The 55621-nt window shown below is 71.9% G+C and carries 51 protein-coding genes, 2 pseudogenes and 1 other annotated feature (1 of these 54 cut by a window edge); of the genes and pseudogenes, 23 read left to right on the top strand and 30 right to left on the bottom strand.

What is annotated here, in order from left to right:
* The 8 genes from ACW9J6_RS15880 to ACW9J6_RS15845 all read left to right on the top strand — a co-directional run.
* On the top strand, positions 1-164 hold the end of the coding sequence (locus ACW9J6_RS15880) for an SDR family oxidoreductase (protein WP_457117451.1). 586 nt of this gene lie to the left of the window's left edge; only the last 164 of its 750 coding nucleotides appear in the window; its start codon lies beyond the left edge, outside the window; it ends in the stop codon at positions 162-164.
* On the top strand, positions 161-1630 hold the full coding sequence (locus ACW9J6_RS15875) for an NAD(P)-binding domain-containing protein (RefSeq protein WP_457117450.1): 1470 nt from the start codon (positions 161-163) through the stop codon (positions 1628-1630). Before ACW9J6_RS15880 ends, ACW9J6_RS15875 begins: the two co-directional genes overlap by 4 nt.
* A gap of 62 nt (positions 1631-1692) precedes the next feature.
* A complete protein-coding gene (locus tag ACW9J6_RS15870) occupies positions 1693-3306 on the top strand; it encodes an ABC transporter substrate-binding protein (protein ID WP_457117449.1) in 1614 nt (537 codons plus the stop codon).
* A 31-nt stretch (positions 3307-3337) separates the two neighbouring features.
* Positions 3338-4369 carry an ABC transporter permease gene (locus ACW9J6_RS15865; protein ID WP_457117573.1) on the top strand — a complete coding sequence of 344 codons (1032 nt, stop codon included), beginning with the start codon at positions 3338-3340 and terminating at the stop codon, positions 4367-4369.
* Positions 4366-5235 (top strand): ABC transporter permease, encoded by an 870-nt coding sequence (locus tag ACW9J6_RS15860; protein ID WP_457117448.1) that lies wholly within the window; start codon positions 4366-4368, stop codon positions 5233-5235. The genes ACW9J6_RS15865 and ACW9J6_RS15860 overlap by 4 nt, the downstream gene beginning before the upstream one ends.
* Positions 5232-6884 (top strand): nickel ABC transporter ATP-binding protein NikE, encoded by a 1653-nt coding sequence (gene nikE, locus ACW9J6_RS15855; RefSeq protein WP_457117447.1) that lies wholly within the window; start codon positions 5232-5234, stop codon positions 6882-6884. The genes ACW9J6_RS15860 and nikE overlap by 4 nt, the downstream gene beginning before the upstream one ends.
* A 30-nt stretch (positions 6885-6914) precedes the next feature.
* Complete coding sequence (locus tag ACW9J6_RS15850) at positions 6915-7841, top strand: N-carbamoyl-D-amino-acid hydrolase (RefSeq protein WP_457117446.1); 927 nt, start codon at positions 6915-6917, stop codon at positions 7839-7841.
* Between the two features lie 16 nt (positions 7842-7857).
* Complete coding sequence (locus ACW9J6_RS15845) at positions 7858-8493, top strand: flavin reductase family protein (protein WP_457117445.1); 636 nt, start codon at positions 7858-7860, stop codon at positions 8491-8493.
* Positions 8494-8554: 61 nt separating this feature from the next.
* On the opposite strand, the gene ACW9J6_RS15840 is transcribed toward ACW9J6_RS15845, so the two are convergent.
* Positions 8555-9214: an aspartate/glutamate racemase family protein gene (locus ACW9J6_RS15840; RefSeq protein WP_457117444.1), complete on the bottom strand. Its 660-nt coding sequence runs from the start codon at positions 9212-9214 to the stop codon at positions 8555-8557.
* A gap of 83 nt (positions 9215-9297) precedes the next feature.
* On the opposite strand from ACW9J6_RS15840, the gene hydA reads away from it, so the two are divergent.
* Positions 9298-10689 carry a dihydropyrimidinase gene (hydA, locus tag ACW9J6_RS15835; protein ID WP_457117443.1) on the top strand — a complete coding sequence of 464 codons (1392 nt, stop codon included), beginning with the start codon at positions 9298-9300 and terminating at the stop codon, positions 10687-10689.
* Positions 10690-11208: 519 nt separating this feature from the next.
* Positions 11209-11736 carry a hypothetical protein gene (locus tag ACW9J6_RS15830; RefSeq protein WP_457117442.1) on the top strand — a complete coding sequence of 176 codons (528 nt, stop codon included), beginning with the start codon at positions 11209-11211 and terminating at the stop codon, positions 11734-11736.
* 102 nt (positions 11737-11838) lie between these two features.
* Here the strand turns inward: ACW9J6_RS15830 and ACW9J6_RS15825 are convergent, their stop codons facing one another.
* The 8 genes from ACW9J6_RS15825 to ACW9J6_RS15790 all read right to left on the bottom strand — a co-directional run bounded on the left by ACW9J6_RS15825 (position 11839) and on the right by ACW9J6_RS15790 (position 19260).
* Complete coding sequence (locus ACW9J6_RS15825; RefSeq protein ID WP_457117441.1) at positions 11839-12183, bottom strand: hypothetical protein; 345 nt, start codon at positions 12181-12183, stop codon at positions 11839-11841.
* Between the two features lie 345 nt (positions 12184-12528).
* Positions 12529-13575 (bottom strand): OmpA family protein, encoded by a 1047-nt coding sequence (locus ACW9J6_RS15820; RefSeq protein WP_457117440.1) that lies wholly within the window; start codon positions 13573-13575, stop codon positions 12529-12531.
* A gap of 107 nt (positions 13576-13682) precedes the next feature.
* Complete coding sequence (locus ACW9J6_RS15815; protein WP_457117439.1) at positions 13683-13991, bottom strand: hypothetical protein; 309 nt, start codon at positions 13989-13991, stop codon at positions 13683-13685.
* 420 nt (positions 13992-14411) lie between these two features.
* Positions 14412-14702, bottom strand: a complete 291-nt coding sequence (locus ACW9J6_RS15810; protein WP_457117577.1) for a hypothetical protein — start codon at positions 14700-14702, stop codon at positions 14412-14414.
* Positions 14606-14744: a sequence feature (AL1L pseudoknot), on the bottom strand. (Overlaps the previous gene by 97 nt.)
* Before the next feature lie 502 nt (positions 14745-15246).
* Positions 15247-16131 (bottom strand): ribokinase, encoded by an 885-nt coding sequence (locus tag ACW9J6_RS15805; RefSeq protein ID WP_457117438.1) that lies wholly within the window; start codon positions 16129-16131, stop codon positions 15247-15249.
* Between the two features lie 57 nt (positions 16132-16188).
* Entirely contained in the window at positions 16189-17595 is a 1407-nt protein-coding gene (locus ACW9J6_RS15800) for an FAD-binding oxidoreductase (protein WP_457117437.1), read from the bottom strand.
* A gap of 61 nt (positions 17596-17656) precedes the next feature.
* A complete protein-coding gene (locus ACW9J6_RS15795) occupies positions 17657-18541 on the bottom strand; it encodes a dihydrodipicolinate synthase family protein (protein WP_457117436.1) in 885 nt (294 codons plus the stop codon).
* A complete protein-coding gene (locus ACW9J6_RS15790; protein ID WP_457117435.1) occupies positions 18538-19260 on the bottom strand; it encodes a GntR family transcriptional regulator in 723 nt (240 codons plus the stop codon). Before ACW9J6_RS15790 ends, ACW9J6_RS15795 begins: the two co-directional genes overlap by 4 nt.
* Positions 19261-19392: 132 nt before the next feature.
* On the opposite strand from ACW9J6_RS15790, the gene ACW9J6_RS15785 reads away from it, so the two are divergent.
* From ACW9J6_RS15785 to ACW9J6_RS15770, 4 genes are all read left to right on the top strand, one after another.
* On the top strand, positions 19393-20748 hold the full coding sequence (locus ACW9J6_RS15785; protein ID WP_457117434.1) for an ABC transporter substrate-binding protein: 1356 nt from the start codon (positions 19393-19395) through the stop codon (positions 20746-20748).
* A 280-nt stretch (positions 20749-21028) separates the two neighbouring features.
* Positions 21029-21940, top strand: coding sequence for a carbohydrate ABC transporter permease (locus ACW9J6_RS15780; RefSeq protein WP_457117433.1), 912 nt, complete (start codon positions 21029-21031; stop codon positions 21938-21940).
* A gap of 10 nt (positions 21941-21950) precedes the next feature.
* Positions 21951-22766, top strand: a complete 816-nt coding sequence (locus ACW9J6_RS15775) for a carbohydrate ABC transporter permease (RefSeq protein WP_457117432.1) — start codon at positions 21951-21953, stop codon at positions 22764-22766.
* A 6-nt stretch (positions 22767-22772) separates the two neighbouring features.
* Complete coding sequence (locus ACW9J6_RS15770; RefSeq protein ID WP_457117431.1) at positions 22773-23816, top strand: ABC transporter ATP-binding protein; 1044 nt, start codon at positions 22773-22775, stop codon at positions 23814-23816.
* Between the two features lie 65 nt (positions 23817-23881).
* Here ACW9J6_RS15770 and ACW9J6_RS15765 read toward each other — a convergent pair.
* From ACW9J6_RS15765 to ACW9J6_RS15665, 21 genes and pseudogenes are all read right to left on the bottom strand, one after another.
* A pseudogene (locus tag ACW9J6_RS15765) lies at positions 23882-24400 on the bottom strand (IS630 family transposase); the annotation flags it as partial.
* Between the two features lie 213 nt (positions 24401-24613).
* Positions 24614-26152: a sensor domain-containing diguanylate cyclase gene (locus tag ACW9J6_RS15760; protein ID WP_457117430.1), complete on the bottom strand. Its 1539-nt coding sequence runs from the start codon at positions 26150-26152 to the stop codon at positions 24614-24616.
* Positions 26153-26186: 34 nt separating this feature from the next.
* Positions 26187-26417 carry a helix-turn-helix domain-containing protein gene (locus tag ACW9J6_RS15755; protein WP_457117429.1) on the bottom strand — a complete coding sequence of 77 codons (231 nt, stop codon included), beginning with the start codon at positions 26415-26417 and terminating at the stop codon, positions 26187-26189.
* A 285-nt stretch (positions 26418-26702) separates the two neighbouring features.
* Positions 26703-27305, bottom strand: a complete 603-nt coding sequence (gene leuD / locus ACW9J6_RS15750) for a 3-isopropylmalate dehydratase small subunit (RefSeq protein WP_457117428.1) — start codon at positions 27303-27305, stop codon at positions 26703-26705.
* A 2-nt stretch (positions 27306-27307) separates the two neighbouring features.
* Positions 27308-28714: a 3-isopropylmalate dehydratase large subunit gene (gene leuC / locus ACW9J6_RS15745; protein WP_457117427.1), complete on the bottom strand. Its 1407-nt coding sequence runs from the start codon at positions 28712-28714 to the stop codon at positions 27308-27310.
* 22 nt (positions 28715-28736) lie between these two features.
* Entirely contained in the window at positions 28737-30131 is a 1395-nt protein-coding gene (locus ACW9J6_RS15740) for an FAD-dependent oxidoreductase (RefSeq protein WP_457117426.1), read from the bottom strand.
* Positions 30128-30751 (bottom strand): cysteine hydrolase, encoded by a 624-nt coding sequence (locus ACW9J6_RS15735; protein WP_457117425.1) that lies wholly within the window; start codon positions 30749-30751, stop codon positions 30128-30130. The genes ACW9J6_RS15740 and ACW9J6_RS15735 overlap by 4 nt, the downstream gene beginning before the upstream one ends.
* On the bottom strand, positions 30748-32820 hold the full coding sequence (locus tag ACW9J6_RS15730) for a hydantoinase/oxoprolinase family protein (RefSeq protein WP_457117424.1): 2073 nt from the start codon (positions 32818-32820) through the stop codon (positions 30748-30750). The genes ACW9J6_RS15735 and ACW9J6_RS15730 overlap by 4 nt, the downstream gene beginning before the upstream one ends.
* The gene (locus ACW9J6_RS15725; protein ID WP_457117423.1) at positions 32817-34502 is read right to left on the bottom strand and encodes a hydantoinase B/oxoprolinase family protein; all 1686 of its coding nucleotides are present in this window, start codon (positions 34500-34502) and stop codon (positions 32817-32819) included. The genes ACW9J6_RS15730 and ACW9J6_RS15725 overlap by 4 nt, the downstream gene beginning before the upstream one ends.
* Positions 34499-35371 carry an isocitrate lyase/PEP mutase family protein gene (locus tag ACW9J6_RS15720; RefSeq protein WP_457117422.1) on the bottom strand — a complete coding sequence of 291 codons (873 nt, stop codon included), beginning with the start codon at positions 35369-35371 and terminating at the stop codon, positions 34499-34501. The genes ACW9J6_RS15725 and ACW9J6_RS15720 overlap by 4 nt, the downstream gene beginning before the upstream one ends.
* Before the next feature lie 183 nt (positions 35372-35554).
* Positions 35555-36256 carry an ABC transporter ATP-binding protein gene (locus ACW9J6_RS15715; protein ID WP_457117421.1) on the bottom strand — a complete coding sequence of 234 codons (702 nt, stop codon included), beginning with the start codon at positions 36254-36256 and terminating at the stop codon, positions 35555-35557.
* A complete protein-coding gene (locus ACW9J6_RS15710; RefSeq protein ID WP_457117420.1) occupies positions 36249-36992 on the bottom strand; it encodes an ABC transporter ATP-binding protein in 744 nt (247 codons plus the stop codon). The genes ACW9J6_RS15715 and ACW9J6_RS15710 overlap by 8 nt, the downstream gene beginning before the upstream one ends.
* 2 nt (positions 36993-36994) lie before the next feature.
* On the bottom strand, positions 36995-37951 hold the full coding sequence (locus ACW9J6_RS15705; RefSeq protein ID WP_457117419.1) for a branched-chain amino acid ABC transporter permease: 957 nt from the start codon (positions 37949-37951) through the stop codon (positions 36995-36997).
* Positions 37948-38820 carry a branched-chain amino acid ABC transporter permease gene (locus tag ACW9J6_RS15700; RefSeq protein ID WP_457117418.1) on the bottom strand — a complete coding sequence of 291 codons (873 nt, stop codon included), beginning with the start codon at positions 38818-38820 and terminating at the stop codon, positions 37948-37950. Before ACW9J6_RS15700 ends, ACW9J6_RS15705 begins: the two co-directional genes overlap by 4 nt.
* A 4-nt stretch (positions 38821-38824) precedes the next feature.
* Positions 38825-40045 (bottom strand): ABC transporter substrate-binding protein, encoded by a 1221-nt coding sequence (locus ACW9J6_RS15695; protein ID WP_457117417.1) that lies wholly within the window; start codon positions 40043-40045, stop codon positions 38825-38827.
* The gene (locus ACW9J6_RS15690) at positions 40042-40854 is read right to left on the bottom strand and encodes a GntR family transcriptional regulator (RefSeq protein WP_457117416.1); all 813 of its coding nucleotides are present in this window, start codon (positions 40852-40854) and stop codon (positions 40042-40044) included. The genes ACW9J6_RS15695 and ACW9J6_RS15690 overlap by 4 nt, the downstream gene beginning before the upstream one ends.
* Before the next feature lie 497 nt (positions 40855-41351).
* A pseudogene (locus ACW9J6_RS15685) lies at positions 41352-41498 on the bottom strand (transposase); the annotation flags it as partial.
* Positions 41499-41631: 133 nt separating this feature from the next.
* Entirely contained in the window at positions 41632-42609 is a 978-nt protein-coding gene (locus ACW9J6_RS15680; RefSeq protein WP_457117415.1) for a Bug family tripartite tricarboxylate transporter substrate binding protein, read from the bottom strand.
* The gene (locus tag ACW9J6_RS15675) at positions 42606-44702 is read right to left on the bottom strand and encodes an acetate--CoA ligase family protein (protein WP_457117414.1); all 2097 of its coding nucleotides are present in this window, start codon (positions 44700-44702) and stop codon (positions 42606-42608) included. Before ACW9J6_RS15675 ends, ACW9J6_RS15680 begins: the two co-directional genes overlap by 4 nt.
* Positions 44702-45082: a Zn-ribbon domain-containing OB-fold protein gene (locus ACW9J6_RS15670; protein WP_457117413.1), complete on the bottom strand. Its 381-nt coding sequence runs from the start codon at positions 45080-45082 to the stop codon at positions 44702-44704. The genes ACW9J6_RS15675 and ACW9J6_RS15670 overlap by 1 nt, the downstream gene beginning before the upstream one ends.
* Positions 45079-46209, bottom strand: coding sequence for a thiolase family protein (locus ACW9J6_RS15665; protein WP_457117412.1), 1131 nt, complete (start codon positions 46207-46209; stop codon positions 45079-45081). Before ACW9J6_RS15665 ends, ACW9J6_RS15670 begins: the two co-directional genes overlap by 4 nt.
* Positions 46210-46474: 265 nt before the next feature.
* Between ACW9J6_RS15665 and ACW9J6_RS15660 the strand changes: the two genes are divergently transcribed.
* The 9 genes from ACW9J6_RS15660 to ACW9J6_RS15620 all read left to right on the top strand — a co-directional run.
* Positions 46475-47437: a Bug family tripartite tricarboxylate transporter substrate binding protein gene (locus tag ACW9J6_RS15660; protein WP_457117411.1), complete on the top strand. Its 963-nt coding sequence runs from the start codon at positions 46475-46477 to the stop codon at positions 47435-47437.
* A gap of 65 nt (positions 47438-47502) precedes the next feature.
* Positions 47503-48858: an acyclic terpene utilization AtuA family protein gene (locus ACW9J6_RS15655; protein WP_457117410.1), complete on the top strand. Its 1356-nt coding sequence runs from the start codon at positions 47503-47505 to the stop codon at positions 48856-48858.
* Between the two features lie 6 nt (positions 48859-48864).
* A complete protein-coding gene (locus ACW9J6_RS15650; RefSeq protein WP_457117409.1) occupies positions 48865-49224 on the top strand; it encodes an AtuA-related protein in 360 nt (119 codons plus the stop codon).
* The gene (locus tag ACW9J6_RS15645) at positions 49224-50168 is read left to right on the top strand and encodes an SMP-30/gluconolactonase/LRE family protein (RefSeq protein WP_457117408.1); all 945 of its coding nucleotides are present in this window, start codon (positions 49224-49226) and stop codon (positions 50166-50168) included. The genes ACW9J6_RS15650 and ACW9J6_RS15645 overlap by 1 nt, the downstream gene beginning before the upstream one ends.
* Before the next feature lie 2 nt (positions 50169-50170).
* On the top strand, positions 50171-50650 hold the full coding sequence (locus tag ACW9J6_RS15640; protein ID WP_457117407.1) for a tripartite tricarboxylate transporter TctB family protein: 480 nt from the start codon (positions 50171-50173) through the stop codon (positions 50648-50650).
* Between the two features lie 4 nt (positions 50651-50654).
* The gene (locus ACW9J6_RS15635) at positions 50655-52229 is read left to right on the top strand and encodes a tripartite tricarboxylate transporter permease (RefSeq protein WP_457117406.1); all 1575 of its coding nucleotides are present in this window, start codon (positions 50655-50657) and stop codon (positions 52227-52229) included.
* Positions 52230-52543: 314 nt separating this feature from the next.
* Positions 52544-53713, top strand: a complete 1170-nt coding sequence (locus tag ACW9J6_RS15630; RefSeq protein ID WP_457117405.1) for an ABC transporter substrate-binding protein — start codon at positions 52544-52546, stop codon at positions 53711-53713.
* A 25-nt stretch (positions 53714-53738) separates the two neighbouring features.
* Positions 53739-54599, top strand: coding sequence for a branched-chain amino acid ABC transporter permease (locus tag ACW9J6_RS15625; RefSeq protein ID WP_457117404.1), 861 nt, complete (start codon positions 53739-53741; stop codon positions 54597-54599).
* Positions 54599-55621: branched-chain amino acid ABC transporter permease (locus ACW9J6_RS15620; RefSeq protein ID WP_457117403.1), on the top strand; the 1023-nt coding region annotated here is incomplete at its 3' end. The genes ACW9J6_RS15625 and ACW9J6_RS15620, both read left to right, overlap by 1 nt.

The following is a 55621-nucleotide window of genomic DNA, read 5'->3' as shown; positions in this document are numbered from 1 at the left end:
CCGACCCCTCGGTGCCGGAGGAGCGCTCACGGACCCGCCACGCTCTGGGCCGCTTCGGGAGGCCGGAGGAGGTCGCCGAGGCTGCCCTGTTTCTCGCCAGCGATGCCGCGAGCTTCACCACCGGCAGCACGCTCGCGGTCGATGGCGGGTGGCTCGCCGCATGAGCACGGGCATCGCGAGCGACCGCCTCGCCTCCCTCGCCCGCCGGGTCGCGGACGACCTCGCCCGCACCGCACATCCGCGCGCGCCCTGGCTGGTGCCGCGCCCCGGCCCGGACGGCGCGCCTTCTCTCGACGTGGTGATCGTCGGAGCCGGACAATCCGGCCTCGCCACCGCCTTCGGGCTGATGCGTTCGGGCGTGACCAACCTCCTGGTGCTCGACCGCGCCGCGGCCGGTCGCGAGGGGCCGTGGCTGACCTACGCCCGCATGCACACCCTGCGCAGCCCGAAGGACTTCACCGGCCCCGACCTCGGCCTCCCGAGCCTGACCTACCAGTCCTGGCACGAGGCCCGGTTCGGCGAGGCGAGCTGGCGCGATCTCGACCTCATCCCCAAGGAGCACTGGGCGGCCTATCTCGCCTGGTACCGGGACGTGACCGGGATCCCGGTCCGCAACGGCGCCGCGGTCACCGGCATCGCTCCGGAGGCGGGCGGCCTTCTCGCCGTCGCGATCCAGCCGGCGGACAGCGCGCCGGAGATTCTGCACGCGCGCAAGGTCGTGCTGGCGACGGGTCAGGAGGGGATGGGGCGCTGGGCCAGCCTCCCGGTCCTCGACGGCCTTCCGGCGCACCGCAAGGCCACGACCGCCGACCCGATCGACTTCGCGGCTTTGCGCGGCCGCACCGTCGCGGTGATCGGCGCGGGCGCCTCGGCCTTCGACAACGCCGCGACGGCGCTGGAGGCCGGGGCGCGGGTGCACCTTCTCTGCCGCCGCGCGGTGCCGCAGGTCGTGCAGCCCTATCGCTGGCTGACCTTCGCGGGCTTCCTGCGCCACCTCTCGGATCTCGACGACGCGTGGCGCTGGCGCTTCATGGCGGCGATCCTCACCATGCGCGAGGGTTTCCCGCAGGCGACCTACGACCGCTGCGCCCGCCACGAGGTCTTCGCGCTGCACGAGGGGGCGCCGGTGCGGGCGGCCCGGATGGCCGGGGAGGGCGTGGTGCTCGAGACGCCGCAAGGCGCGATCGCCGCGGACTTCGTCATCGCGGCGACCGGCATCGAGACCGACTTCGCCGCCCGGCCGGAGCTCGGCGCCTTCGCCCGCAACATCGCCACCTGGGGCGACCGCTACGTGCCGCCCGCCGAGGAGGCGGATGCCCGGTTGTCCACCTACCCGTACCTCGCCGACGACTACGCCTTTGTCGAGCGCGACCCCGGCGAGACGCCCTGGATCAGGGACATCCACCTGTTCGGCATCGCCGCGACCATGAGCTTCGGCCCCTCCGGTTCGTCCATCAACGCCATGACCATCGCGGTGCCGAAGCTCGTGTCCGGGATCACCCGCGGCCTGTTCCGCGCCGATGTGGAGCGGCACTGGGCCGACTTCCGGGCCTACGACCTGCCGCAGGCCGTCCTGCGTCGCCCGGGCGCAACTGGAACGGGACTTGCCAAGAACGGGACCTGCCAGTGACAGCGCGTGAGCGTCCGCTGCACCGGACCTCGCCCCGTCCGGAACCATCGGAGCCGAGCAGGATGAGTTTGCGAGCCCGTGCGCTGTTCGGCGCCGCCGCCCTGGTGATCGCGATGGGCCTCGCGGCCCCGGCCTCCGCCCAGACCCGCGCCGAGACCCTGCGCTACGTGACGGGCGCCAGCGTCAACACCCTCGACCCGACCATGCCCGGCACCACGCGCGAGGCTTTCGCGGTCAGCCTCTCGACCTACGACCGGCTGGTGTCGTTCGGCCGCAAGAAGCTCGGCGACAACTGGGTGTTCGACCTCGACAGCGTCCGCGGCGAACTCGCGCAGAGCTACGACGTGTCGCCGGACGGGCTGACGATCACCTTCCACCTGCGCCCGGACGCCACGTTCCAGGACGGCAGCCCGGTGACGGCCGACGACGTGAAGTGGTCCCTCGACCGCGCCGTCTCGGCCAAGTCCCTGGCCGGGCCCCAGCTCCTGACCGGCTCGCTAACCAGCCCCGACCAGTTCAAGGTGATCGATCCCCACACCGTCGTGGTGACGCTGCCCAAGCCCGACCGGCTGGCGCTCCCGAACCTCGCCACCGTCTACCCGATCATCTTCAACGCCAAACTCGCCAAGCAGCACGCCACGGCCGAGGATCCCTGGGCGCAGGACTGGCTGAAATCCAACACCGCGGGCAGCGGCGCCTACCGGGTCGAGGTGTTCAAGCCCGGCGAGCAGGTGATCCTGCGCCGGAACGAGGCCTGGACCGGAGCCGCCCCGGACAAGCCCGCCGCCTTCAAGCGCCTGATCGTCCAGACGATCCCCGACCCGGCCACCCGCTCGAACCTCGTCGAGCGCGGCGACGCCGACATCGTCATCGACCTGCAGGCCAACGACGCCGCGGCCCTGCAGACGCGCGGCAAGCTGAAGGTGATCTCGACGCCGCAGTTCAACGCGCTGACGCTGATCTCCTTCAACACCAAGCTGCCGCCCTTCGACAACGTCGAGGTGCGCCGGGCCATCGCCTACGCGCTCCCGTACGCGGACCTGTTCAAGGCGGCCCTGTTCGGGCGCGGCACGCCGCTCTTCGACGGCGACTGGCCGGACGGGCGCCCGCCGAGCGGCGGCTTCCCGATCGCGCAGCCGGTGAAGCTCGACCTTGCCGAGGCGAGGAAGCACCTGGAGAAGGCCGGGCTGCCGAACGGCTTCGAGACCACCTTCAGCTTCAACGTCGGCCAGGCCGCCACCGCGGAGCCGATGGCGGCGCTGATCCGCGAGTCGCTCGCCAAGATCGGCATCAAGGTCGAGGTCCAGAAGCTGCCCGACGCTCAGATGTCGACGCAGATCAGCGACAAGAAGCTGCCGTTCTTCACCGAGGGCATCGTCGCCTGGCTGCCCTCGAACGACTACTTCTTCCGCAACTTCTACACCGGCAACCAGCGCTGGAATTATTCCTCGATCGACGATCCCGAGATCGTACGGATCGCCAACGCGGCCCGCTTCGAGCAGGACAAGGCGAAGTACGACGAGGACGCGCGGGCCCTCAACGCGATCCACTTCGCCGCGATGCCGCAGATCCCGATCTGGCAGCCGAACCAGGACGCGGTGATGCAGCCCTCGGTCGACGGCTACGTCTACCAGTTCCACCGGCAGGTCGATTACCGCGACCTGGTGCGCAAATGACCTCAGCCCATGAGGTGACGGCATGGTGATGATGCGGACGACCGGCGCCACGGCCTTGCGGGCCGGAAGGCGGCTCATGTCCTCCGTGCCGGCCCTGATCGGCGTCCTGGTCTTCACCTTCCTGCTGATGCGGGTGCTACCGGGCGACCCGGCGGTGTTCTTCGCCTCCGGCCCCAATGCGGGCCAGGCCGAGATCGAGGCCGTGCGCAAGCAGATGGGTCTCGACCGGCCGATCCCCGAGCAGCTCGTGCGCTACCTCGGCGACGTCGCCTCGGGACATCTCGGGCGCTCGATGACCACCGGCCAGCCGGTGGTGAAGGACCTGCGCGAGCGGCTGCCCGCCTCCCTCGAGCTCACGCTGGCGGCCCTGGTGCTGGCACTCCTCCTCGCGATCCCGCTCGGCACGCTCGCGGCCCTGCGGCCGGGCTCGCCCCTCGACCACGGCGTGCGGCTCCTCTGCTCCCTCGGTGTCTGCGTGCCGACCTTCGTGTCGGGGCTGCTGCTGATCTACGTCTTCTACTACCTGCTCGGCCTCGCCCCCGACCCGACCGGGCGCCTCGACGTCTTTTCGGCCTCTCCGCCCGACATCACCGGCTTCCTGCTGGTCGATTTCGCCATGACGGGCGATGGGGAGGGCTGGCGCGCCGCCGCCGGTCAGCTCCTGCTGCCGGCCCTCACCATGGCGCTGTTCGTGATCGCGCCGCTCGCCCGCATCACCCGCGCCTCGATGCTGGCGGTGCTCGGCAGCGACTTCGTGCGCACGGCCCGCTCGGTCGGCCTGTCGCCCCCGCGCATCGTGGTCACCTACGCGTTGCGCAACGCCATCCTGCCGGTGCTCACCATCGCGGGCATCGTGTTCTCCACCATGCTCGGCGCCAACGTGCTGGTCGAGAAGGTCTTTTCCTGGCCGGGCGTCGCCTCCTACGCGCTCGACGCCCTGCTCGCCTCCGACTACGCGCCGGTCCAGGGCTTCGTGCTGCTGATGGCGGCGATCTTCGTCGCCGTGAACCTGATCGTCGACATCCTGTACGGCCTCGCGGATCCGCGGGTGTCGGTCGCATGAGCGCCGTCGCCGCCGATCCGCGCGGCAGCGCGCTCGGCCATCTCGGCTGGGTGCTGCGCCACAACCCGCTCACCGCGCTCGCCTGCGCGGGGATCCTGCTGCTCTGCCTCGTGGCGCTGTTCGCGCCCTGGCTCACGCCCTACGATCCGATCGCGCCGGACGTGCCGAACGCCCTGCTGCCGCCGAGCGCGGCGCATTGGGCCGGCACCGACCAGCTCGGCCGCGACCTCCTCTCGCGCATCGTCGCGGCGACCCGGCTCGATCTCGCCATCGCGGTCTCGGCGGTGGGCCTGTCCTTCGCGGCGGGCGCGGTGATCGGAGCCTTCTGCGGCTATGCGGGCGGGCGGCTCGACAAGGCGGTGGGGCGCTTCGTCGACGTGCTGATGGCCTTCCCGCTCTTCGTGCTCGCCATGGCGATGGTGGCGGCGCTCGGCAACCGGGTCGAGAACATCGTGGTGGCGACCGCGATCATCAACCTGCCCTTCTACATCCGCTTCGCGCGGGCCGAGGTGAACGTGCGGCGCGGCCTCGGCTGGGTCGAGGCGGCGCGGGCCGGCGGCGAGAGCCACGCCGCGGTGGTGTTGCGCTACCTCCTGCCGAACGTGCTGCCGGCGATGGCGGTGCAGATCTCGCTCAACCTCGGCTGGGCGATCCTCAACGCCGCGGGCCTGTCCTTCATCGGGCTCGGCGTGCGCCCGCCGACGCCCGAATGGGGCATCCTGGTCGCCGAGGGCGCCCGCTTCATCACCACGGGCAAGTGGTGGCTCGTGGCCTTCCCGGGCCTCGCGCTGATGCTCGCGGTGCTGTGCTTCAACCTGATGGGCGACGGGTTGCGCGACATCCTCGACCCGAGGCAGCGGACATGACGGTGCCGCTCCTGCGCATCGAGGATCTGCGCGTCACCTTCGCGACCCGGGCCGGGCCGGTGGACGCGCTGCACGGGGTCAGCCTCGACGTCCGGGCCGGCGAGACCCTCGGCATCGTCGGCGAGAGCGGCTCGGGCAAGTCGGTGACGGCCTTCGCCGCCACCCGGCTCCTCGATCGCGCCGGCCGGATCACCGGCGGGCGCATCCTGTTCCGCGGGCAGGACGTGGCGCGGTTGTCGGGGAAGGAGATGCGGCTCCTGCACGGCGCCGCGATCGCGATGGTGTTCCAGAACCCGCGCGCGGCGCTGAACCCGATCCGCACGGTGGGCATCCAGATCGCGGACGCCCTGCGCGCCCACCGGAGCCTCTCCGCCAGAGACGCCCGCGCCGAGGCGCTCGACCTCCTGCGGGCGGTGCGGATCCGCGACCCCGAGCACCGGCTCGACGCCTACCCGCACGAGCTCTCCGGCGGGATGTGCCAGCGGGTGATGATCGCCCTCGCCATCGCCTGCGCGCCGGCCCTGCTCATCGCCGACGAGCCCACGACCGGGCTCGACGTGACGACGCAGAAGACCGTGATGGACCTCCTGGCCGGCATCACCGCCGAGCGCGGCATGGCGATGATCCTGATCACCCACGATCTCGGCCTCGCGGCGCGCTATTGCGGGCGGGTCGCGGTGATGGAGCGGGGGCGCCTCGTGGAGGAGGCCGAGCCGGCGCGGCTCTTCGCGCGGCCGCAGCACCCCTACACGAAGCGGCTCGTCGCCGCCTCGCCGACGCCGACCTCGACGCTCGCCGACCTCGTCGGCGCGGACAGCCCGCGCGTCCCGGCCGAGCCGCGCCCCGCGCCGCCGCCGGGCACGCCGCTGCTCCTCGACGTCCAGAGCCTCGTGAAGCGCTACGCCGGCGCCACGGTCGTCGACGGCGTTTCCCTCACCATGCGGCCGGGCGAGAGCCTCGGCCTCGTCGGCGAATCCGGCTCGGGCAAGTCCACCACCTCGCGCCTGATCTGCCGGCTGATCGACCCGACCGAGGGCGCGATCCTGTTCGACGGCGAGGCGATCGGCAGCATCCCGGCGCGGGACTTCCACCGCTCGGAATTCCGGCGCGCCATCCAGATCGTCTTTCAGGACCCGAACGACAGCCTCAACCCGCGCTTCTCGGGCTTCGACAGCATCGCGCGCCCGCTCCGGCGCCTGACCGGCCTGCGGGGCACCGCCCTGCGCGCCCGCGTGCGGGAGAGCGCCGAGCGGGCCGGGCTCGCGGCGGACCTGCTCGGCCGCTTCCCGCACCAGCTCTCGGGCGGCCAGAAGGCTCGCATCGGCATCGCCCGGGCGATCGCGGTGCGGCCCCGCCTCCTCGTCCTCGACGAGCCGACCGCGGCCCTCGACGTCTCGGTCCAGGCCGGGATCCTGCACCTCCTCGACCGGCTGCGGCGGGAGGACGGCCTCGCTGTCCTGTTCGTGAGCCACGACCTCAACGTGGTGCGGATGATGTGCGAGCGCACGATCGTGCTGCAGCACGGGCGCGTCGTCGAGGAGGGGGCGAGCGCCGCGCTCTTCGCCCGCCCGCAATCCGCCTACGCGCGCGAACTCCTCGCCGCGATCCCGCACTTCACCCCCGGGGCGTCCCTCGCCGCGAGCGCCTGACCGCCCCGCCTGCCGCCACCAAGGACCCGCATGCGCATCATCCGTACGGCCGCCGCCCAGCTCGGCCCCATCCAGAGGAGCGAGGACCGCGCCAGCGTCGTCGCCCGCATGATCGCGCTCCTGGACGACGCGGCGGCGCAGGGCGCCGACCTGATCGTCTATCCGGAACTCGCGCTCACCACCTTCTTCCCGCGCTGGTACCACGCGGACCGCGCCGAGGCGGATGTCTGGTTCGAAGCTGAGATGCCGAACGCGGCGACGGCCCCGCTCTTCGCGCGGGCCAAGGCGCACGGCATCGCCATGTCCTTCGGCTACGCCGAGCTGACGCCGGAGGGCCGGCACTTCAACACCGCGATCCTGGTCGACAAGGCGGGTGCGATCGTCGGCAAGTACCGCAAGGTGCACCTGCCGGGACACGACGAGTTCGACCCCGAGCGCACCCACCAGCACCTGGAGAAGCGCTACTTCGAGCCGGGCGACCTCGGTTTCCCGGTGTGGCGAGCGCTCGGCGGGGTGCTCGGGATGTGCATCTGCAACGACCGGCGCTGGCCCGAGACCTACCGGGTCATGGGCCTACAGGGCGTCGAGATGGTGATGCTCGGCTTCAACACGCCCTCGGTGAACAGCCAGCGGGCCGGGGAGGGGATGGCGGAGCGCCTGTTCCACCACCGGCTCTCCTGCCAGGCCGGCGCCTACCAGAACGCCACCTGGGTGGTGGCGGTGGCCAAGGCCGGCACCGAGGACGGCCACCACCTGACCGGCGGCACCCTCATCGTCGACCCGAACGGCGTCATCGTCGGCGAGCTGGAGGGCGAGGCCGACGGGATCCTCGTGCACGATTGCGACCTCGACGCGACGCGCTTCGGCAAGGAGACGATCTTCGACTTCGCCCGCCACCGCCGGATCGAGCATTACGGGCTGATCACCGCCCGGACCGGCGCGATCCCGCCCGAGTAGCCCCCCGAAGATCCCCATGGACAGCGTCCGCTTCTCCGATCTCCCGCCCCGGGACCGGTACAAGCTCCTCTGCGCCACGATCGTGCCGCGCCCGATCGCCCTGGTGACGAGCCTCGGCCCGGACGGCACCGTCAACGCCGCGCCGTTCTCGTTCTTCAACGTGTTCTCGGAGGAGCCGGCGCTGATCGTCCTCGGTCTCCAGCACAAGCCGGACCACGCGCCGAAGGACACGACCCGCAACATCGCCCGAACGGGGCAGTTCGTCGTCAACCTCGTCGACGAGGCCCTGGTCGCGGCGATGACCATCTGCGCGATCGACTTTCCCCCTGAGCAGAGCGAGATCGATGCCGCGGGCCTGGGCCTCGCGGACGGGATCGAGATCCCGGTGCCGCACATCGCGCAGGCGCCCTTCGCGCTCGAATGCCGGCGCGAGGTCTCGCTGGTCTTCGGGCCGCAGCGGGAATTGCTGGTGGGCGAGGTGCTGTGCCTGCACGCCCGTCCCGGGCTCCTCGACGCGCCCCGCGCCCGGATCGACGCGGAGGCCTACCGGCCGGTCGGGCGGCTGTTCGGCGATGCCTACGCGCGGCAGACCGACCGGTTCGACCTGCCGCGGCAGAGCTACGCGGAGTGGACGCGGGCGCGGGATGGGTGAGGCAGCCCCACCCTTACCCTCCCCCGCAGAGGGGGGAGGGTTCACGGCGCGCGCCGTCACCCTACCCCAAGGCCAGCATCCCGAACGCCATCGTCACCGCGGCCTGGGTCGGGTCGATCACCGGCACCCCGAGTTCGTCCTCGAGCGGCTTGCGGTGCGCCGCCATGCCGGCGCAGCCGAGCACGATGGCGCCGGCCCCGTCCCGGTCGCGCAGCTCGCGCCCGACCGCGATCATCCGCGCCAGAGTCCCCTCGCCGGAGGCGGTCTCCGCCACCGACATCTCCAGGGCCCTCTCGCCGGCGAGCCGCTCGGTCAGCGCCATCTGGCGCAGGTAGCGCAGGTGCCGCGGGATCGAACCCGTGCGGATCGCGATCACGCCGAAGCGCTCGGCCCGGGCGAGCGCGGTCAGCACGCCGGATTCCGCGATGCCGAAGACCGGGCGGCGCGTCGCCTCGCGGCAGACGTGGAGGCCCGGATCCGAGTAACAGGCGATCACGAAGGCTCCGGCCTCGCGGTCGGCCTCGACGAGGCGCCGCAGGGGCAGCGTCACGCTCTCGACATCGGCCTGGCTCTCGATGCCGATCGGCCCCTCCGCCAGGGTCCGGCAGACGATCTCCGGCCCGCCGAGCCGGGCGAGCGGCGCCAGCGCCGCCGCGATCCCGCGCGTCACCGCCTCGTTCGCATTCGGGTTGATCACCACGATCCGGTGTTGCGCCGTCATCCCTGACCTTCCACGCCGTCGTGCCGGGCCTCTCCGGCCGCGGCTCTCGCTGCCGAAAGCAAGTTCCGAGCAAGGATACTCCGATGAGCGAACCGATCTACGACCTCGTCCTGCGCGGCGGCACCGTGGCGACCGCGAGCGACGTCTTCGCGGCGGACGTGGCGGTCCGGGACGGCCGCATCGCCGCGATCGGCGCCGGGCTGGCGGCGGGCCGGGAGGAGATCAACGCGGCGGGCCGGCTGGTGCTGCCGGGCGGCGTCGACACCCACGCCCATATCGAGCAGGTCTCGGCCAACGGCCTTCTCAACGCCGACACGTGGGAGAGCGCCACCACCTCGGCGGCGCTCGGGGGCACCACGTCGGTCATCGCCTTCGCGGCCCAGCATGTCGGCATGGACCTCGCGCGGGTGGTCGAGGACTACGCCGGCCTCGCCGCCAAGGGCGCGGTGATCGACTACGCCTTCCACCTGATCATCGCCGACCCGACCGAGAAGGCGCTGAAGGAGGATGTGCCGGCCCTGGTCAAGGCCGGCCACACCTCGCTCAAGGCCTTCATGACCTACGACCGGCTGCGGCTGCACGACGAGCAACTGCTCGACCTGATGGCGGCGGCACGCGAGGCCGGGGCGCTGGTCTGCACCCATGCCGAGAACCACGGCATGATCGCCTGGATGGGCAAGCGCCTCGTCGCCGAGGGCAAGGTCGCGCCGAGATACCACGCCGACAGCCATCCGCGGCTCTCCGAGAGCGAAGCCTTCGAGCGGATCGTGCGCTTCTCGGAATTCCTCGACCAGCCGGTGATGGTGTTCCACGTCTCGACCGCCGAGGGCGCTGCCATCCTGCGCCGGGCGCGCGGGGAGGGGGTGAGGATCCTGGCCGAGACCTGCCCGCAATACCTGTTCCTCACCGCGGCCGACCTCGACCGGCCCGGCATCGAGGGCGCCAAGTGGATGTGCTCGCCGCCCCTGCGCGAGACCCGCGACCAGGAGGCGCTGTGGCGCGCCCTCGACCTCGGCGACCTCCAGACGGTCTCCTCCGACCACGCGCCCTACCGCATGGACGAGACCGGCAAGCTGCGGGCCGGCCCGACCCCGAGTTTCAAGGAGATCGCGAACGGCATGCCGGGGCTGCAGGTCCGGCTGCCGTTGCTGTTCGACGCCATGGTGTCGAAGGGCCGGCTCGGCCTGCGGAAATTCGTCGACCTCACGGCGACGGCCCCGGCCCGGCTCTACGGGCTCACCGCCAAGGGCTCGATCGCCATCGGCAAGGATGCCGATCTCGTCCTGTGGGACCCGGATCGCCGGGTGACGCTGTCGGACGACCTCGTGGCGGACCGAACCGGCTTCACGCCCTATGCCGGGCGCGCGATCACGGGCTGGCCGGCCACGGTGCTGCGCCGGGGCGAGGTCGTGGCCGCGGACGGCGCGGTGCGGGGGCGGCCCGGCACGGGCCGCTGGCTCGCCCGGACGGCGTGACGGGGAGCCCCGACGGCCGGCGCGGCGGCGCCGTGCATGTCCGAGGGGCTTGCCGCAACCTCGGATCGGCCGCCATTCACGGGTCGTGAGCCGTCCTTGCCCAGCGTGCCGCCTCCGTCCGGAGCCGGCCCATGATCCTCGATGTGGGCGCAAAGTTAAGATGCCCGACTGTGCGAAGGAGGAAGGAGCCACGTCCCTGTCGGCGCGGAGCCGGCCATGAGTATCCCGTTCCGGCACTTCCAAGGCGCCCGCGCGATCGCGCCGCCATAGCCTTGGTGAACGGGTTGACAGCCGAGAGGACCCAGTATCAATTTGATTTTATAATGGTAAGGATAATGTAATTTCTAATTGAAAAGCGTAAATATCAGATTATATCTACAAGAAATTGTCATTCTCCAGAAGATTTTGAGATATCACAAGATTCACCATATGAGTTTACACACCAGTGGCCCTATGGCAGACAAATACGGTCGATCGAGCCAGATCTGTCGGCTTGTCTCCTCGTGGGAAGGTTCTGGGATGAGAAATCAGAACGCATTGCTCGTCGTTGCCGCCGGTTTCTTGGCGATAACTACGTTGTCGGCTTGCAATAGCACCGGGACAAGCGCCGGGGCAGGCAACGGCACCGTGACGAGTGGCGCGACCACGGGCGGCGCGACGGCGGTCGCAGCGGACAGGTTCAGCCCATCGTTCCTTCGAGCGCATCTGAGGGTCAGGCGCACGACCGTCGACGACGTTCTCGCCCTCTATGGCGCCCCGGCAGCCCGGTCCAACGAAGCCTCGCCCGCGGGCGATCGGAGCGTCCTGACGTATATCAGGGGCGAGGCGGTGCCGGCCGGCGTCGGCAACGCGCTCGGTGCGATCGCCTCGCTCACGCCGGTCGGTTCGAGGGCGGCGGGCGCGCTCTATCGCGCCGGCGGGGCCGTGAGCGATGTCGAGACGGCGGCCGCGGCCGCGTCCGCATCCGCCGCCACGGCCAGGGGGGCCGGCAACAAGCTGGAACTGCTGTTCCTGAACGGACGGCTCGTCCACTGGAACCTCGTGTGAGCGCAGAGGCGCCGGCACGCCCGATGCCGTACGCGTCGAGGGAGCGGGACGCCGAGGCGCGGCCCGCCGCCACGGTCCGACGCGCCGGCCGCGGAAGGGCGCTCAAGCATCGCTGCGCTCGAAGATCTCCTGTCCCATGAGCACGCAGCTGCCGGACAGCGGCGCGTAGATCAGCCGGATCCGATACGCGGCCTTGTAGACGCTGCCCCCGACTTCGATCACCGCGAAGCGACGTGTCCCGACCAGGGACGCGACGGTCCCGACTGACCGCACAGACCCGGAATCGATGCTGGCCCGGTCATCTCCGTCCGTGTGGAAACGCAGCAGCTTGAGGGCTTGCTTCTCGGCGTCGGCTGCGCAGGGCACCGCAGGAGCCGCGAGGGCCGAGGCCGAGGCAAGGCTCACCACCACCACGGCCATCAGGCTGTGCGTCGTCGACGTCATCATCTCGACCTCCTCGTTTCGCGCCCCGGATCGGCGCGATGGGACCCCGTATCCCGAAGCAACCGTAGACCTGCGCCCGACCGATGGGCAGGACGTCGCGGTCGGCGTCGAACCCGGCGAAGGGGCCACCGGTGAATTGCCCGGCGAACCGGCGCTGCGCCAGCGCGGTCGCGATCAGGTGCGGCCGGCTCGGATCATCCTCGGAATGGGCGGCGCGTTGTCCGGTCCGCGCCCGGATGGGCCAGGCCGGCGGCACGGACAGGAGGACCGGGGCGGCAGCCCACGGACGAACCGCCCGCTGATGGACGTGCGGCCTCACGGATCGCCCATCGGGAAGCGCCGCCCCTGTCACGGCCGTCTTGCCGGCACCCGCACGAGTTCGACCCGCCGGTTCTGCGCCCGGCCCGCCTCCGTCCCGTTGTCGGCCACCGCGCCGCTTGACCCGAACCCCTTGGAGGTCAGTCGGGACGCGTCGATCCCCGCCGCCACGAGCGCCTGCCGGACCGATGCCGCCCGGCCTTCCGACAGGGTCCGGTTGTGTGCCGCGGAGCCGGTCTCGTCCGTATAGCCGTTGATCGCGAGCCGCAGCGTCGGCTGGTCCTTCAGCACCTGCGCGATCGCGTCGATCTGCGGGCGCGAGTCCGGGAGGATCTCGGTCGCGTCCGAGGCGAAATTGACGTGGATCACCGCCTTGCCCTGGTCGGCAAGCGCCTGCGCCAGGGTCGAGGCCGGCACTGCGGCCGAGGCCGGCAGCAGCGTCGCGGTCGCCGCGAAGGGCTTGGTCTCGAGAACCGCCATGTTGCCGCCATGGCTATCGTTGAGGAAGTGGATCCAGATCGCACGATCGGCCCGGTGGATGACGAAGACCTCGGCCGGCCGGTTGTAGACGTCCCCGAGGCCTGCCGACTTCTCGACCCTGATGTCCTCGTCCCAGGTCTCGGTGATGCTGCCGGGGATCCGACTCTTCGTCACCCGGACTCCGCCGGCCTGGGCGACGAGCGCCGCCACGTTGCGGGCCACCTCGTACGGCGCATAGGTCGTCCCGTCGGCAGCCTCGATCCTGCCCATGAACAGCTTGCCCTCTGCCATCTCGATGCCCGAGCCGGTCCAGAACGGGAATTGGTCGAAGCTGCGGGTCTCCCCCTTGCCAGCATTGTGCCAGGCGTAGCCGTCGGGGAGGCCGAGATACGGGAAAGCGCCGAGCGGGGCGGCAGAAACCGGCACCTGGTCCAGCGCGAAGCTCCGCGAATCGGCCTCGGTGCCGGCGGCCCGGGCCGGTCCGGCGGCCGGCACCGGCGTCGAGAAACCGCCCAGCGCCAGCGCGGCGAGCAGCACCCGCAGGTGGCGCGGACCGGCGGTCCGGAGCGTCATCGCGCGATCGGTCTGTGTCGGCATGGTCACGTCCTTCCTGTCGAGGGAATCGCCGCGGAGGCGCTCGCGAGCCTGGTGCGCACCCGCGCGGATCGTCATGGGGCCGCGCAGCCCGCCCGAGAGGCAGCCACCTACCCCGTCACCGCCTCGACGATGCGGCAGAGGGCCTTGTCGACGTCCTGGCCGAACTGCCCCATCTGCACCATGAACAGCGCGTCGACCCGGCTGCCCCTGCCGGCCTTGCGCACCACGACCCGCAGGGTCTGCGGCCGCCCAGACCCGGAGGTCTCCTGCTGAGCCGTCAGCGTGCCGAGACCCTTCTCGGCGTTCACGCCCACGAAACCCTCGGCCAAGACCGCCTGCGTCACCCGGTCGAACGCGACCTTGGGGTTGACGTTGAGAAAGGTCATCCACGTCTTGCAGGTGATGGACTGAAGCATCGGGACGCCCTCCGTCCTGTAATTTTCGACGTAAGTCTGCGCCGTTGCGGCCGACATACATAGGACAGAGAGACCTATCCCTAAGAAAAGGCTTCTTTTCATCGATTCCTCAGGTTATTCGTTCTGCAAAGATCAGGAAGACGCTGGGATAGCTCGCCGCTCATGGCGGCTCCGTCAACTCGTACACATGAACGGGGGCCGGCAGAGTCGCCACGTCGCGCAGCCGGATCCCGACCACCCTCGCGCCGTACGGAGCCCGACGCCGTCGCCACGTCGGTGACGTCGCTCACCCACAAAGCATTCGGCCGGGGAGCCCTGAAGCGACGGGTGACCCGGTCGAGGGGGCAAGCTGCTGCCCGGTCGGGGATCGTGGTGCCCACGGTCCTGCCGCGCACGACTCCCGCCAAGCCATCCCGCGCATCAGCCGCGCCACCGTGCATCGCGCGGCCACGATCCTTCCAGGGACAGTTGCAGCCACACCTTCCGCACGCCGTTGACGCCGAAGCTGGCCTCGAACACGCGCGGGATCTCGATCATCAGGGCCGCGCCGCTGCGGGCGCGAACCGGTTGCTTGTCGGGATCGGCACGCCGGGCGGCGTGCGCGCAGTCGACGACGGGGCGATCGGCAGCACCCTGCAGATCGGCCTCATCCTGAGGCTCTCGAAGGACGACCCCGTAGACCTCCCGATGCTCGTCGATGAAGCTGAACATGGCCGCGACCGGCGGTCGATCTCCGCCATGGCGAAATATGCGCTCGCCTTGCGTCGGATCTCGTCGGCTTGGCGCAGCTCACGGTTCTCACGGTCGCGCGCCTCGATCTGCTCGCGCGCGTCCGTCGTCTGGCCAGGACGCACGCCCTGATCGCTCGGACTGGCACACCCAGTCCCTCAGCGTCTCGCCCGAGCAGCCGATCTTAGTGTCTCTCACAAAACTCCCGCTCACCGTCGTCGCTCGCCGTGGCACCTCCAGCGCGGCGGGAGTTTAGTGAGGTGCACTTAGCCGCACTCGACCGGATCGCCGACCACTGCGAGCCGTGCGCGCGCTCGTGGTCGCGTACCATCCGCACCGCACGCTCGCGCACCTCAGGGGGAGAACGGGGCTATTCGCTTCGTCATGGCTCCATCCACTCAGAAGTTGGAGCCTCCGGGAAACCCGGAGCGGTTCACCGAAAGGTGACCCGGAAACATCGCTGACCATCGCGGCGTGCGAGGCCGCCTTCCCGGCGCTCGCGGACCCGGCGCGCTGCCCGGCTTGATCAGGGTTCGAGAGCCCGATCGGTCTCCGCCCGCCACGGCAGGCTCGCCTGGCTGCCGCGCCGGCCGCAGGCGAGGGCGGCCGCCAGGCTCGCCCGCTCCATCGCCGCGCCCAAATCCGCGCCGCGGTCGAGCGAGGCGGCGAGCACGCCGACGAAGCAATCGCCCGCCGCCGTGGTGTCGACCGGGTCGATCGCCCGGGCCGGGACGTGCCAGGCGCCGTCCCCCGTCGCCGCCTCCGAGCCGGCCTCGCCGAGGGTGCGCACCACGTCGATGCCGAGCGCTGCCCGCAGGGCCGCCGCCTCCGGCCCGCAGCCGAGCCGCGCGGCTGTCGCCTCCGCCTCGTCCTCGTTGACGACCAGAATGTCGGCGAGGCGCAGAGAGTCGAGATCGAGCGGCAGGGCCGGTGCGAGGTTGAGGATGCTGCGAACGCCGAGGACCCGGGCCCGTCGCAGCAGGGCGGTGGTCTCGGCGGGATCGACCTCCATCTGGAGGAGCAGCGAGGTCGCCCGGGCGAGATCGGCATCGGCGATCTGGTTGGCCCGCGTGTGCCCGTTGGCGCCGAGCGCCACCACGATGCGGTTGCGGCCGGCCGCGTCGATCCAGATCGAGGCGCAGCCCGTCGCGGCCGCCACCCTGCGGACCCGGGCGGTGTCGGCCCCGGCCTCGCGCAGGCCCGCGAGCGCCACCTCGGCCAGGGCGTCACGTCCGACCGCGCCGACCATCATGACGTGCGCGCCGTCCCGGGCCGCGGCCACCGCCTGGTTCGCCCCCTTGCCGCCCGCCTGGACCGCGAGGTCGTCGGCGAGCAGCGTCTGGCCCGAGCGCGGGACCTCGGGCAGGCGGAAGATCAGGTCGGCGTTGAGCGAGCCGAAGCAGACGATCACGGGGTTCTCCGGTGCCGACGGGGGATGTCCGTATGGGTGGGGAAGGCGCAGCGTCCCTCACACGACCTTGCCGGGATTGAGCACCCCGTCCGGATCCAGCGCCGCCTTGAGGCGCCGCATCAGGGCGATCTCGGGCTCGGAGCGGACGTGGCCGAGCCAGGGCTTCTTGGTCAGGCCGATGCCGTGCTCGGCCGAGACGGTGCCGCCGAAATCCCGCACCAGGCCGTAGACCACCTCCTGGATCACGTCCTTCGGCTGCGGGTTCGCGCCCTTCACGCCGGCGACGATATGGAGGTTGCCGTCGCCGATATGGCCGTAGAACAGGGCCGTGATGCCGGGGAGGCGCTCGGCCAGCGCCGCCCTGCAGGCCTGCACGTATTCGTCCATCGCCGCCACCGGCAGGCCGATGTCGAACGGCTCGTGCGGCCCCAGCACCTGCGGGAATTCCGAGCAGGCGTCGCGCACGCCCCAGAACGCCCTCACGTCGGCGACCGAGCGGGACAGGACCGCATCGGCGAGGAGGCCCGCCTCCGCTTGCGCCTCGAGCCAAGCCTCGAAGCGCGGCCCGTCGAAGGTCTCGTCGGTGCCTTGCGCCTCGATCAGGCAATAGGCGGCGTGGCCCTGGGGCAAGGGCACCCGAACCCCCGGCATCGCACCGATCGTCTCCCAGTAATCCGGCCACATCACCTCGAAGGCCGAGAGCATCGGCCCGAGGCCCCGGCGGGCCGCCGTGAGGAGCCCGACCACGGAGGCGTAGTCCGGCAGGGCGCAGAGGGCCGCGAAGGTGCAGGCGGGCTTCGGGAACAGCCGCAGCACCAGCCGGGTGATGATGCCGAGCGTGCCCTCCGAGCCGATGAACAGGTGCTTGAGATCGTAGCCGGCGTTGTTCTTGATCATCCGGTTGAGATTGGTGACGACCTCGCCGTTGGGCAGCACCACCTCCAGGCCGAGGATCATCTCGCGGGTCATGCCGTAGCGGATGACCCGGTTGCCGCCGGCATTGGTCGAGGCGTTGCCGCCGATGGCGCAGGAGCCCCGGGCTCCGAGGTCGAGCGGGATCAGGAAGCCGGCGGCGTCGGCGGCCTCCTGCACCACCTGGAGCGGCGTGCCGGCCTTGACCGTCATGGTCGCCGAGGCCTCGTCGATCGCCTCGATCCCGGTCATCCGCTCCAGCGACAGGGCGACCGAGCCGGGGAGGGGACGCGCGCCCCCGCACAGGCCGGTGAGGCCGCCCTGCGGCACCACCGGCACGCCGTGCCGGGCGCAGATCCGCATCGCGGTGGCGACCGCCTCGGTCGTGGTGGGTCGCACCACCGCGAGGGGAGGTTGCGGCCCGAGCGTGCTCCAGTCGGACGCGTTGCGCTCCGGCCGCGCGGAGCCGGTGAGCACGGTCGTCTCGCCCAGCTCCGCCACGAGGGCGGCTACCACCGCCTCGCTGCGGGACGCATCCGGCATCGCCATCATCCGTTCGTCTCCTCCCAGAAGGCGGCGTGTTTCGCCGCTCGTCTCTGCGGTCTAACAGGCTTTATGCCGCCGCGGCGCGGGAGAGGCCGGCGAGTTCGGCGGCGATGCGCTGGCCGATCCCGGCCTCCGCCGCGATCAGCGGCGCGCGCACCCGGCCGAAGGCGGCCTCGCCCGTCATCGCCGCCATGGCGGATTTCAGCACCGGCACGAACGACCCGCGGATCAGGCCGATCGCCGCCCGCATCGGCTCGGCGGCGGCGGGATCGGTGAACATCGCCCGCACGAGATCCGGCACGATGTTGGCCATGCCGCAGATCGTCCCGACCCCGCCCTCGGCGAGCGCCCGGCCGATATCCGCCTCGTTGCCGATGCAGACCGCGACCTCGGGGGCCGCCGCCCGGAAGGCCTGGAACTGGGCGAAGTCGCCCGAGCTGTCCTTCACGCCGGCAACGAGCTGGCCGTAGCGGGCGCGCAAGGTCGCCACCGCCGCCGGGGGCAGCCCGACGCCTGAGGTTTGCGGGATGTGGTAGAGCGTCGCCCGCAGGCGGTCGTCGCCGACGCCGTCGAGGATCGCCGCGAAGGCGTCGACGAGGCCGGCCTCGGTCGCGTCGCGGTAGAAGTAGGGCGGCAGCACCAGGGCGTGGGTGAGACCGAGGCCGAGGGCCGCCTTGGTGAGCGCGATGCTGTCGGGAATCGCCGGGTACCCGGTGCCGAGGCCGACCTGCGCCGCCGGGATGCCGGCGGCGAGCAGCGCCTCGACGGCGGCGAGGCGCTCGCTTGCCGAGAACGAGGGGCCCTCTCCGGTGGTCCCGAACGGCACCACGCCGTCGCAGCCCCGCTCCATCAGGAACCGGACGTGGCGCACGAGGGCGCCGTGATCGACCGCGCCGGTCGCGTCGAGCGGCGTGGCGAGGGCGACCCACAGGCCGGTGATGGCGTTGGTCATGCGGTCCTCCGAGAGGGCGCGTCGCGCCCATTGGCGTCAAGAGATGAGGGCGGTTCGCGCCGGTCGGCCTCCCGGCCGGTGTCGAGGCCGAGCGCCCGGCGGCGGGATGTCTCGAGATGCCGGCGCAGGGCTGCCGCCGCCCCGTCGGCGTCGCGCTCCTCCACCGCCGCCAGGATCGCGGCGTGCTCGGCGAAGGCGGGAGGCAGCACCTCGGGCGAGAGCGCGACGCGGCTCTGCATGATGACCCGGATGCGGATGAGGTTCACCCGGTGGATCTCCGAGACGAGGCCGTTGCCCAGATGGGCGACGACCGCGTCGTGAAATCCCCAGTCGGTCGCCTGCGCCTCGGCGATCAGCGCCTCGGTGACGCCCTCTGCGGCCTGCGCGCTGATCCGCGCGTGGGCGGCCCGCAGGGACGCCACCAGGGAAGCCGGCGCGGTGCGGGCGAAATGCGCCACCGCCGCGGTCTCGATGATCTCCCGGAGCTGGAACGCCTCGTGCACCAGCCGCAGGTCGACCGCCGCGACCTGGAGCCCGCGCTGCGGCAGGGTCGAGATCAGCCCGTCGGCCTCCAGCCGCGGGATCATCTCGCGCACGGCCCCGAGCGGCAGGCCGGTGAGCGCCACCAGCTCGCGCTGCGTCACGAAGGAGCCCGGCGCCAGGCGCCCATCCAGCAATTGCTGGACGAAGGCGTCGTAGGCTTGATCGCGCTGTTTCATGTCACTCGTTTCTCATTGACATGTCAGTCTGTCAACCGCTAAAGGTTCGGCCAACACGCATGGATTGGGACCGGCGCACGCCGCCCGGCGGACGCGTGAACGAGAACCGGGCATCCGGTCCGAGGAGGGAACATGACGACGACGCAGCGAGCCAGAACCCGTTCCCGTCCCGGGGCAGGGGAGCGGCGCGCCCCGGCCGTCGCGCTCGCCGGCTTGCTCGCGACTGGCCTCGCCGGCGCGGCCCCGGCCCCGGCCGAGGGCTTCGACTGGAAGCGGTACGACGGCCAGACCATCAACCTCGTCCTCACCAACCATCCCTGGAGCAACGCCATCCGGAACCTGGGCCAGCAATTCACCGACCGGACCGGGATCAAGCTGCGCATCGAGATCCTCAACGAGGACCCGCAGCGCGCGCGGCTGAACACGCTGCTTCAGGCGAAGTCCTCCGACGTCGACGTCTACGTCTCGCTCAAGATCCGCGAGGGCGCGGTCTACAACAAGGCCGGCTGGTATGCCGACGTCACCCCGATGCTGAAGGACCCGAGCCAGACCGCGCCGGAATTCAGGCTCGACGATTTCGGCGCCGGCCTGATCCGCAACGAGACCTTCGGAGGAAAACTCACCGGCCTGCCGATCAACGTCGAGGGCCCGCTGTTCTACTGGCGCAAGGACATCTTCGCCAAGTGCAACGTCACGGTGCCGGACTACCTCGAAGACATCCTCGACGCGGCGCGCCAGATCAAGGCCTGCGATCCCGCGATCAACGCCTGGGCCGCCCGCGGCGTGCGCAACGCCGTGCCGTACCCGATGGCGGCCTTCGTGTTCAACATGGGCGGCGGCTTCAAGTCGGTGGACGGGACCAAGCCCGGCCTGTGCCGGCCGGAATCGGTCGCGGGGCTCACCCTCTACACCGACCTCCTCAAGGATTACGGCCCGGTGGGCGCCACCAACCACAGCTTCCCGCAGGTCGTCGAGCTTCTGGGCCAGGGCAAGGTCGCCATGACCCACGAATCCTCGAACGAGTTCCCGAACATCATGAAGTATCCGGGCCGCGAGGACGATCTCGGCATCAAGCTCCTGCCGAAGGGCAAGACGAGCGGCGTGTCACAGCCGATCGGCTTCGGCTGGGGTCTGTCGATCTCCGAGTATTCCCGCCGCAAGGGCCCGTCCTGGTACTTCCTGCAATGGGCGACCTCGCCCGAGATGCAGGCGACCCTGGTCGACCGCGGCGTCGCGCCCTCGCGCAACTCGGTCTTCGAGGGCGAGGGGATGCGGGCCTGGGCGAGCCAGAAGCCGGTGCGCCAGCAATGGGTCGCGGCGGTGAGCGAGATCAGCCGCCGCGCCACCGGCGACTATGCCTCCCCGACCGACCGGGTGCCGGAGACCCGCGAGATCATCGGCCGGGCGGCGCAGGAGGTGGTCCTCGGCCAGAAAACTCCGCAGCAGGCCGCCTGCGACGCGGACGCGGCGCTGCTCAAGCTGCAGTAGCTCAGGCGTCGACACCTCTCTGGGTCATCCCGCGTTCCGCCGCGCGGCCTGGGGAAGAGATTGGGTGATCCGAGAGCCTGCCTGATCCGCTTCCACAGAGTCGACCCTCTCCGCGTCATGCCGGGCTCCGCTTCGCGGCCCCGGACTGACGCGGAGGATGTCGAGAACGGCGCTCGAACCGAACCAGGTCCGAGCTCAGCCGGCAGAATCGAACGGACCAGGTTCGGGGTCGGGACCCTCTTCCGACACCGGCCGCCATCCCGCCACCGGGGGGACACGCGTGAGCACCATCGCCAGCCAGGCCATGACCGTCGCACCCGAGCGGGCGCGGCGCGGCCAGCGCAAGATCTCGTTCTCCTGGATGGTCTGGCCGGCGGTGGCCTTCGTCGTCCTGATGATGGTGTTCCCGCTCATCTACGCCGCCTGGATCTCGCTCCAGGACGCCTCGCTCGGGACCGAGCCGCGCTTCGTCGGGCTCGACAACTACCTCAACCTCGCGAGCGACCCGGAATTCCTCAACGCCTTTCAGGTGACGTGGGTGCTCTACGGGATCGCGCTCGCGATGCAGCTGGTGCTCGGCACCTGGCTCGGCATCGTGCTCAACGGCGTGAAGCTTGCCCGCCACCTCGTGCGCACCATCGCGATCACGCCGTTCATGATGCCGCCGGTGGTGATCGGCATGCTGGCGATCGTGATCCTCGATCCGTCGGTCGGCATCGTGAACTGGTTGCTGGGCACGGTCGGGGTGGGGCCGCTCCTGTGGCTCGCCAGCCCCCGCTGGGTGCTGCTGAGCGTGGCGCTCGTCGATACCTGGCAATGGGCGCCGTTCGTCGGGCTGATCGTGCTCGGCGGCCTGCAATCGCTGCCGGCGAGCGTGTTCGAGGCCGCCGAGGTCGACGGGGTGATCGGCTGGCGCCGCTTCGTCTACGTCACCCTCCCGCTCCTCGGGCCGACGCTGCTCACCGCGGCGGTTTTGCGCTCGGTCGATCTCCTGCGCTTCTTCGACCTTGTGTTCATCGCCACCCGCGGCGGGCCGGGCAACGCCTCGACCACCATGAATATGTACGCCTACCAGCAGGGCTTCGAGTTCTCGCGCTTCGGCCACGCCTCGGCGGCGATGCTGACGCTCTCCCTCGTCGTCTTATGCACCGTCATGGTCTTCGCCCGCCTGCGGCGCGCGCTCAGCTACTGAGGACTCGCCGATGACCCCGACTGCACCCCGCCGGATCCTCGGCCGCCTCCCGGTCGCCGCGATGCTGGTCGCGGTCCTGGCGCCGCTCGCCTGGATGGTCCTGTCCTCGTTCAAGATCAGTCGGGACGTGATGGCGCTGCCGCCGCAGCTCGTCTTCACGCCGACGCTCGATAACTATCGCGAGCTGTTCTTGCGCACCGACTTCCTGCACAACACCTGGAACAGCCTGGTGGTGGCGGCGGGCTCGACCTTGCTCGGGCTAACACTCGGCGCGCCCGCCGCCTTCGCGATCTCGTGGCACCGCACCACCTGGCCGGCGACGCTGACGCTGTTCGCCCGCATGGCGCCGGGCACGCTGTTCCTGCTGCCCTGGTTCATCCTGTTCTCGCAGGTCGACCTCGTCGGCACCTACACGGTGCTGATCCTGACCCACGGGGCGATCACCGTGCCGGTCGCGCTCTGGACGCTGCTGCCCTATTTCGACGCCCTGCCGCGGGCGCTGATCGAGTCGGCCCAGATGGACGGCTGCCGGCCGCACGCGATCCTCCTTCGCATCGCGCTCCCCCTGGTCGCGCCGGGGCTGGTGGTGGCGGCGATCCTCTGCTTCGTCTTCACCTGGAACTACTTCCTGTTCGCGCTCGCCCTGTCGGGCTTCGACACCAAGACGGCGATCGTCGCCTCGTTCAACTTCATCGGCGAGGGGGTGACCAACTGGGGCGCCCTGATGGCTGCCGCCACCATGATCGCGCTGCCGCCCCTCGTGCTCGCGCTCCTCGTCCAACGCCAACTCGTCTCGGGCCTGTCGTCCGGGGCGGTGAAGGGATAGGCCCCGATGTCGGCTCTCTCGATCCGCGACGTCGTCAAGCGCTACGGGACCGCCGAGGTCATCCGGTCCTTGAGCTTCGATGTCTCGCCCGGCGAATTCGTCGTCTTCGTCGGCCCCTCCGGCTGCGGCAAGTCCACGCTCCTGCGCATGATCGCCGGGCTCGAGGACTTCCAGGACGGCGAGATCGCCATCGACGGAAAAGTGGTGAATGGGCTCGCCCCCTGGCAGCGCGACATCGCGATGGTGTTTCAGGATTACGCGCTCTATCCGCACATGTCGGTCGCGGCCAATATCGGCTTCAGCCTGAAGATGGCGGGCGTCGACAGGAAGACGGTCGCCGCCAAGGTCGACCGCGTCGCGGAGGTCCTGCAGATCGGCCACCTCCTCGACCGCAAGCCGAAGGCGCTCTCCGGCGGCCAGCGCCAGCGCGTCGCCATGGGCCGGGCGATGGTGCGCGATCCCAAGATCTTCCTGTTCGACGAGCCGCTCTCCAACCTCGACGCCAAGCTGCGGGTCGACATGCGGGCCGAGATCAAGCAGCTGCACCAGCGCCTCGGCGCCACGATGATCTACGTCACCCACGACCAGGTCGAGGCGATGACGCTCGCCGACCGCATCGTGGTGCTGAAGGAGGGCCGCATCGAGCAGATCGGCACGCCGACCGAGCTCTACCGCGCGCCCGCCTCGCGCTTCGTCGCGAGCTTCATCGGCTCCCCGGCGATGAACTTCGTCTCGGTCGAGGTGTCCGGGGGCGCCGTCACCTTGCCGGGCGGCCAGCGCATCCCGACGAGCAGCCCGCATGCGGGCCAGGCGGCCTTCGGCATCCGGCCCGAGCACCTCAGCCTCGGCGGGGACGGCCCGGCGATCCGCGGGGTTATCGCCCTCGTCGAGCCCCTCGGAGCGGACACCCTGGTGACGGTGGTGACCGGGGATGAGCGGGTGCTGGCGCGGCTGCCGGGGGATGCGGCGCCGGTTCTCGGGGAGACGATCGCGCTGACGTTCGATCCGGGGCGGGGGGCCTTGTTCTCGGTGGAGGGGCGGAGGGTCTAAAGCATGTTCCGGCGAAGCGGATACCGGTTCGTCGCAGAAAATGCCGAAAAATCAAAGAGCTAGAGCAGTTCGGGGACGAGGATCTTCTCGACATCGGTCTCGAACGCCAGGCGGTTGATGGCTCCATCGCGCACGAAGGGCGCGATCATGCCCCGCGTCGTCAGCCCGGCCACGACGGTGGTGGTGTTCCAATGGCCGTGAGGGACACCGACCCGCAGGCGCTGGCCCCGGGCGCAGCGACCATAGCGGCGGGCGATGGTGGTCGCGCTGCCCCTCGAACCAGGCCTCCCGGCGCTTCACGATGTCGGGGCGCTCCTGCTCGCTGGTGCGGGCCGTCATTTTGTGCGTGATGGCGTGGCGCCGGAAGAAGCTGGAGCGTGCCGAAGCCGAACACCAGGCCCTCCGCGGCCAGGTCCCGGCGCACCTCCTGGATGCTCCCGGTCGCCCTCCGGTCCGAGCGCCGCCATGACGGCGTCATGGTGCGCCTCGATCCGACCCGTCCGGCGATCGCCGCCCAGGGCCTTGGCCCGAGCATCGCCCTGGTCGCGCTCCCGGGTGCGCCAGCGGCTGACGCTTGCCGCGCTTGGGATCGGGATCGACCCGTCTCGGTACTGCCGGCGAATTCTGCCAGCACCCAGGAGGCCCGTCTGAAGCCCTGGAGACACAGGGCGGAAGCCGGTCACGGGCCATGCTTCCGGCGACGGAACGAAGTGGCAACTCGGAATTCGCCAGCAATATCCAAACCGGGGCAATCCCAATCCCACTTCCTGGCATGCCCAGCGAGGGGTCGCTTCGGGTCAGTTGCTGACCAGTCGCAGGACACGTTCGCTCGACCGTTCGTGGTCCTCCACCGCCGGCGCGCACCGGGTCTGGTTGCGGCCACCTGCCTTGGCTTCGTACAGCGCGGCGTCCGCCCGACGGTACAGATCCTCAGGCTCGGCCATCCCGCTCCCCGGCCCGACCGCCAATCCCACGCTCACCGTGACCGATCCGGCCCCGATGCCCGCCGCGGGAATGGTCAGCCGCGCCACGGCCTCGTGCAGCGTGTTGGCGACGCGGACCGCCCCCTGTTGATCGGTGTCCGGCAGCAGGATCACGAATTCCTCGCCGCCGAGCCGGCACACCGCATCATGGGGCCGGTGCACGCTCCCCGACAGGCAGTCCGCCAGTCCCTTCAGCACCTCGTCGCCGACCGCGTGGCCGTAGCGATCGTTGAATCGCTTGAAGTGATCCGCGTCGACGACGAGCAGCGAGAGCGGACCGCCGCCGCCCACGGCCTCACCCCAGCAGCGCGCGAACGCTTGGTCGAACCAGCGCCGGTTCGGGAGCCCGGTGAGGGCGTCCGTGTGGGACAAGCGCGCGAGTTCCGCCTCAGCTGTCGCCCGACGGTGAAGCTCGCGCCCGAACAGCAGCGAGAGGATGATGGTCAGTCCGCACAGGCTCACGACGATGCCGCCGATGGCGACGGCCTTGGCCCGCCACGCGGTTTCGATCTCGCGGGTGGAGAGCGCGACGTTGAGCACGAGCGGCAGGTCGCCGACCTGGGTGAACACGTAGTGGCGCTCGATCCCGTCACGAACGGACGTGCCGACGAAACTGCCGCTGCGCCGGCTCACGAAGCGCTCGAACGTGGCTGCCCCGGCGATGTTCACGCCGACGTCGGCTTCCCGGTACGGGTGGCGCATGACGCGCGTGCCGTCCCGCAGGTAGAGGTTGATGGCGCCGTCCCGGCCGAGACCGATCTGATCAAACAGGCGGCTGAAGTAGGACAGCTTGAGGCTGCCGTAGGCCACCCCGCCGAACGTGCCGTCGGGCTTGTTGATGCGCCGGCTGAAGGGGAGCATGGGTTCGCCCGTCAGCCGCGAGACGAGCGGCCGCCCGACATAGAGCCCGAGATCGGCGCGGGCTTTGTGGACGCGAAAGTAGTCCCGGTCGGCGTAGTTTCCCTTGCGCGGGGGGACGGCTCCCTCGTCCACCGCGATGTCGCCGCGCTCGTCGAGGACGAACGTCACTCCCATGTCGCGCGCCATGGCGGCCCGGTCGAACAGGAGGCGCTGAAGGAGGTCCGGGCGGAGCTCGACGATGCCGGGGGTTTTGAGGTTTTCGACTATGCCCTGCAAGGTCAGATCGAATATCTCAAAATTTCTATCGATATCTTTCTCGATCACCTGCAAAAGGTTGCGAGACGTCTGCTCCGCTTTGTCGTAAGCATCGCGCCTGAGATCCAGCAGCAGGAGGGTGCAGACGACGAGCATTCCGACGGGTGCCAGAACGGCCAGGGCGATCGCTGCGCGGGCTGAGCGCAACTGCCGCGGAAGGCGAGACGGCATGATCATCGGCGGACACTCTCGGGCGATGTCGTCGTCACCTTCATCCCACACCGAGCCTTACAGCCGGTTTCCAGGGACTTGATTGAGGTCCATGACGGCGTTCTCGCAGCTCCACTATTCCGCACGCCCGGTAGCGCCTGCGCCCAGTCCGCACGCGCGGGCAAACCGGATCGAGGTCGGCCAGCATGGCCTCGATCGCCCGTGCGGAAACCCCGAGCCGCTTGGCCGCCCTCTGCACGTGCCCGGGGGGGCTCGCCAGGAACAGGCCCACGCGCCGCGGCAGCCGCGAATTCCTCAGCTCTCCCCCTGCACTGCCGCAGCATCAGCCCGTGGGCGAGGCCGAGGCGACCGCCCGCAGGATCTCGCCGAGGCGCTCGGGCGCGAAGGCGACCTCCAGTCACCGCGCCCGTCTCTCACGCAGGCCGAGCGCGACCGTGGCAGGGGGCGCGTACCGCCGCGCTGGCGGAGAAGGGGTCGTGAAGGACCCACCCGTCGCCCTGAGATCTGACCGGTCTCGTGACCCGACGGGCCCGGCGATGGGCGCGCCGCGGCTCGTCTACGGGGCGGGGATCCGCCACGGCGTCTCGCGCGCGGCCCGCGCCTCGTACGCGTCGATCGCCGCCGCGTGCTCCAGGGTCAGGTCGATGTCGTCCAGCCCCTCGACGAGGCAACGCTTGCGGAACGGGTCGATCTCGAAGGGGATCGCGGCGCCGTCGGGATCGGTGATCCGCTCGGCCGGCAGGTCGACCGTCAGCGTCGCGCCCGGAGACGCGGCGAGGCGCGCCCTCAGCGCCGCCGCCCTCTCCTCCAGCAGCGCCACGGTGAGGAGCCCGTTCTTGGCGGCGTTCGAGGCGAAGATGTCGCCGAAGCTCGGGGCGATCACGCAGCGAATCCCGCCATCCACGAGGGCGTAGACCGCCCCCTCACGGGAGGAGCCGCAGCCGAAATTGTGATCCGCCACCAGGATCCCGGCGCCCGCGTAGGCGGGCGCGTCGAGGGGCACCGCGTCGCCCCGGCGGCGCTCGTCGTGGAACAGGAAGGCGCCGTAGCCGGCGCTGCGCGGCTTCTTGAGGAAGCGGGCCGGCAGGATCTGGTCGGTGTCGATGTTGGCGACGTGGAGCGGGATCGCCACCGCCGTCAGGGTCGTGAAGGGCTGCATGGTCAGGGCGCTCCGAGGCGGCGGACGTCGGTGAGGCGGCCGGTCAGGGCCGCGGCCGCCGCCATGGCGGGGCTCATCAGGTGGGTGCGCGCGTTCGGCCCCTGGCGGCCCGGGAAGTTGCGGTTGGTGGTCGAGGCGCAGCGCTCGCCCGCCGGCACGAGGTCGCCGTTGATGCCGACGCACATCGAGCAGCCCGGTTCGCCCCATACGAGGCCCGCCTCCCGGAAGACCGCGTCGAGTCCCTCGGCCTCCGCCTGGCGGCGCACCGGCCCGGAGCCCGGCACCACCAAGCCCGGCACCGCCGCGCGCCGACCGCGCAGCACGCTCGCGGCCGCGCGCAGGTCCTCGATGCGCGCGTTGGTACAGGAGCCGATGAACACCCGGTCGATCGTCACGGCTTCGAGGGGCGTGCCGGGCGCGAGCGCCATGTAGTCGAGCATCGCCCGCATCTGGCCGGCGCGGCCCAGGTCGGTCTCGGCGGCCGGGTCGGGCACGGCGCCCGTCACCGGCACCGCCGTCTCGGGGCTGGTGCCCCAGGTGACGGTCGGCGCGATGGCGTCCGCGTCCAGGCTCACCTCGCGGTCGAAGCGCGCCCCGGGATCGCTCGGCAGCTGCCGCCACGCCGCGACGGCCCGCGCGAAGGTCTCACCCTTCGGCGCGAAGGGCCGCCCGTCGAGGAACGCGAAGGTGGTCTCGTCCGGGGCGACCATGCCGGCGCGGGCGCCCGCCTCGATCGACATGTTGCAGATCGTCAGCCGTCCCTCCATGGAGAGGGCGCGGATCGCGCTGCCGGCATATTCGAGGACGTGCCCGACCGCGCCGCCCGCCCCGATGCGGGCGATGATGGCCAGGATCACGTCCTTGGCCGTGACGTGAGGGCCGAGAAGCCCGTCGACGGTCACCCGCAGGGTCTTGGGCCGGCGTTGCCAGAGCGATTGGGTGGCCAGCACGTGCGCGACCTCGGTCGCCCCGATGCCGAAGCCGAGGGCTCCGAAGGCGCCGTGGGTCGAGGTGTGGGAATCCCCGCACACGACCGTCAGGCCGGGCAACGTCAGGCCCTGCTCCGGGGCGAGCACGTGCACGATGCCCTGACCCGGGTCGTCCAGGCCGAAATGGCGGATCCCGTGCCGGTTCGCGTTCGCGGCCAGCCCCGTCACCATGGCGGCGATCTCGGGATCGGGGATCGGGCGGTCGCGCCCGAGCGAGGGCACGTAGTGGTCGGCGATCGCGAAGGTCAGGTCGGGACGGCGCACCGTCCGCCCGGCATGATCGATCATCCCGAAGGCGTGGAACGAACCCTCGTGCAGGAGGTGCCGGTCGATGGCGAGCAGGGCCTGCCCGTCGGGGCGCGTCGCCGTCACGTGCGCGTCCCAGACCTTGTCGAAGAGGGTGCGGGGCGTCTGGGTCATCGGGCATCCTCCCGTCGTTTCGCTACTCGGCCGCCAGCGCGCCGGCGCTCGCCCCGGCGACGCGGCCGAGTGCCACCGCCGCCAGGAGCCCGTTTCCGGATAGGTAGCCGCCCGGCCCGGTCCCGGACACGCCGCAGGCCGCGCCCCCGGCGGCGAACAGGTTCGGGATCGCGCCGCCTTCCGCCTTGAGCACCCGGGCCGCGTCGTCCACCACGAGCCCGCCCTGGGTGTGGAACAGGGCACCGGTGACCCGCACCGCCCGGTAGGGGGCGGTGAGCGGCGGCACCCCGGCGAAGCAGCGCCCGAATCCGTCGCGGCCGCCGGCGGTCTTGAGCGTCTCGACCTCGCGGAGGGTCTCGGCCAAGGCGTCCTCCGGGAGATGGAGGCGGGCGGCGAGGTCCGCGGGGGTCGCTGCCTCCACGATGGCGCCCGCGGCCTGCGCCCTGCGGAAATCCTCGAACTGGGCGGCGATCCCGGCGATGCGCGCGTCGAACACCGTCACGGCGGTGCCGCCGGGCTGGCGCAGCACCGCGGCGGCCTGCTCGGAATAGCCGCGACTCTCGTCCGAGAAGCGGCGGCCCTCGGCATTCACCTGGAAGCCGCCCTCGGTCACGGTCGCCCAGGTGATCAGGATGCCGTGCGGATGCGCCACCGAGCCGTGACCCTGGTGGCCCGAGAGGTGGCGGGTCGCGGCGCCCAGCGCCTCGCCCCAGAGCAGCGCGTCGCCCCGGTTGCCGTCATGGCCGAAATACAGGGCGCCCGCGAGTTCCGGCACGTGGCGGGCGACCAGGGCCTTGTTGCCCCCGTAGCCGTTGCAGGCGAGCACCAGCGCCGCGCAGGCGAGCGTGTCCCGGCTGCCGTCGGGCCGCAGGAGGCCGAGGCCCCGGATCGCGCCGGCCTCGGCGAACAGGGTGTCGACGGCGGCGCCGCACAGGATCGGGATGTCGGCGGCCTCGACGGCCGCACGCAGGCGGTCGACCAGTTCCTCGCCGGAGCGGCTCGGCAGGCCGTGCATCCGGTGGACGCCGTGTCCCGGGTAGCGGAAATCGGTGATCACCGAGAGGTCGAGGCCGTGGCGGTCGGCGAGCCATTCGAGGGCCGGGCCGATGGTCCGGGTGAGGAGGCGGACCAGGCCGGGATCGGGCTCGTTCCGGGCCTTCGCCATGATGTCGGACGCGAAATCCTCCGGGGTATCGGCGACGCCGGCCGCGCGCTGCCAGCGCGTGCCCGGGGCCGGGATCAGGCCGGCCGAGAGCGCCGTCGAGCCGCGCGGCACGGGATCACGCTCCAGCACCAGCACCTCGGCCCCGGCCTCGCGGGCGGCGAGCGCCGCCACGAGGCCGGCGGCGCCCGCGCCGACCACCGCGACGGGCACGGCCGCGTCGAAGGCGACGCCTGCCGCAGGGGCGACCGTCATGCGTCGGACTCCGCCGGCATCTCGGCCAGGATCTCGGCCACCTGCGCCACCCGGCAGACCGGGCGCAAGGCCTCCACCGCGGTCAGATGGGTGTTCGGCGAGAAGGCCGCGCAGCCATCCGCCAGCAGGGTGACGGAGAAGTCCCGCACGTGGGCGTCGCGCACCGTCGAGGCGACGCCGCCGTTGGTGACGATGCCGGACACGATCAGCCGCTCGATGCCGCACTTGCGCAGGACCCATTCGAGCCGGCTCATGTAGAAGGCCGAGTAGGCGACCTTCTCGACCGCCAGGTCAGCGGGCTGGAGTTCGTCCACCAGGGCGTGGCCCCAGGCGCCCGCCAGGAAGTCGCCCCGCTTCAGGAACGGGCGCAACGCGCGCAGGTGGGGCGAGATCAGCGGCTCGCCGCCCCGGCCCGGCACCAGGGTGAAGTGGGTCGAGACCACGTGGCCGCCCCGCGCCCGAAGCGCGTCCGCCAGCGGCTTCACCCGGGCCGGCAGGGAGGCGATCTCGGGGGCCGTCTGCCCGGCCCGGCCGTAGGCGCCGTCCGGGTGCAGAAAGTCGTTCTGCAGGTCGCAGATCAGGAGCGCGGTGCGCGCGAGGGGGATCGTGGCGTCGCTCATGCGGCCTCGCCTCTCCGGGTGACCACGACGTTGCCGAGCCGGTCGATCCGCGCGATCAGGTCGGGATCGATCACCGTGGTGGCGTCCGGCTGCTCCAGGACCGCCGGGCCGGGAATCTCGGCCCCGACCGGCAGGTCGAGCCGCGCGAACACGGCTGTCTCGTGCCACGCGCCGGCGAACCACACCGGCCGGCTGCCGCGGCGCGCGCCGTCGACCGAGGCGTCGGGCCCCGGCGCCAGCCCCGCGAGGTCGAAATGCGGCCGCCGGCCGATGGCAGCGGTGCGCAGGTTGACGATCCGGGCCGGCACTCCGGGCAGGAGCCGGCTGAACGAGGTCCGGTAGGCGGCCTCGAACGCCTCCTGGATCAGCGCCGCGGTCACCCCCGTGGTGCCCTCCGCCACCCGCACCGGCAGCGGCACCGCCACCGTGTGGGTCTGACCGGCATAGTGCATGTCGAGTTCGAACACCGTGTCGATGCGCGACACGGTGAGGCCGGCCGCCGCGACGACCGCGCGGGCCGCCTCGGCCTCCGCCACCATGCGGGCGTCGAGGGCGGGGGCGTCGAGGCCGTCGAGGGCGAGGTTCAGGGTCCGGACCTGATCGTGGCGGATGTCGGCGATGACGCAGCCCAGCGCCGAGGTGACGCCCGGGTAGCGCGGCACCAGGGCGCCCCTCAGACCGACGTCCTTGATCAGCGCCCCCACGTGCAAGGCGCCGCCGCCGCCGAACGGCACCGCCGCGAAAGTCTGCGGGTCGTGCCCCCGCTCGATCGAGACGAGGCGGATCGCACCCGCCATCTTGGCGTCCGCCACCCGGACGATCGCCTCGGCCGCCGCCATCACGTCGAGGCCGAGGGGTTCGGCGACGTGCGCCGCGATGGCGGCCCGCGCGGCTGCGACGTCGAGGCGGGCGAGCGCCCCGCCGATCGGCCGCTCGGCGTTGATGCGCCCCAGCACCACGTTGGCGTCGGTGAGGGTGGGCCGCGTGTTGCCCTGGCCGTAGCAGACCGGGCCCGGCCGCGAGCCGGCGCTCTCGGGTCCGACCTGGAGGAGCCCGCCCGCATCGACCCGGGCGATCGAGCCGCCGCCCGCCCCGATCGTGCTGATCTCAATCATCGGCGTGCGGATGACGAGGCCGAAATCGATCACCGTCTGGGCGGCGAGCGCGGTCTCGCCCCCGACCACCAGCGAGACGTCGAAGGAGGTGCCGCCGAGATCGCCCGTGATCACGTTCGGGAAGCCGGCGGCCTTCGCGATCGCCGCCGCGGCGATCACCCCGGCCGCCGGGCCCGAGAGCGCGGTGCGCACGGGGAGCGCGCGCGCGGTGGCGGTGGACATCACGCCGCCGTTCGACTGCACGATGTGGAAGCGGCCGCCGAACCCTTCGGCGGCGAGCGCCGCATCGAGCTTGCCGAGGTAGGTGCCGACCACCGGCTGCAGGTAGGCGTTGAGCACCGTGGTCGAGGTGCGCTCGAACTCCCGGATCTCCGGCAGGATGCCCGAGGAGCACGCGACGTGACCGTTCGGCCAGATCGCCGCCGCCGCGGCGAGCGCCGCGCGCTCGTTCGCCGGGTTGGCGTAGGCATTGACGAAGCAGATGGCCAGGGCCTCGGCGCCGAGGTCCAGGAGCCGGCGGGCGGCCGCCGCGACCTCCTCCGGGTTCACGGGCGCGCGCACATGGCCGTCGGCGAGGGTGCGCTCCCCGACCTCCAGGCGCAGGTCGCGCTCGACCACCGGGACGAAGTCGCCCCACAGGCCCCAGGTGTGGCGCCGGTCGCGCCGGCGCATCTCCAGCACGTCGCGGAAGCCCGCCGTCGTGATCAGGCCGATGCGGGCGCCCTTGCGCTCCAGGAGCGCGTTGGTGCCCACCGTGGTGCCATGCACGATCGAGGCGAGGTCCGCGACCGGCCCGAAGCCCCTGAGGCCGGCGAGGAAGCCGACCGCCTCGTCGCCGCGGTGCGAGGGCACCTTGCCGGTGCGGAAGCGGCCATCCGCCTCGTCGTAGTGGAACAGGTCCGTGAAGGTGCCGCCGACGTCGACGCCGACGATGGCGCGGCCGGGTTCGCTCATCGGGCGTCTCCCGCTTCGAAGCCGTAGTCGCGGGCGGCGGTGTCCGGCGTGACGTAGCCGAGGCGCAGGTCGCGGCGCAGGGCCTCGCGGGCGCGCTCCTCCGGCGGGCCCCAGCCGCCACCGCCGGGGGTTTCGAGGCGCACGCGCTCGCCCGCCCGGATGCGCACGTCGGTGACCTTCGAGACCATCGGCGGACTCGCCCAGCCGCTCGGGATCTGCCAGGCGAAGCGGTTGAGGGCGGCCGGGCGACCTCCCGCCACGCCGAACGGCGCGACCGTGCCGCGCTCGCCGATCAGGAACACGTCGGCGTCGGTCAGGGCCTCGATCTCGTAGATCGCGCCGAGGCCGCCGCGATGGGCCCCCGCCCCGGCGCTGTCCGGGCGCAGGGCCCATTGGGTGAACAGGACCGGGTAGGCCGCCTCCAGGATCTCCACCGGCGGGATCGTCGCGGTGGAGATCGGGTTGTTGGCGTGGCTGAGCCCGTCGGTCTCCGGGTTGCCGCCGAGGCCGCCGCCGAAGAAAGAGAACATCACCCAGCGGCTGCCGTCCGGGCGGTGCCCGGCGAGCGAGAGGGCGTTGATGGTGCCGAAGGGCGCCGCGGTCGCCCGGGCGGGATCGGCCTGCGCGAGGGCACCGAAGACCACGCCGATCAGCCGCAGGATGGTCTCGGTGTAGCCCGCCATGGGCCTCGGCGCGCCCGCTCCCAGCAGCGTGGTGTCGGGGATCACGAAGGTGATCGGGCGCAGGCAGCCGGCATTGGCCGGCACGTCGGTGAAGACGTGCTTGAGCGCCACGTAGCAGGCCGCCACAGCGGTCGCGTACGAGATGTTGATCGGCCCCTGCGCGGGGGCTGAGGAGCGCGAGAAGTCGAGCACCAGCCGGTCGCCCTCGACCGTGAGATCGAGCGCGATGGTCAGGGGCGCGTCCACGATGCCGTCGTTGTCGAGGACGTCCGCGAAGGCGTAGGTGCCGTCGGGCAACGCCCGGATGGCTGCGCGCATCAGCGCCTCGGCCCGGTCCGAGAAGGCCGCGAAGGCCGCCGCCACCGTGGCGTCGCCGTACTCGTCGAGGAGCGCGCCGAAGCGGCGCTCGCCGAGGTCGAGGGCGTTGAGCTGGCCGTTGAGGTCACCCCAGTTCGAGACCGGGACGCGGGAATTGGCGGCCAGGAGGTCGACGATGTCCTGGTTGAGGTGCCCGGCCGCGATCAGCTTCACGGGCGGGACGCGCACGCCCTCCTGGAAGCTCTCCGTGGCCTTCGGGTTGTAGCCGCCCGGGACGTTGCCGCCGATGTCGAGCCAGTGGCCGACCGAGGCGAGCCAGCAGAACAGTTTTCCCTCCCGGAAGACCGGCCGCACGAGCCGGAAGTCGTTGAGGTGGGTGCCGCCCGCGTAGGGGTCGTTGAACAGGAAGGTGTCGCCCGGCTGCAGGCCGCCCTCGCGGGCCACCTTGGCGATCACCGCCCGCACCGCGAAGGCCATGGCGCCGACGAAGATCGGCAGGCCCCTGGTGCCCTGAACCAGCGTGTCCCCGGTCTCGGCGTGGTAGAGGCCGTGGCAGGCGTCGCGGGCCTCGGCGATGATCGGGTTGAAGGCCGACCGGTAGAGCGTCGCGTCCATCTCGTCGGCGATCTGCTCCAGGCGGCCCTTCAGCACCGCCAGGGTGACGGGATCGATTACGGTCATCGGCCGCCCTCCTGCCCCTCGTAGGACCGGCCGCGGGCCAGCATCTCGGGCGTGCCGATCAGGGCGTTGAGCTGCTTGAAGTCGAACATCCGGTCGGCGAAGGGCGCATTGGTGCCGTTTTGCGCCAGCGAGGCGTAGTAATCCTGCGCGGTGCGGGCGAGCGCCCGCACGATGCCGCCGGGAAAGATCACCAGCCGGAAGCCCAGTCCCCCGAGATCGGCCGCGGCGGACAGGGGCGTGTCGCCGCCCTCGACCATGTTGGCGACGAGGGGACGCAGCCGGCCGAGCGCCGCCGTGACGGCGGCGAGCTGCTCGGCCGAGCGCGGCGCCTCGACGAACAGCACGTCGGCGCCGGCCTCCGCGTAGGCCCGCGCCCGCTCCACGGCCCGCTCGAACCCCTCCACCGCCACCGCGTCGGTGCGCGCGACGATCAGGGTCTCGGCGCTGCGCCGGGCATCGAGCGCCGCCCGGATCTTGCCGACCATCTCGGCCGCGCCGATCAGCGTCTTGTCCTGGAGGTGACCGCAGCGCTTCGGGTAGCTCTGGTCCTCGAGCTGGATCGCGCTCGCCCCCGCCCGCTCGAACAGCCGCACCGTGCGCTCGACGTTCAGCGCGTTGCCGTAGCCGTTGTCGGCATCGACCACGAGCGGCGTCGCCACCCGGTCGCGCACCAGCGCGATGGTCTCCGCGACCTCGTTCATCGAGACGAGGCCGATGTCGGGCCGGCCGAGCCGGGTGTAGGCGATGGCCGCGCCCGAGAGGTAGAGCGCCTCGAAGCCGGCATCGGTCGCGAGCGAGGCGGTGAGGGCGTCGTAGACGCCCGGAGCGACGAGGACGCGATCCTCGGCGAGGCGGGTCTTCAGGGACATGACGCGGTCTTCCTGATGGGGATCCTGGGCGGATTCTCCGGTGGTCCGGCGGGCCGGGCTGGATCGATGCGGCGCGGGACGCGACGGGTTCTTCGGGCGATCATGAGGCCGGGAACGATGCTCCTGCCCGCCGTTCGGGGTCTCGCTCCGCCGGAATCCGGTCGTGACGGTCCGGACACCGGATCAGAGTCCCAGATAGGCCCGGCGCAGGGCCGGGTCGGCGGCGAGCACCGCGGCCTCGCCCTGCAGGGACACCGCCCCGTTCTCCAGGATGTAGGCGCGGGTCGCGAGGTCGAGGGACTGCACCACGTTCTGCTCCACCAGCATGATCGGCAATCCTTCACGGTTGAGCTGCGCCACGAGGGCGAACATCTCCTCGACGAGGAGCGGCGAGAGGCCGAGGGAGGGCTCGTCGAGGATGAGCAGGCGCGGCTCGGCCATCAGCCCGCGTCCGATCGCGAGCATCTGCTGCTCGCCGCCCGAGAGCGTGCCGGCGGCCTGTCGCGTCCGCTCTCTCAGGCGCGGAAACGTGGCGAAGACGCGCTCCAGGTTGGCGCCCCGCCGCGCCCGGCCGCGCCGGTAGCTGCCGAGTTCGAGGTTCTCCCGCACGCTGAGGTTGGGGAAGATCCTGCGCCCCTCCGGCACGTGGATCAGGCCGGCCTCGACGATGGCGGCGGCGGTCACGCCGGTGATCGGCCGGCCGTCGAACCGGATGGTGCCGGCGGTCGCCGGCACGACCCCGGAGAGGACTTTGTTCAGGGTGGTCTTGCCGACGCCGTTGGCACCGAGCACCGCGACGATCTCGCCGGCCGCCACCGCGAGGTCGAGGCCGCGCAGCACCTCGGTGGCGCCGTAGCCGGCGCGCAGGCCCGTCACCTCAAGCATCGGCGGCCTGCGCCTCCAGCCGGGCGGCGGCGCCGCGGCCGAGATAGGCCTCGACCACCCGCGGGTCGCGGCAGACCTCCCGCGGCGGGCCGGAGGCCACCATCCTCCCCTGCGCGAGGACGTGGACCTCCTCGCACAGGGTCATCACGGCCTGCATGATGTGCTCGATCATCAGGATGGTGACGCCCCCGTCGCGGATGGCGCGCACCACCGGCAGGATGTCGCGGATCTCGGAGGGGTTGAGCCCGGCCAGCACCTCGTCGAGGAGCAGGAGCCGCGGCTCGGTGGCGAGCGCGCGGGCCACCTCCAGGCGCTTGCGGCCGGCCACCGTCAGGCTCGCGGCCGGCCGGTCGAGCAGCGCGGCCAGGCCGACCCGGGTCCCGACCGCGCGGGCCCGCGCCTCGGCGTCGGCCCGGCGCGGATGGCGCAGGTAGGCCCCGACCGCGATGTTCTCGGCCACCGTGAGGCCGGCGAAGGGCTGGACGATCTGGAACGTGCGGGCGATGCCCCGGCGCGCCCGCAGGTGCGGTGCCTCGCCGGTGATGTCCCGGCCCTCGAACAGCACCCGGCCGGCGCTCGGGGCGAGGAAGCCCGAGATCATCCCGAACAGGGTGGTCTTGCCGGCCCCGTTCGGGCCGATCAGCCCGGTGATCGAGCCCTCCGGCACCGCGAGGGAGGCCTCGCTCACCGCGACGAGACCCTGGAAGTGCTTGGAGAGCGACTGAGCGGCGAGCATGGTCAGGCTCCCGCGGCCGCGGCCCGGCGGCGCAGGAGCCCGATGAGCCCCTGCGGCGCGAAGGCGATGACGGCGACGAGGCAGATCCCGAACACCACGAGATCGAGGCCCGGGATGCCGCCCGAGAGATGCTTGGTCGCCTCGCCGAGCCCCTGCAGGGCGAGCGCCCCGACGAGCGGCCCGAAGGCGGTGCCGATGCCGCCGACGATGGGGGCGAGCAGCGCCTCGACGGAGATCCAGGTGCCGTAGGCGACGCCGGCATCCACGTAGAGGAAGTTCTGCACGTAGAGCGCGCCGGCCGCCGCGGTGATCGCCGAGGAGAGCGCGATGGCGCCGAGTTTCACGCGCAGGGCGTCGACGCCCAGCGCCCTCGCCGCCTCCTCGTTCTCGCGCACGGCGATCAGGTGGGCGCCGAAGCGCGAGCGCTCGATCCAGCGGGAGGCGAGGAGCGCCGCGCCGACGAAGCCGAGCACCAGCAGGCAGAACAGGCGCCGGTCGGCGAATTGCAGGGTGGCGGGGCCGGGCTGGAGCTTCAGCAGCAGCCCTGCCGCCCCGCCGGTGAGGTCCCAGGCATTGGCGAGGATGCGGAACACCTCCGCGAAGGCGAGGGTGACGAGGGCGAAGTAGGAGCCGCGCAGGCCTGCCCGGAAGCTCAAGGTTCCGATCGCGAGGCCGGTGGCGGTCCCGAGCCCGATCCCGGCGGCGAGGCCGGCCCAGGCGTTCCAGCCGAACTTCACCTGGAGCACCGCCGTGGCGTAGGCGCCGGTGCCGAAGAAGGCGGCGTGGCCGAAGGAGTACTGGCCGCCGAAGCCCCCGAGCACGTTCCAGCCGAGGCCCGCGAGCGCGATGATCAGCGTCGTGACCAGGATGTTGAGGGCACTGCCCGACAGGCCGAGGAAGGGCAGCGCGGCGAGCGCCGCGAGGGCGACGAGGAGGGGCAGGACGTCGCGCACCGTCATGCACGCGCCCCGAACAGGCCGGTCGGCCGCAGCAGCAGCACCAGGATGAAGATCAGGAAGATGCCGATCTGCCCGAGGCTGTCGCCGAGGACGAGGCCGGAGAGGCTCTCGACGACGCCGATCACCAGCCCGCCCACCAGCGCGCCGGTGATCGAGCCCATGCCGCCGAGCACCACGATGGTGAAGGCGACGAGCACGAAGGCGGCGCCCGAGCGCGGGTTGACGTAGTAGGTCGGCATCAGCAGGCAGGCCGCCACCCCGAGGCAGGCGCAGCCGAGGCCGAAGGTGACGGCGTAGACGTGGTCGACCTCGATGCCGACGAGGCGGGCCCCGAGCTTCTCGCGGGAGACCGCCCGGATCGCCCGGCCCGTGTCGGTGCGGTTGAGGAGCCCCCAGAGCAGGCCCGTCACCGCGAGCGAGCCGGCGAGGCCGATCAGCCGCGGGGTCGAGACCAGCAGCGGTCCGAGTTCGACCACCTGGAGCGCCGCGTCGGACTCGATCGCCCTCGTGTCGGAGCGGAACGCCGCCAGCAGCGCGTTCTCCAGCACGATCGACAGGCCGAGGGTGACGAGCAGGACGTTGTTGTCGCTGCCGTGGCTCGCCGGGCCGATCACGAGGCGCTGGAGACCGTAGCCGAGGCCGAACATCAGCGGCACCACGGCGACGAGCGCGAGGTAGGGGTCGACGTGGGCGTAGGCGAAGGCGGCCCAGACCGCGAACATCGCGCAGGTGAGCAGCGCCCCGTGCGCGAAGTTGATGATGTGCAGCACCCCGTAGACCAGGGTCAGCCCGAGCGCGATCAGCGCGTAGACCGCCCCGGTCATCAGGCCGTTGAGGGCCGCCTCGATCAGGATCTGGGGGGCGTACATCCGCTCAGGCCTTCAGGGGAAAGCTCGCCTTCGCCTCCGCGAAGGCGTCGGGAGCGATCACCCTGACGTCGCCGCCCTGGACCTGCGTGTTGAGGGGCAGCGCGCTGGCGTTCTGGCCGCCCGCGAAGCGCGACTGGCCGTAGGGCATCACCCCGCTGCCGAAGCTCTGCGTGGCCAGCGCCTCGACGATCCGGCCGCGATCCGGGGCGCCGGCCTTCTCGATCGCCTCGGCCATCAGCCGCACGGCCGAGTAGTTCAGCGGCACGTTGTACGCGAAGGCGCGGCCGGCCGCCTCGGTGCGGCGGCGCAGTTCCGCCGTGGCCGGATTCTTCGGATCGGGCCAGTGGTTGCAGTCCATCACCCCCTCGGCCGCCTGGGGGAATTCCTTGACGAAGCGCAGGCTCGACGCGCCGCCGCCGAGGATGGCGTAGATGCCCTTTGGCCGGACGCGCTGCTGCTGCAGGGTGCGGGCGAGGAGCACGAACTCGCCGTAGTAGTTCGACGGGATCACGAGGTCGGGCTGCAGCGAGCGGATGCGCAGGACGACGTTGGCCATGTCGCGGGCGGGAGTCGGATGCGCGATCGTCTCCAGGACCTCGAAGCCGCGCTTGGGCAGCTCGGCCTGGAGCAGCTTGGCGAGACCGGAGCCGAACAGCCCGTCCTCGTGGACGATCACCACCGTGCGGGCGGGCTTGCCGGCCCCGTCGTTGAGGGCGACGAGGCGCTCGAGCGCGCTCGTCGTGACCATGCTGAAGCTCGGGGAGAACCGGAAGGTGTTCTTGAGGCCGCGCTGGGTGAGCGAATCGGCGACGCCGACATCGATCAGGTAGGGCAGGTCGTAGCGGGACGCCGCCTGGCTGGCGGTGGCGCACAGGCCGCTGCCGAAGCCGCCCACGATCGCCGCGACGCCCTCGCCGGCGAGGCGCTCGGCCTCCTGGGCGGCGGCCTCCGGGTTCGAGCGGTTGTCGGCGACCACCGCCTCGATCCGGGCGCCGCCCAGCGCCTTCAGGCCGCCCGCGGCGTTGATGTCCGCCACCGCGAGGTCCGCCCCGAGGCGACCGAGATCGCCGTCGCCGGCGAGCGCCCCGGTGAGCGGCTGGAGGATGCCGAGCTTCACGGGGGCGGGCTCGGCCCGCAGCACGGCCGGCATCGCGAGGAGCGAGGCGGCGGCCGCGCCGCCTGTGAGCACGCGGCGGCGGTTCGGAACGCGGTCGGACGCGGTCATCGGTCGGGCCTCCTCTGCGCGGGGGCGCGGGCGGGTCGGGGCGGGGGTGGCGCGGCGGGCGCCCAATGCCGCTCGCCCGCCTCGCCGGTGCGCACGAGGTCCATGCGCAGGGCGTAGCGGTCGGGCCGGTAGAGGGCGTGCAGGTGCTCGACGCCGCGTCCCTGCGGGTCGTAGACGACGCGGGTGAGCTCGATGACCGGGGCGCCGAGGCCGAGATCGAGCGCCTCCGCGGCCTCCGGCCCGGCGAGCGTCGCGGTGATGGCCTGCGTGGCCCGCGCGGCGGCGACGCCCGAGCGCTCCATCAGTTCGAGGAGCGGCGTCGCGGCGAGATCGGCCTCCGAGTAGGACAGGCCGATCCGCTCGGGCACGTGGGTCGTGAGGTACGAGAACGGCTTGCCGTCGAGCAGGCGCACCCGGACGGAGCGCTGCACCCGCTCGCCCGGCCCCAGCACCAGCGCCTCAGCGATCGCGGCCGGGGCCGGCTCGTAGCCGAAGGACAACAGCCGCACGCCGGTCGCGCGGCCCATCTGGATCAGGCCCGTGAGCAGGTTCGGCAGGTCGGCGACCACGGGCCGGGCCGCCCCCGCCGGGCGCACGAAGGTCCCGGATCCCGCGCGCCGCTCCACCAATCCCTCGGCCGCCAGCAGATCGAGCGCGCGGCGCACCGTCGCCCGCGACAGGCCGTGCTCGTGGGCCAGCGTCGGCTCGCCGGGCAATCGCGCGCCGTTGGCGAGGCGCCCCCCGGCGATGCGCTCACGCAGCAGAAGGTAGAGCCTGCGGGCCTTGTGCGGTTCGATGGCCGCCGCCATGCGAAACTCCCTGGCTCACGCCTTGCAAGGCTGAGAGCGGGCCACTCACCTGTATGGTTAGACGAACAACTTCCTGTCTGTCAATTCGGACAGGAAGCTGACCCGCTTTCCCGGGATCGTCCCCCGTGGGGCGGTGCTGCCGATGGAAAGCGACGGATTCCGCCTGTGCACCGCGGAGCACGGCTGCAGTCCGGACGTCCCGCTGAGGTGATCACCCGCGTCACCCGGCGGGCGGAGGTCGGGGCAGCCCGCACCCTGATCGCGCGCAGGACCGCGTCGGCCTCAGGCCGGCCCGACTTGCGGCCGACACTGCCTACGGGTCGGCCGAGCCCCTCGCGTGGCTCGTGCATGAGCGCGGGATCGAGCCGAAGACGACGTCGAGCGACGCCAAGTCGCTGCTCGGCCCCCTCGATTCCGTGACGGCGCCGGATTCCGAGTCCTCCACAGTACGGCGCGCAGGTGATCCACGGCCTGCGCGAAGCAGCCCGCCGCCATCCAGCGCGGGCCTGCTGGCAAACCGCCGCCCAAGGCGGCAGGTCGTTGGGCATCAGGCACCAGGGCGCGCCCGCCGTCACGATGGAGCGCAGGTCGTTGAACATCTCGCGCAGTGGGTGCTCGGGCTGGCGGGCGTCCTCGCGCACCAACGGCAGGTAGGGGCGATCATCGCCCAGTCATCGTCAGGGACGTCCGAGGGGCAGGGCTCGCGAGGGACGGGCATGCCCCCTCATCTGACTACCCAGCCCCCCGCAGGTCCAGCACAGCCTCTAGGCTATCAACTCAATCGAGTGTTGTGCCCGACTGCTTCACGACGGCGCCCCACTTGGCGATCTCGTCGGCCATGAAGGCGCCGAAGGCCTCGGGCGAGAGCGGGCGCGAAGTGGCCCCGAGCCCCGCGAACTTCGCCACCACCGGCGGCTCCTGCAGGGCCCGCACAGTCTCGGCGTTGAGGCGCTGGACGATCTCGGGCGGCGTGCCCTTCGGCGCCACGAGCCCGTTCCACGCGATGGCGACGTAGTCGGGCAGGGCCGCCTCCCGGATCGTCGGGATGTCCTTGGCGACGGGCAGCCGCTCCGCCGAGGTGATGCCGAGCGCCCGCACGCGGCCGCCCTCCACGTGCGCCAGCACCGACTGGGTCGTGTCGAACATGAGGTCGACCCGCCCGGCGATCACGTCCGTGATGGCGGGCGCGCTGCCCCGATAGGGGATGTGGGTGAGCTTGATTCCCGCCGTCGCGGCGAAGAGTTCGGCCGCCAGATGCGTCGATTGGCCGATGCCCGAGGAGGCGTAGTTGAGGGCGCCGGGCTTCTCCTTGGCCGCCGCGATCAGGTCGCGCACGCTGCGCCAGGGGGCGGAGTCCCGCACCACCAGGACGAGCGGATTCTCGGTGAGCAGGGCGATCGGCGCGAAGCTTTTCAGCGTGTCGTAGGTGAGCTTGCGGAACAGCGTCATGTTGATGGCGTGCGCCGTCGTGGCGAGGCCGAGCGTGTAGCCGTCCGCCGCCGCCCGGGCGACGACCTCCATGCCGAGGTTGCCGCCCGCCCCCGGGCGATTGTCCATCACCAGGGGCTGGCCGAGCGCCAGCGACAGGCGCTCGCCGACGATCCGGGCGGTGATGTCGGTCGAGCCGCCGGGCGGGTAGGGCACCACCACGCCGATGGGCCGGGCCGGCCACGCGGCGGCGGAGGCGGTCCGCGGCGCCAGCGCGAAGGCGCCGGTCCCGGCGAGGCCGGCGACGAACTCTCGGCGTCGGATCATGGCGTGTCTCCTTCCGCGGCGATCGCGAACACCACCGCGTCGAGCGCCACGCCGTCGCCCGGGTCGCTGCCGACCAGGAACGGGTTGACGTCGAGGCTCGCGACGCGGCCGTCGCTCTCCATCAGGCGGCCGACCGCGACCGCGGCGGCGAGGTAGCGGTCGAGGGCGAGGGGCGGCTCGCCCCGCGTGCCGGCGATCAGCGGCGCGATGCGCAAGGTGCCGAGCGCGCTGCGCACGTCCTCCTCGTCGAAGGGCGGCAGCAGCAGGGCGACGTCGGGCATCGCCTCGACGTAGGTGCCGCCGTCGCCGACCACCACGACCGGACCGAAGAACGGGTCGCGGTGGGCGCCCAGCAGCAATTCGCGCCGCCCGCGCACCATCGCGGCGACGATCACGCCCGCGAAGGCCGCCCCGTGCCGGGCGAGGGCCGCACGGCAAGACGCGAAGGCCGCCGCCACGGATTCGGGCCCGCTCAGCCCGAGATGGACGAGGCCGAGTTCGGTCTTGTGCACCACGTCCGCCGAGCAGCCCTTCACGGCGACCTGTCCGCCGAGGGATTCCGCCGCCGCGACCGCCTCCTCGGGGGTGCGGCAGAGCCGGTGCGGCACGACGGGAATGCCGGCCTCCGCGAGCCGCGCGAGGCTCGCGGCCTCGTCGAGGAGGCGCGGCGCGCCGGGCGGAGGCGCGGCGGGCTTGACCGGCCCGCGCCCGGCCGCCGCCCGCATCCGCTCGTGATGAGCGATGAACTGGTGCAGCGCCCGCACGGCGGCGCCCTCGCCGGGGAAGACCGGCAGGCCGCGCTCGCGGAAGGGCTTCGCCACCAGCTCCTGCGGTGCGACGATCACCACCGGCTTGCCGGTCTCGGCCGCGAAGGCGGCGGTGTCGCGTCCGAAGGCCTCGACGTCGTAGGCCCGGCCCGCCACCGGCACGCCGACCAGGAAGGCATCCGCCGAGGGGTCGCGCGCGATCACCGGCAGGATCTGGCTGAAGAGCGCGCTGTTCGTCAGCAGCGCCGCCGTGATGTCGACCGGGTTCCGCACCGAGGCGAAGCTCGGCAGGATGCCGCGGAGTTCTTCCTGCGTGTCCGCCGCGAGGGGGTCCAGCGTCAGGCCCGCCGTCGAGGCGGCGTCCGCCGCCATCACGCAGGTCGCGCCCGAATTGCTGATCGCCACCATGCGGCGCCCCTCGGGCCGCCAGCCCTTCAGGTAGAGCTCCGCCGCCTCGACGAGGTCGGACGTGTCCCGCGCCCGCCAGATCCCATGCTGCTCCAGGAAGGCGTCCACCACCCGGTCCTCGTTGGCGAGCGCGCCGGTGTGCGACTGCGCGGCCGCCTGGCCCGCGGCCGTGCGGCCGGACTTCAGGGCGACGATCGGCAGGCCGTGCGAGCGCGCGACCTCCGCGGCCTGAGCGAGGTGATGCGGGTCCGGGATACTCTCCAGGTAGAGGAGGAGGAGCTTCAAGGCCCGATCCTCCGCCACCGCGGCGGCGAGCTCGCAGACCGTCACGTCGGCGTCGTTGCCGGTGGCGTGGGTGTGGCGCACCCCGATGCCGCGCCCGCGCAGCAGCCCGTAGGGCACCACGCTCATCGCGCCGCTCTGGCTGACGATGCCGACCGGGCCGTCGAGCGGCGGCACCTCCAGGAACATGCTGGAGAAGCTCGGCACCGCGCCGGTGCCGAAATTCGCCAGCCCCTGCGAGTTGGGCCCGATCACCCGCATGCCGCGCGCGCGGGCGCGCTCCACCATGGCACGCTCGGCGGCCTTGCCGTGCTCCGGATCGGTCTCGCCGAAGCCCGACGCCATCATGATGGCGACCTTGACGCCCATGGCGCCGCACGCGTCGAGGGCCGCCACCGCCGCCTCGCCCGGCACCGCCACGATGGCGAGGTCCGGCGCGCGGGACAGGTCGGAGAGGCGCGGCACCGTGCGCAGGCCCTGGACCTCGTCGCGGCGCGGATTGACCGGGATGACCTCGCCCCGGAACCCGAACTGCGCGAGGTAGAGGAGCGGGCGCCCGCCGATCTTATCCGGGTTCTCCGAGGCGCCGATCACCGCGATGCTGCGCGGGTCGAGGGCGGCGGCGAGACTCGACATCACTCCCGATCCTCCGGCAGGCAATAGGGGACCTGTCCGGCCCCGAAGGCCCGGAAGGCGGTGCGCACGGGCGCGCCGATCGTCAGCCCCTCGGCCGCGTGGGCCATGAAGCGGAAGCCCTCCTCGGCATCGACCAGCGCGATGACGTAGGGCGCGTGGGCGGCCAGCTCCGGCGAGGGCGCTCGCGCCACTCTGGTCAGCGCGTAGACCCGGCCGCGGCCCGTGGCCTGCGCCGCCGCAAGGTCCCGCGCGCCGCAGGCCGGGCAGAAGTCGCGGCGGAGATACTGGACGTGGCCGCAGGGGCGGCAGCGCGCGTAGGCGAGGCCCTCCTCGCCGCGCGTCCAGTCCGCGGGCTCGGGACGAAGCGGGTCCGGGCTCATCGGGCGTTCTCCAGGACGAGGCTGACGTGGGAGGAGAGGACGCCGCCATCCCCGTGCAGCAGCGCCAGCGCGGGCGGCGCGACCTGGCGGCCGCCCGCCTCGCCGCGCATCTGCCGCACGGTCTCGGCGAGGTGCGCCATGGCGCCCCCCACCCCGCAATGGCCGTAGCTCAGGAGGCCGCCATGGGTGTTGAGCGGCATCGCGCCGCCGGGCGAGAAGTGACCCTCCGCGGCGAGCCGCCCGGCCGCGCCCCGGGGCGCCAGTCCGATCTCCTCCAGGAGGATCGCCAGCGTGATGGTGAAGCTGTCGTAGATCGCCGCGAAGGCGATGTCGGGGAGCCCGACGCCCGCCGCCGCGAGCGCGCGGGCCGCGCAGTCGCCCGCCCCGAAGGCGGTGAGCGAGGGCGCCGCGGTGACGTGCTGGTGCGTGTGGGCCTGCGCGACGCCGCGGATCCGCGGGCCCACCCGCCCGGCCCCGTCCCGGGTGATCACGAAGGCCGCGCCGCCGTCCGAGACCGGGCAGCAATCGAGGAGGCGCAGGGGCGCGGCGATGGGCTTCGAGGCCCGCACCTCGTCCGCCGTGATCGGGATGCGCAGGTGCGCGCCCGGCGTGCGGGCGGCGTTGTCGCGCATCAGCACCGCCAGCGCCGCGAGATCCTGCTCGCCGTACTCGTGGGCGTAGCGGGCGGCGACGAGGCCGTAATAGGCGGGGATTGTGGGACCGAGCGGCACCTCGTAGACCGGGTGGCCCACCTGCGCGAGCGTCTGGATCGCGGCGTCGCGGCTCTGGCCGGTGAGGCGGTTCTCGCCCGCCACCACCAGGATGCGCCGCGCCGCCCCCGACTCCACCAGGAGATGGGCGAGCATCACCAGCGCGAAGCCGGTGGCGCCGCCGAGCTGCACCGCGTGCGCGTAGGCGGGGCGCAGGCCGAAATGCTCGGCGAAGACCGTCGAGAGCATCAGGTGGGGGTGGGTGGTCGAGTAGCCGGTGATCAGCCCGTCGACGTCGCCCCGCTCCAGCCCCGCATCGGCCAGGGCCTCGCCGGCCGCGAGGCTCATCAGGTCGAGGGTCGAGCACCCCTCGTGCCGCCCGAACGGCGTCAGCCCGACGCCCGCGACGTGACTCACCGGATCGGGGCCGGCGCGGGCGCGCGGGTCCGCGTGACGGAACGAAGCATCGGGCGTCCTCCGGGGCGGGCCGCGCGGAAATTCCGCCGCGGCCTCGTGTCGGAAGATGGTTGCCTTCCGGCTCGGACCCTGTCAACAATGTTCCGTCCGCAGAAACGATCTTGGTCGCTGCGGACGAGGGAGTGGCGAGGGCGACCGAATTGGTTCCGCTTGACGGAACCACCCGTGAAGGGCGGCGCGCTCGCGGAACGCACGGAGAGGCGCCGTGGACCGTCGGCTGTGCTTGGGCCTGCTCGCGTCGCTGGCCGTCCCCGGGACGGCGCGGGCCGCCTATCCGGACCGGATCATCCGGATCGTGGTCCCGTTCCCGCCGGGCGGGACGACCGACATCCTGGCCCGCCTCGTCGCGGACCGGCTCGACAAGCGCTTCGGCCAGCACGGCATCGTGGACAACCGGCCGGGCGCCTCGGGCAACATCGGCACCAAGGCGGTCGCGGGCAGCGCGCCGGACGGCTACACGCTGGTGATGGCGACCATCAACACCCACGGCATCAACGCCGCGGTGTTCCGCAGCCTGCCCTACGACCCGGTGCGCGACTTCGCGCCGATCACCATCGTCGCCTCGACCCCGAACGTGCTCTTGGTCAACCCGTCGCTTGGGGTCGCCGACCTCGCCGGGCTGATCCGGCTCGCCCGCGCGACGCCGGAGGGCCTCGCCTTCGGCTCGACCTCGACCGGCGGCTCGCCGCACCTATCGGGCGAACTCCTCAAGGTCATGGCCGGGATCCCGCTCACCCACGTGCCCTACCGGGGCGGTGGGCCGATGCTGAACGACCTCATCGCCGGGCACATCAAGATCGGGTTCGACAACCTGCCCTCGGCGATCGGGCACGTGCGGGCCGGGACCCTGCGGGCGCTCGCCGTGACGACGGCCGCGCGCTTCCCGGGCCTGCCGGACGTGCCGACCATGGCGGAGGCCGGGGTGCCCGGCTACGAGGTCTCGGCCTGGTTCGGGCTGCTCGCGCCCGCCGCGACCCCGCGCCCGGTCGTCGACCTGCTGCAGACCCGCATCGCCGCCGTGCTGGCGGAGCCGGAGACCACGGCGCGCCTCCTCGACCTCGGGGGGACGCCCGGCGGCATGGCGCCCGACGCCTTCGGGCAGATCGTGAGGAGCGAGGTCGCCCGTTGGCCGGAGATCGTCGCCAAGACCGGCGTCGCGGTCGAGTGAGAGCGTCCGGCGCCGCCGCCGGATGAGGGAAGACCGGCGTCGCGGCCGGACAGAGGAGGGACGGGATGGCGGGCTTGCGGATCGGATCGGGCTCGGCGTGGTGGGGCGACCGGCTGGAGCCGGCGCGGCTCAACGCCGAGCAGGGCGACCTCGACTACCTCTGCTTCGAGACCATGGCGGAGGCGACGATCTCGGCCGCCCAGGTGCGCAAGCGCCGCGATCCGAGCTTCCCGGGCTACGACACGTATCTCGACGACCGCATGCAGCGGGTGCTGCCCGGCTGCCTGCGGCGACGGACCAAGATCATCAGCAACCAGGGCTGGATCAACCCCGAGGGGGCGGCCGAGCGGATCGTCCACTGGCTGCGGGAATGCGGGGCGCCGAAGGGCGTGAAGGTCGCGGCAATCTCCGGCAGCCTGATCACCGACCGCGTCCTCGACCTCACCGACACGCTGATGGAGGACGGGCGGCCGAGCGCGGCGCTCGCCGGCACCATCGTGTCGGCGGAGGCCTATATGGGCGCCGAGCCGATCGTGGCGGCCCTGCGGGAGGGCGCGCAGATCGTGGTGACCGGCCGCGTCGCCGACCCGTCGATCTTCATGGCGCCGATGATGCACGAGTTCGGCTGGGACCCCCTCGACCACGACCGCCTCGGCCCCGGCAACGGCATCGGCCACGTGCTCGAATGCGGCGCGCAGGCCACCGGCGGCTACTTCTGCGACCCGGGCTTCAAGGACGTGCCGGACCCCTGGGACCTCGCCTTCCCGATCGCCGAGGTCGAGAGCGACGGCTCGGCGGTGATCACCAAGGTGGCCGGGACCGGCGGGGCGGTCACCATCCGCACCCTCAAGGAGCAGCTCTTCTACGAGGTGCACGACCCGGGCAACTACATCACGCCGGACGTGGTGGTGGACTTCACCACGACCGACCTGGAGGAGGTCGGCCACGACCGGGTGCGGGTGTCGCGCATCTCCGGCAAGCCGCGCACCCCGACCCTCAAGGTGTCGATCGCCTGCCAGGAGGGCTTCATCGGCGAGGACATGTTCTTCTACGCGGGGCCGGGCGCCCTGCGCCGGGCGGAACTCGCCAAGCGCATCCTGGAGGAGCGCTTCAAGATCGTCGGCCTGCAGGCGGAGGAGATCCGCATCGACTTCGTGGGCCTCAACGCCATCCACGGCGGCAGCCTCGCGCGATCCGGACCGGAGCCCTACGAGATCGCCGTGCGGGTCGCCGCCCGCACCCGCACCCGCGAAGAGGCGCTCAAGGTCGGCCGCGAGGTCGACGGCATGGCGGTGTCGGGCGTCGGCATGACCGGCAAGCGCGTGCCGCACCAGGACCGCACCCGCGAGGTGATCGGCGTCTGGTCGTCCCTCGTCCCGCGCGAGGCGCTGCGCCCCGCCATCACGTTCTTCGAGAGCTGAGAGACCATGCGCCTTCCCCTGCAGCACGTGGCCCATGTCCGCTCCGGCGACAAGGGCAACACCTCGAACATCACGGTCATCGCCTACGAGCCGGACCTCTACCCCTATCTCAAGGAGCAGCTCACCGCCGAGCGCTTCAAGGCCTTCTACGCCGGGATGGTGACGGGCAATGTCACCCGCTACGCGGTCGACCGGCTGGGGGTGCTCAACTTCGTCGCCGAAGGCGCGCTCGGGGGCGGCGTGTCCCGCTCGCTCTGCCTCGACAATTACGGCAAGGCGCTCTCCGCGGCGATCCTCGGCTTCGAGATGGAGGTGCCGGAGAGCGCCGCCAACCTCCTGCGCAACTACCACCCGGAGGTGGCGTGATGGACGCGATCCCGCCCCTCACCGAACTCGCCCGGGGGTTGCGCTTCCCGGAAGGGCCGATCGCGATGCCGGACGGCTCGGTTCTGCTGGTCGAGATCGCCCGCGGTACGCTCACCCGGGTGGCGCCGGACGGGACCGTCACCACCCCGGCGCGGCCGGGCGGCGGCCCCAACGGGGCGGCGATCGGGCCGGACGGGCGCTGCTACATCTGCAACAACGGCGGCTTCCGCTGGACGCCGGAGGGCGACCCGAGCGGCCTGCGGCCGGTGGGCCAGGCCGAGGATTACGCGGGCGGCCGGATCGAGGCCGTCGACCTCGCCACGGGCACGGTCGAGGTGCTGTACCGGGAGTGCGACGGGCGCCGGCTCAACGGGCCGAACGACCTCGTCTTCGACGGGCTCGGCGGCTTCTACTTCACCGACCTCGGCAAGGTCCGCGAGCGCGACCAGGACCGGGGCGCGGTCTACTACGCGCGGGCCGACGGCAGCGCGATCCGCGAGGTGGTCTTCCCGATCTTCACGCCCAATGGCGTCGGCCTGTCGCCGGACGGCGCCACCCTGTACGTCGCCGAGACCGAGACCGCCCGGCTCTGGGCCTTCGACCTGACCGGGCCGGGGGAGATCGAGCGCCACCCCTTCCCGTCGCCTCACGGCGGGCGCCTCGTGGTCGGGCTGCCCGGCTATCACCGCTTCGACTCCCTCGCCGTCGACGCGCGCGGCAACATCTGCGTCGCTACCCTGGTGGAGGGCGGCATCACCATCGTGTCGCCGGACGGCGCCTCCGTTCGCCGCGTGCCGATGCCGGAGCGCTGGGCCACCAACATCTGCTTCGGCGGACCGGACCTGCGCACCGCCTACGTCACCCTGTCCTCGACCGGGCGCCTCGTCTCGCTGCCCTGGGACGAGCCGGGCCTGCCCCTCCACCACCTGAACCCGCGGGGCTGAACATGCACGCCTCCGCGCCGATCGCCCGACGCTACGCGGCGGGCGGCCTGATGCTCCTGCTCGGCCTCGCGGTGGTGCTGGAGGCCCGCAGCTTCGGCCTCGGCACCCTGGCGCGGGTCGGACCGGGCCTCTACCCGATGCTCGTCGGCGGGGCGCTGGCGCTGGTCGGGCTGCTGATCGCGGTGACGCCCGAGGCGGCGGAGCACGAGGCGGGGCAAGAGGCGGGGCAAGAAGCAGGGGCCTCGGGCCGCCCGGACTGGCGCGGCTGGTTCTGCATCGTGCTCGGGATCGTGCTGTTCATGGTGCTGGGCGAGCATCTCGGCCTCGGCCCGGCGACCTTCGCCTGCGTGTTCGTCTCGGCGCTCGGCGACCGCTCCGGCACCCTGCGCTCGGCCCTCGTCCTGGCGCTCGCGATGACAGTGGTGGCCGGGCTGGTCTTCACCCTGGCGCTGAAGTTCCAGATGCCGTTCTGGCGGGGGTGAGGGCATGGATGGGACGCTCGCCAACCTGATCCACGGCTTCTCGATCGCGCTGCAGCCGCACAACTTCCTGTTCAGCCTGGTCGGCGTGCTGATCGGCAACCTCATCGGCGTGCTGCCCGGGATGGGCATCATGGCGACCATCTCGATCCTGCTGCCGCTGACCTTCGGGATGCCGCCGGTCGCCGCGATCCTGATGCTGGCGGGGATCTATTACGGGGCGCAGTACGGCGGGGCGATCTGCTCGATCCTGCTCAACCTGCCCTGCCACCCCTCGCACGCCGTCACCTGCCTCGACGGCTACCCGATGACCCGCCAGGGCCGCGGCGGGGTCGCGCTCGGCATCACGATGCTGGCCGCCTTCTTCGGCGCCGCCTTCGGCATCGTGCAGATGATCCTGTTCGCGCCGCTCCTCGTGCGCATCGCCTTCCAGTTCGGCCCGGCCGAGATCTGCACCCTGATGCTGCTCGGGCTGCTGGCCGGGGCGACCCTGGCGCGGGGCTCCGCCCTCAAGGGCGTGGCGATGACGCTGGTCGGGCTGATCCTCGGCTGCGTCGGCAGCGACCTCGACACCGGCACCAGCCGGTTCACCTTCGGGGCGATGTCGCTCTACAACGGCATCGACCTCGTGGCGGTGGCGCTCGGCTTCTTCGGCATCGCCGAGTTCCTGAAGAGCATCAACACGCTGACCGTCGGGGACCTGTCGGGCGTGAAGGTGCGGGTGCGCGACATGCGCCCAACCCGCGCCGACCTGCGCGAGGCTGCGCTGCCGATCCTGCGCGGCACCCTGGTCGGCAGCCTGTGCTCGCTGATCCCCGGGACGGGGCCGACCATCGCCTCCTTCATCGCCTACGCGGCCGAGAAGCGGGTGAGCCGGAACCCGGAGCGGTTCGGGCGCGGGGCGATCGGCGGCGTGGCGAGCCCGGAGGCCTCCACCCACTCCTCCGTCCAGGGCGACTTCGTGCCGACCATGAGCCTCGGCATCCCGGGCGACGCCGTGATGGCGCTGATCCTCGGCGCGCTGATCATCCAGGGCATCACCCCGGGCCCGCAGCTCATGAACGAGCACCCGGACGTGTTCTGGGGCCTGATCGCCAGCTTCTGGATCGGCAACATCCTGCTCGTCCTCCTCAACGTGCCGCTGATCGGGATCTGGGTGCGGCTGCTGCAGATCCCGTTCCGGTTCCTGTATCCCTGCGCGCTGTTCTTCATCTGCGTCGGCGTCTACAGCACGAACAACGAGATGTTCGGCGTATTGCAGACGCTGGTGATCGGGATCGTCGGCTACGGGCTGATGCGGCTCGGCTTCCACCCGGCGCCGGTGCTGCTCGGCTTCGTGCTCGGGCCCCGGCTGGAGGAGAATTTCCGGCGCGCGCTGCTGCTCTCGCGGGGCGATCCCTGGACCTTCGTGGGCAGCCCGATCAGCGCGGGATTCGTGGCGCTGGCTTTGCTGCTGGTGGGCGCGCAGGTGTTCCTGGCGGTGCGCGGCCGGCGGCGGTCGCGGGTGGACGCGGTTCTGGCGGCGGGCGCCCGGATGGCGCCGACCGAGCCGCCCGAGGCGGCCGGGTCGCTGAAGGTGTGAGGGAAGACGCAACGGCAACAGATCACCGTGATGGCAGCCACCCCATTCCTCATGCTGAGGTGCGACCGTAGGGAGCCTCGAAGCACTCCAGTCCGCTCATCCAAGAGAATGGCGCCTCGGACACACAGTTCAGGGGTGCTTCGAGGCTGGCTTCGCCAGCACCTCAGCATGAGGAATGATGGGGCTGCCATGGTCGGTTAGCCGGGGTTCTGGTTCGGACATGTGCGCCACATCCTCGCATGAGGCGTCACCGTCACGCGGTCACCAATCGAAATGACAGACGAGCCGGCCCGGTCCGGCAGGGGAGGTGTGGAATGCGGTCATCGGCGTGGGCGGGCGGGCTCGCCCTGTGCTTGGGTCTCCTCGCGGCCGCGCCCGGCCGGGCCGCGGAGCCGATCCGGATCGGGTGGCTGTCCTCGCTCACGGGGCCGCTCTCCTCGGCGGCGATCGCCGAGAACCAGGGCGTGCAGTTCGCCATCCGGGAGATCAACGCGGCCGGCGGCATCGACGGCCGCCCCCTCGAACTGCTCACCCGCGACACCGCCGGCGAGCCCACCAAGGCGGTGAACCTCGCCCAGCAGCTCCTGTTCAGCGACAAGGTCCAGTTCATCATCGGCCCGGTGAATTCCGGCGAGTCCCTCGCCACCGTGCCGATCGTCGCCCGGGCCGGGATCCCCAACATCGTCATCGGGACGATCGACGAACTCACCGACCCGAAGAAGTACCCGCTGGCCTTCCGGGCCATCAACACCAACCGGCAATGGATCGAGGGCGGGAACGCCTACGCGCTCGACGTGCTCAAGCGCCGCAAGGTGGCGGTGATCGGCGACACCTCGGGCTACGGCACGTCCAGCGCCAAGACCGCTTCCGCCCTCCTGGAGCAGGCCGGGGTGAAGCCGGTCTACTCGGTGCTGGTCGACCCCAACAAGACCGACCTCACCGACGAGATGACCAAGGCCAAGGCCGCGGGCGCCGACGTGGTGATGCCCTGGTCCGCCGCCACCGGGTTGATGGCCCGCATCCTCAACACCCGCGGCGACATGGGCTGGGAGGTGCCGGTGGTGGGCCACCCGGCGGTCATGGCGCTGCCCATCAAGGGCCTGCTCAACAAGCCGGAATACTGGCAGAATACGTTCTCGGCCGGCTACCAGAGCACGACCTACGTCGACGGCAAGCTGCCGGCGCGCACGCAAGCCCTGATCGACAAGATCAAGCCGGCGCTCGGAGGCACCATCGACTTCACCTTCTGGTGGGTGGCGCTGGGCTACGACACCGTGAAGATCATCGAGCACGCCGTGAAGCAGGCCGGCTCGACCGATCCGCAGAAGTTCAAGGCGGTCCTCGAATCCACCAAGGACTTCCCGGGCGTCTACGCCAGCTACGGCTGGAGCCCGCAGGACCACAACGGCTTCCCGGACAAGAACATCGTGGTCGACGTCGCGTCCTCGTTCCGCGACGGCTGCTACGAGGCGGCCCCCAAGTAGTCGCGCGACGCGGAGGAACCGCCCCATGCTGGCCGTGATCGTCTCGGGCCTCGCCATCGGCGCCGTCTACGCGGCGACGGCGCTCGCCTACAACGTGATGTACTCGACCTCGCGCGTGCTCAGCGTCACGACCGGGCACCTCTGCATGCTGGGAGGCGTCACCGGCGCCTGGCTGATCGCCGGCCTCGGGCTGCCCTCGCTCCTCGGCCTCGCCGGCGCGGTGCTGGCCGGGGCGGCGGCCGGTGCCGTCACCGAGATCGTCGGGGTGCGCCGGGTGCTGGCGCGCTCCGACGAGCACCTCTGGCTCCTCTCCACCCTGGCGCTGGCCACCATGCTGCAGCAGGCGATCGGCCTGTGGTGGGGCACCGAGCCGCGGCCCTTCCCGCGCCTGATCCCGCAGGATTTCTCGGCGGGCCTCCTCGACCAGAAGTACTGGCTGCCGGTCGCGGCGGTCCTCGCCATGACGGCGGGGCTCGAAGCCTTCACGCGCCTGACCCTGTGGGGCAAGCTGTTCCAGGCCACCTCGGAGGACGCCTTCGCGGCCCGCGCCCGCGGCATCCCGACCGACCGGGTACGGCTGACCTCCTACCTGCTGGCCGGGGCGCTCGGCGGCCTCGCCGGCTTCGCGGCCGGCCAGCTCACCTTCGCGTATTTCGCGCTCGGCCTCTCGCTCACCCTCAACGGCTTCATCGCGCTCGCGGTCGGGGGGCTCGGCAGCAATCTCGGAGCGCTGATCGGCGGCGCGGGGCTCGGGCTGCTCTCGGCCTTCGCGACCTACTGGTTCGGCGGCGCGTACCAGCAGACCATCGCGGTCGGGCTCCTGATGCTGGTGCTGCTCCTGCGGCCCGAGGGGCTCCTCGGCAACAAGCGGGTGAGGCCGGTCTGATGTCCCGCCGCCCCCTCCGCGTCGGCCTGACGCTCCTCGCGCTCCTCGTCCTCGCCTCCCTGCCGGCGTGGTCGGGCGACCTCTACCAGGTCCACCTCGCCTCCCTGATCGGCGCCTACTGGGTGCTGGTCGCCGGGCTCAACCTCGTGGTCGGCTTCGCCGGCCAGCTCTCGATCGGGCATGTCGGGCTGCTGGCGGTCGGCGCCTACGGCTTCGCGATCCTGGCGGGCACCCTCGGCCTCGACCCGTTCCTGGCGCTGCCGCTCTGCGGCGCGCTCGGGGGGCTCGGCGGTCTCCTGCTCGGCCTGCCCTCCCTGCGGCTGCCCGGCTTCTACTTCGCCATGGTGACGATGGCCTTCGCGCTGATCGTCGGCGAACTCTCGCTCGCCTGGGGCGGCCTCACCGGCGGCGGCACCGGCCTCTCCGTGCCGGGCTTCCCGGCGCCCTTCGACACGCCGCGGGGGCAGTACGGGCTGATCCTGGCGCTCGGTGCCGCCGTCACCGCCATGACCTGGAGCGTGGCGCGCTCGATGTGGGGCCGCGCGCTCATCGCGGTGCGCGACAGCGAGGTCGCGGCGGCGTCGGTCGGCGTCAACCTGTTCCGGGCCAAGCTCACGGTGTTCGTGTTCTCCGGCGTCACCGCCGGGATCGCCGGCGCGCTGTTCGCCGCGCTGCAGACCTACGTCACGCCGGACACCTTCGTGTTCGACATCGGGCTGTTCTTCTTCGTCTGCATCATCATCGGCGGGCGCGGCAGCATCCTGGGGCCGCTGATCGGCACCGCCATGCTGACCGCGCTGCCCGAGATGGTGGCGCCGCTGGCCCGGCTCGGCAATTTCTTCTACGGCCTCGCACTCCTCGTCGTGGTGCTGCTGGTGCCCGACGGGATCGGCCGCCTCGTCGCCTCCCTGGCGGCGCGCCTGCGCGCCGAGCCCCACCGCAGCCACGAGGTCCGGCCGGACCTCGCCCGCCTGCGCCGCGCGCTCGGCGCGGCGCAGGCGGCGCCGGACGAACCCGCGCCG

The organism is Methylobacterium sp. JK268 (assembly GCF_054052225.1).
Note: the sequence above shows the minus strand (reverse complement) of the source record. Positions and strands in the feature narration are given on the sequence as shown.

What these genes read in the sequence shown, in the direction of transcription:
- ACW9J6_RS15710 (WP_457117420.1), bottom strand. Translation starts at nt 36,992, where the DNA reads ATGCTCGCCGCTCAGTCGCTCTCCAAGCACTTCCAGGGTCTCGTCGCG.
- ACW9J6_RS15700 (WP_457117418.1), bottom strand. Translation starts at nt 38,820, where the DNA reads ATGTACGCCCCCCAGATCCTGATCGAGGCGGCCCTCAACGGCCTGATG.
- ACW9J6_RS15850 (WP_457117446.1), top strand. Translation starts at nt 6,915, where the DNA reads ATGCGCATCATCCGTACGGCCGCCGCCCAGCTCGGCCCCATCCAGAGG.
- ACW9J6_RS15770 (WP_457117431.1), top strand. Translation starts at nt 22,773, where the DNA reads ATGTCGGCTCTCTCGATCCGCGACGTCGTCAAGCGCTACGGGACCGCC.
- ACW9J6_RS15715 (WP_457117421.1), bottom strand. Translation starts at nt 36,256, where the DNA reads ATGCTTGAGGTGACGGGCCTGCGCGCCGGCTACGGCGCCACCGAGGTG.
- ACW9J6_RS15630 (WP_457117405.1), top strand. Translation starts at nt 52,544, where the DNA reads ATGCGGTCATCGGCGTGGGCGGGCGGGCTCGCCCTGTGCTTGGGTCTC.
- ACW9J6_RS15705 (WP_457117419.1), bottom strand. Translation starts at nt 37,951, where the DNA reads ATGACGGTGCGCGACGTCCTGCCCCTCCTCGTCGCCCTCGCGGCGCTC.
- ACW9J6_RS15775 (WP_457117432.1), top strand. Translation starts at nt 21,951, where the DNA reads ATGACCCCGACTGCACCCCGCCGGATCCTCGGCCGCCTCCCGGTCGCC.
- leuC (WP_457117427.1), bottom strand. Translation starts at nt 28,714, where the DNA reads ATGACCCAGACGCCCCGCACCCTCTTCGACAAGGTCTGGGACGCGCAC.
- ACW9J6_RS15690 (WP_457117416.1), bottom strand. Translation starts at nt 40,854, where the DNA reads ATGGCGGCGGCCATCGAACCGCACAAGGCCCGCAGGCTCTACCTTCTG.
- ACW9J6_RS15875 (WP_457117450.1), top strand. Translation starts at nt 161, where the DNA reads ATGAGCACGGGCATCGCGAGCGACCGCCTCGCCTCCCTCGCCCGCCGG.
- nikE (WP_457117447.1), top strand. Translation starts at nt 5,232, where the DNA reads ATGACGGTGCCGCTCCTGCGCATCGAGGATCTGCGCGTCACCTTCGCG.
- hydA (WP_457117443.1), top strand. Translation starts at nt 9,298, where the DNA reads ATGAGCGAACCGATCTACGACCTCGTCCTGCGCGGCGGCACCGTGGCG.
- ACW9J6_RS15800 (WP_457117437.1), bottom strand. Translation starts at nt 17,595, where the DNA reads ATGATGGCGATGCCGGATGCGTCCCGCAGCGAGGCGGTGGTAGCCGCC.
- ACW9J6_RS15760 (WP_457117430.1), bottom strand. Translation starts at nt 26,152, where the DNA reads ATGATCATGCCGTCTCGCCTTCCGCGGCAGTTGCGCTCAGCCCGCGCA.
- ACW9J6_RS15650 (WP_457117409.1), top strand. Translation starts at nt 48,865, where the DNA reads ATGCGCCTTCCCCTGCAGCACGTGGCCCATGTCCGCTCCGGCGACAAG.
- ACW9J6_RS15720 (WP_457117422.1), bottom strand. Translation starts at nt 35,371, where the DNA reads ATGTCCCTGAAGACCCGCCTCGCCGAGGATCGCGTCCTCGTCGCTCCG.
- ACW9J6_RS15725 (WP_457117423.1), bottom strand. Translation starts at nt 34,502, where the DNA reads ATGACCGTAATCGATCCCGTCACCCTGGCGGTGCTGAAGGGCCGCCTG.
- ACW9J6_RS15735 (WP_457117425.1), bottom strand. Translation starts at nt 30,751, where the DNA reads ATGAGCGACGCCACGATCCCCCTCGCGCGCACCGCGCTCCTGATCTGC.
- ACW9J6_RS15655 (WP_457117410.1), top strand. Translation starts at nt 47,503, where the DNA reads ATGGCGGGCTTGCGGATCGGATCGGGCTCGGCGTGGTGGGGCGACCGG.
- ACW9J6_RS15635 (WP_457117406.1), top strand. Translation starts at nt 50,655, where the DNA reads ATGGATGGGACGCTCGCCAACCTGATCCACGGCTTCTCGATCGCGCTG.
- ACW9J6_RS15790 (WP_457117435.1), bottom strand. Translation starts at nt 19,260, where the DNA reads ATGAAACAGCGCGATCAAGCCTACGACGCCTTCGTCCAGCAATTGCTG.
- ACW9J6_RS15640 (WP_457117407.1), top strand. Translation starts at nt 50,171, where the DNA reads ATGCACGCCTCCGCGCCGATCGCCCGACGCTACGCGGCGGGCGGCCTG.
- ACW9J6_RS15870 (WP_457117449.1), top strand. Translation starts at nt 1,693, where the DNA reads ATGAGTTTGCGAGCCCGTGCGCTGTTCGGCGCCGCCGCCCTGGTGATC.
- ACW9J6_RS15645 (WP_457117408.1), top strand. Translation starts at nt 49,224, where the DNA reads ATGGACGCGATCCCGCCCCTCACCGAACTCGCCCGGGGGTTGCGCTTC.
- ACW9J6_RS15730 (WP_457117424.1), bottom strand. Translation starts at nt 32,820, where the DNA reads ATGAGCGAACCCGGCCGCGCCATCGTCGGCGTCGACGTCGGCGGCACC.
- ACW9J6_RS15865 (WP_457117573.1), top strand. Translation starts at nt 3,338, where the DNA reads ATGCGGACGACCGGCGCCACGGCCTTGCGGGCCGGAAGGCGGCTCATG.
- ACW9J6_RS15740 (WP_457117426.1), bottom strand. Translation starts at nt 30,131, where the DNA reads ATGACGGTCGCCCCTGCGGCAGGCGTCGCCTTCGACGCGGCCGTGCCC.
- ACW9J6_RS15695 (WP_457117417.1), bottom strand. Translation starts at nt 40,045, where the DNA reads ATGACCGCGTCCGACCGCGTTCCGAACCGCCGCCGCGTGCTCACAGGC.
- ACW9J6_RS15845 (WP_457117445.1), top strand. Translation starts at nt 7,858, where the DNA reads ATGGACAGCGTCCGCTTCTCCGATCTCCCGCCCCGGGACCGGTACAAG.
- leuD (WP_457117428.1), bottom strand. Translation starts at nt 27,305, where the DNA reads ATGCAGCCCTTCACGACCCTGACGGCGGTGGCGATCCCGCTCCACGTC.
- ACW9J6_RS15675 (WP_457117414.1), bottom strand. Translation starts at nt 44,702, where the DNA reads ATGTCGAGTCTCGCCGCCGCCCTCGACCCGCGCAGCATCGCGGTGATC.
- ACW9J6_RS15785 (WP_457117434.1), top strand. Translation starts at nt 19,393, where the DNA reads ATGACGACGACGCAGCGAGCCAGAACCCGTTCCCGTCCCGGGGCAGGG.
- ACW9J6_RS15795 (WP_457117436.1), bottom strand. Translation starts at nt 18,541, where the DNA reads ATGACCAACGCCATCACCGGCCTGTGGGTCGCCCTCGCCACGCCGCTC.
- ACW9J6_RS15820 (WP_457117440.1), bottom strand. Translation starts at nt 13,575, where the DNA reads ATGCCGACACAGACCGATCGCGCGATGACGCTCCGGACCGCCGGTCCG.
- ACW9J6_RS15680 (WP_457117415.1), bottom strand. Translation starts at nt 42,609, where the DNA reads ATGATCCGACGCCGAGAGTTCGTCGCCGGCCTCGCCGGGACCGGCGCC.
- ACW9J6_RS15625 (WP_457117404.1), top strand. Translation starts at nt 53,739, where the DNA reads ATGCTGGCCGTGATCGTCTCGGGCCTCGCCATCGGCGCCGTCTACGCG.
- ACW9J6_RS15860 (WP_457117448.1), top strand. Translation starts at nt 4,366, where the DNA reads ATGAGCGCCGTCGCCGCCGATCCGCGCGGCAGCGCGCTCGGCCATCTC.
- ACW9J6_RS15670 (WP_457117413.1), bottom strand. Translation starts at nt 45,082, where the DNA reads ATGAGCCCGGACCCGCTTCGTCCCGAGCCCGCGGACTGGACGCGCGGC.
- ACW9J6_RS15840 (WP_457117444.1), bottom strand. Translation starts at nt 9,214, where the DNA reads ATGACGGCGCAACACCGGATCGTGGTGATCAACCCGAATGCGAACGAG.
- ACW9J6_RS15810 (WP_457117577.1), bottom strand. Translation starts at nt 14,702, where the DNA reads ATGTTCAGCTTCATCGACGAGCATCGGGAGGTCTACGGGGTCGTCCTT.
- ACW9J6_RS15830 (WP_457117442.1), top strand. Translation starts at nt 11,209, where the DNA reads ATGAGAAATCAGAACGCATTGCTCGTCGTTGCCGCCGGTTTCTTGGCG.
- ACW9J6_RS15825 (WP_457117441.1), bottom strand. Translation starts at nt 12,183, where the DNA reads ATGATGACGTCGACGACGCACAGCCTGATGGCCGTGGTGGTGGTGAGC.
- ACW9J6_RS15815 (WP_457117439.1), bottom strand. Translation starts at nt 13,991, where the DNA reads ATGCTTCAGTCCATCACCTGCAAGACGTGGATGACCTTTCTCAACGTC.